Below are 56,128 nucleotides of genomic sequence, written 5' to 3' on the forward strand. Positions count from 1 at the left end.
GCCGTAGCTCATAATAGACGCCGTGTCACAGCAGGAGTCGAGGTCCCCATAGACACACCAGTTCTCGCCGCCCACCGAGCCGTTGACGCTGGTCATCCCTGGCAGGCAGATGTTCATGTGCTTCGTGGCATCGTAATTCTTTACCGTATTGTAGATGTTCTGGAACATGGCGGTGGACGCGGCATGGGTGGAGTAGCCGTCCCCTCGTTCCAGGTCAATGTCGATGCCGTCACACCAGGGATACTTCTCCATGATGCGGATGATCTCCGAAAGGAACATCTCCTGCGCCCCGTTTGTGTTGTCCCGCAGGGCGCGGAAGATGCTGTTCGCCCCGTCGTTTGCCACCGTCAGCAGCCACTTGATATGGGGCCATTTGTTGATGTAGGTGAGCATATCCGAAATCGCCACGCCGCTCTCGTAAATCTCCCCGGTGGCCCGCACCTTAAAGGAGAACAGCCCGATCTGGCTGATGCGGTCGCCGTAGTCCCGGAGGGCTTCGTACATCCGGGCATTGCCCATGAACGTCCATACCATGATCTGTTTGCCTTTCAGTGTGTCCATCAGATCGGCTCACCTCCATCCTGCATTTCCTGCATCTCAAACAGTACCCTCGCCGTTTTCCCTTCCGGGAGCGCCACCTTATGCTTGGAATCCCAGGCGGCGCTGTACTGGTAAAAGCCCTCTTTTTTCTCCGGGCTGCCGTTCTTCGTACACTGCCGTGTGCTGGCAAGCAGAGCAAGGTCCGCTTCGGCGGGGACGGCGTTGGGGAAGGATACCTTCTGGCCGCCCACGCCCTGGCAGAGGGAAACTGCCCCCGCTTCCAGGTCGGACTTGGGGTACAAATGCACATCCAGCCCAGCGGAAGTCTCCCCAAGGTTAAAGAGGATGACCGTTTCCTCGCCCCGCACCACGCCGTTGAACCAGACAGGGGCCTTGACCTCGCCGTCCACACGCAGCTTTTTAAGGAATGGTTCGGTATGTGGCGTGTATCCCGTCAGCGCCGGGCCTTCCTGGAGCATCAGGTCCGTAAAATAGATCGTGCCGGAGCAGTCCGCAATGGTAGGCTTCACGGTAACGCTCACGACACGCATATCCTGTTTCCGGTTGATAACCTCCGCCAGCCGGATAAAAGCAATCTCAGCCATCCAGCGTCCACTTCATCTCGCAGGGATGGCCTACCCATCCCGTCACCACGGACCCTGCCTGCAGGAGGATGTCCGTGATATAAAGCGTCCCGGTGCAGTTCGTGATGCACACCCGCACCGTGATGGACTTGACCCTGGAGGAATAATTCTCCGGCGCGATCCGGGCGGAAGTTGAAGATAAATATGCCATGCCGTCCTCCTTCCATCAGTACAAATCAATGAACCGGCTTTCCGTACTGCCGTCCTCATACTCGATCACCACTTCAATGCCCACCTGGGAATCCTCGCTTAACTTCTCCAGATTTTCCGAGCCGATCTGCGCCGACAGGGTGTAGCTGGAGCGGTTGGCGGGATAGACGGTCTGGGACAGGCTCTTGGTCATGCCGGCCACGCCCTCCGCTTTGAAAGACGCCGTGCCGGACGCGCCGTTTTCACTGTCCGCCTCAAAGCCGGAACTGACCCAGTAGGCAAGCCCGTCATCGGCGCGGGAGTTTCTAAGCAGATTGAAAGGAACCATTTCCCGGATATCGTTGTTCGACACCATGCTGGTGCCTTCCAGCGAGTCCGCCGCGTTGTCCCATTCACTGGCGGAACTGCCCAGGTTCTTCAGCGTGGTGGAAAGCTCCAGCACCGTGTTCCACGGCTCCTGCAGGTTGTATTCCCGGCGGACAATTCTTGTGGTGACCGAAAGCCCCAACTCCTTATCCTCCACCCGGACGTAATCTCCCAGTTCCCAGGCTTCATGCTCGTAGCCCGTCAGCACGGATAAGTCCATCGCGTTTAACACATAGGAAATGGTGGGCTTTGCGTAATCCGCCAGCCGCATCTCGGTATATTCTTTCATCTGGTAGGGATTCGTGAAAGAGGAGCAGTCCAGGGTGGAGATTCTCACCTCGTCTGTGTAGGTGAAGTCCTCCACATAGGGCCTTCCGCCGTTGATGTCCGCGAAGGTCATCCCTTCCGCGCCCACGGCGTACAACCGGGTCACAAGCTCCCTGGTGTCCACCACCCGCTGGATGGATTTCATGTTCTTCTTGTAGGCAAAAAGGGCGCCGCTGTCCTTGCCGTTGACCGTCAGCAGATGCACCAGCCGGTTCGGGCAGTCAAAGACCAGGTCGCCGCCGTGGAGGTCTGCGATATTCCGAAGGATGGACAAAGCGTTTTTCTCCGTACTGGTCCAGGTGCGCTGTGTCCGCACCGTCACTGTGCCGACGCTCCATTCCGTACCCTCCAGGGCGTATGCCATCGCCGTTTCCGGGTACTCCGCTTCAAAGGTACGTTCCTCCTTGCGGACAGAGAAGGTCAGGTCATAGAACTCTGCTTCCGCGTACACCTCTGTGACGGCACTGCCGTCCGTGTCCCTGGTGTCGGTAACTGTCCGTACCTTATACACATCATCCACGATCTGGATCTTCTTCTCACTGTCGATATAGCCCCGCTTGCCGTCCCGGTAGGGAATCTTAAAGGAAAGAGTGTCCTCGCCGTTGATCTCGCCCGTGACAATGATGTCGTATGCATTCTCCAGCACCGCCTCCCATGCACCGTTCCTGTCCAGCACCACCGGCCTTGCGCAGCCGATCTTTTCATAGGGCGCTTTCGGGATGTCATAGAGCCGGATATCAATAACCTTCGGTGTCCGGGAGGTGTCTGTGGTAGTCAGCGTTACCCGGAAACGGATATATGCCCGGTTGGGGGACGCCAGCCGCCCGTCAGCGGGGACTGCCGCCCAATCGTTCCATTCCTCCAGGTCATCGCTGGTGGAAGTCTCCACCAGGGAAACCGCCGTGGCACCGGAGATGTACTCGCTGGTCACAGACACACGCCCGGCGCCGGACAGGTTGCAGTCTGCGGCCGTTGTGGTCAGCACGCCTTCTTCCGGGTAAACGCCGTCCGATGCGCGTAAGGTAACCACTCCCGGCTCGGTGATGCCGTCCACATCCCCGGAGGTATCGCCGCCGTTGGCCATCAGTGAGGAGCGGAAATAGTCCATCAGGTCATCGGCTGTAAGGTTGGTATCACAGTCTAAAAACCAGTCGTCCAGGCCGCCCGCATACCAGTAGGAATCATCGTGCATCCCCAGGATCAAATCCGCCGTGCAGGAGCGGTTCAGCTCCCCGGTAAAGGAAAGCACCTCTGATGCCCACACCGTGCCGCTGCTGCGGTCGCCCACCACATACTGCGCCGTTTTGCCCACCGGCTCGATCAGGCAGGCGATAAAGTACCAGCCGCCGTTAACCAGGGAGAAGGGTGGCTCCACCGACTCATCTAAAATCAGGGAACCGGCGTCATTGTAGAGCATAATCCTCGGATTGCCCCGGATGAGGGACAGGTAGAAAACCGGCTGCCCCGGCCCGTACCGGGTATTGAAGATCGGGCAGTAGGTATTCCCCACCGAATAGGTGGTGGGGTTCATCCAGCCGCCGCAGACGATCCGCTCCCCAAGCTCCGCAAAGATGCTCCCGTCGTTAGCCACCTTCAAATAGTTCTGCTCGGAGGACGGGTTCACGATGTTCATGCGGAAATAGTTCCCCAGCCGGTTTGCGGAAAGGGACGCGCTGGTGCCGCTCCAGTTATTGATGTACGCCATACGCCCCATGCCGGAGGAATCCAAAAGGCAGTCGTCCTCATCCGGGTCCGATTCATTGAACCGCCACAGGCCAGACTTGGCCCATTCCTCCGGGAACTCACCGGTAAAGTCCGTCTGTTTGTTCAGTATTGTTTTCAGTGCCATTACCGCTCACCTCCATCTGCTCCTTGCCTGGATCTCCAGCCCTGTAAACGTGGCGTTTGCCGCCGTTACGGAAACTGTGTTGCTCCCCACCGCCAGGGTGGGAAAATTCAGTTCCTCCAGATACGGCAGGGCGTTGCGCAGGGTAATCCCGTCCGCGTCCTCCACATAGGCGGTCATCCGGTCGGTATCCACCACCAGCGTTTCGCCTTCCGCAAGGGTGGCGTTCACGATTTTCAGTTCCTGCCCGTTGGTAGCAATACAGATGGAATTGCCCGCTCCGGAGGCGATCTCGCCCTCAATGCGGTAAACGGGATGAGATTCCATGTTCCCAATGAGCCGCGTGACCGTGCTGTTTCCTTCTTCCGTGATGGAAAAGGTCTCGTCCTCGATGGCATAGCCGAAGGGGTCCGGGCAGAAGAAGGTCAGGTCAAAGCTGCCGGAAGAACGCAGGAGCCGCTCGCACTCCACCGCCGCGTTCAGCCTTGCCATGAAGTACCGATCCGGCACATCGTCCAGGACGAGCTGCTTTAAGCCGCCCACCGGGTCAAGCCATGCGGCAATCCCGTCCAGCGTGGAAACCAGGGCGGAAAAGCTATGCCTGGGAAAGATGCTGCAGGAGACCACGATCTCCCGATAATCAAAATCCGCCCCGAAGTCCGTCACGCCATATTTGCCGGGGACCGTTGTGGTAAAGTTCCGCAGATTCCCGCTGACCTGCCAGGAGGTCAGCCTTGCCTTCAGGCCCATGCTCTTAGAAGTAATGTCGTTATACGAAAAGCCCACAAAGCCACCTCCTTTATGCGGTACTGAACCGTCCCTGGGCGCGGGAGCCGGTCTGGATCAGGTTGTAAAGTTCCTGGGAAATCCTGCGGATGTCGTCCTCACTGCGGACGATCATCTGCTGGATGGTGATGAGGGTCCCGAAGGAAGCGCCACCGCTGCCCATGCCGCCGGCTGCGGAGCGGAGTGTCCCGCCCGCGTCAAAGGCAAAGTTCGAGGGGACTGCGGACTGCATATCCGCCGCCAGCCCGTTCATCACGCCCAGGATACCGTTGTTTAAGTCCTCTGCGGCGCTGACCGCTTCGCCGGCGCTGTCCTCAATGCCTCCGGCAAGGCCCCTGCCCAGCATTTCGCCCACCCAGGCCATTTCTTTCGAGGGCGAGTTGATGCCAAAGAAGCTGCAGATCCCGTCCCAGATGCCGGAAATCCAGCCGGAGACCTTGTCCCAGATCCATCCGGCGAGGCTCTGGATGCCCTGCCACAAGCCCTGCACGATGTTCTTGCCGATGTTGACGATCTGCCCCATCGAGGAAGTAAAGGCATTGACGATACCCGCAATGATCTGCGGCACCGCCTTTACGATCTCCACGATGATGGTGGGCAGGTTCTGGATCAGCGACACAAATAGCTGCACGCCTGCCTGGATGATCTGCGGGATGCTGTTTAAGATGGCATTTACCAGCGAGGAAATAATCTGCGGGATCGCCCCCACAATGGTGGTAATGATGGTCGGCAGGTTCTGGATCAGGGAAATCAGCAGGTTCACACCCGCGTCAATGATCTGGGGGATACTGCCGAGGATGGCCGTCACCAGCCCGTCAATGATCTGCGGAATCGCCGCCACAATGGCCGTGATAATCTCCGGCAGTGCGGAGACCAGCGAGGTCAATAGCTGTATCCCGGCGTTGATGATCTGTGGGATTGCTCCGACGATAAACTCCACAATCGCCGTAATGATGGCGGGCAGGGCCGCGATCAGGACCGGGATGGCATTAAGCAGCCCTTGGGCCAGCCCCATGATAAGCTGCAGCGCCGCGTCCAGAATCATCGGCAGATTTTCGATCAGGGTCTGTACGATCTGGGTAACCACCAGGACAATCTGCGGAATCAGCGTGGGAACCGCCGCCGCGATGCCCTGGGCCAGCGTGACGATGATCTGCGCCGCGCCCTCCATCACAGCCGGAAGGCTCTGGATAATGCCGGAAAGCAGCGAGGTCAGCATCTGCATCCCGGTGTTTACAAACTGCGGCAGCATGGAAACCGCCGTGTTCACCAGCCCCGTAATGGCCCCGGCAAAGGCTTCATCCGCCCCGTCCACGCCGTTGACCATGTCGGTAAAGGCGGAGATGACTTCCGAAATTGCCGGGAGGAACTCTGCCCGGAGGCTGTTCTTCACATTGGAAATGGTTTCCCCAAGCCCCGCCAGGGTCTCGTCAAGCTGCGCCTGTCCTTCTCTGGAAGCCACCAGCGCCTCATTGTTGCGGTAAAATGCGCCGCTCGCCTCATCATAGGCTCCGGAGAGGGTCTCCATGATCAGGCGGTTTCTCTCGCTTTCACTGGAACAGGCAGCCAGCTTCTCGTTGAAGGCATCCTCGCTGATGCCCACCCAGTTTAAGGCGTCCGCCAGGGAGCCGGTAACCTCACCCACCTTGGCGGTCTCGTTGGCGGACTCAATCATGCCCTCGATGGGGAGGGCATCGCCGAAGGTACCGTAGACGCCGGCCGCGATATTCGTCCACTTGGTAATGTCCTGCTCGTTCTGGGCAAGCTGCGCTAGGAGCTGGGAGGCTTCCGTGGCCGTGTCCGTATCGCCCAGGATTTTATAGAACTCCGTGTAGGATTTCTGTGCCGCGTCCCCGCTGTATCCCGCCGCTTCAAAGGCAGTGGTCAGCTTACCCTGGGCTACCCGGTATTCCTCAGTGGCTTCGTCCAGGTTCCAGATGGCGCTGCCAAGTTCCTGGATGCCGCTTAACGCCGCCTGGATGCCGGAGGAGATGAGATTGCCCATCGCCACCGTAGCGACCGAAAGGCCGGAGCCTAATTTATCTGCTCCGCTGGATGCGTCCTCCAGCGAATCGCCGAAATCCTCCGCCACATCCCCGGCGTCCTTCATCCGCTCCCGGTTTTCCCGCAGTTCCCCGGAAAGCTGGGAAATGCGCCCCTCCAGTTCCTTTGCCTCGCTGGAGCCTTTTCCGTACTCCAGAACCGCATTGGAATAGGCGCGTTTCATCCCGGAAAGTTCCTCTTCCTGGCGGGAAATCTCCTGGGAGAGCCGCTCTGTGGCGTCCGCCGCCTCTGTCTCCTGCCGGGAGAGGGACTCAATGGCCCGCTCATTGGCGGAAAGTTCCCGCTCCATGCCGTTTAAGGCGGCTTCGGCGTTGTTAAGCTGGATCTGCCAGTTCTGCGTCCGGCGGTCGTTCTCCCCAAAGGACTCGGAGGCGTTCTGGAGGGCGGCCCGCAGCGTTTCGATCTTCTGGCGCTGGGCGTCGATTTCCTTGTTCAGAACGGTATTCCTCGCGGAAAGCGCCTGGATGGATTTATCGTTGGCGTCAAACTGGGAAGAAACCAGCTTCATCTCGGAACCCAGCACCTTAAAGGACTGGTTGATCTCCGACAAAGCCTTTTTAAATTCCTTTTCGCCCTCAATGCCGATTTTCAGGCCAAAATTGTCCGCCACGGGCCGCACCTCCTCTCCTCGTTAAATTCCATAGGGAATGACATCATCTATCGTCAGTTCCCGTTTTGGCTTCGCAAGCCCCAAAAACTGCCTGTGGCATTCCCACAGATCCATGAGCAAGCCAAACGGTATGAGCCACACCTCCTCCATGCGCAGGGAGAGGTGGGCCATGCCGTAATACAAAAGCCGGGTAAACAATTCTTCATCGCTTACCCGGCCGCCGTGTTTTTTCCCTCCGGCTCACTTTCGATATTCCGTTTCGTCCCCCGGTACATGGCCTCCATGATGGCGTCCTTATAGTCCGTCAGTTCCATCGGGGAGGTGAGAAGCTCCACCTCCTCGGCGGTCAGCTCCGGCTTTTTGTCCTCCGGGTGTTTCAGGTTGTGGACGAGGATCGGCTGGTTGCACAGAAGGGTAATCAGCCACACGATCTCGTCCAGCGCCATCTCAAAGTTCTCCGCTTTCATCAGCTTCTCGCCCAGGTTCTCCAATCCGCCGTAGCGTCCGGCGATGGCCTTGGTCGCCCTGGTGGTCAGGAGCATTTCATATTTCACACCGCCGATATTGACAGCAGCTGTTCTTTCATCCATACTTCAAACCCTCCTTAGAAATCCTCCTTAATGTTTCAAAAGAATGAGCCGCTCGTAGAGACTGTCCACGGAGCGGCCCTTGGGTTTGGAATCTTCGGTTTTCTTAGGGTTGGTTTTACACTTGGCCGCGATCTTATCCATCAGGGAATTGACCACAGCGGCTTTGGAATACAGCATGGACACTACCGGTGGCTCCATGTCCTCCGGCACATCGGAGCGTTTGAGAATATCATCGGCAAAGCCAAGCTCCACCGCCTTGTTCGCGTCCATCCAGGTCTCAGCGTCCATGAGATGCGACAACTTGGCACGGGACAGCCCGGTCTTGATCTCATAGGCGTTGATGATGGAATCCTTCACACTGCCAAGCATCTCGATGGCTTTCTGCATTTCTGCGGTATCGCCCATCGCCACCGTCATGGGGTTGTGGATCATCATCATGGACACCGGGCTGACCAGTACTTTTGTACCAGCCATAGCAATCACGCTTGCGGCGGATGCCGCGATGCCATCGATCTTGACCGTCACATCGTGGGGGTAGTCCATCAGCATATTGTAGATCTGGGCAGCCGCTACGCAGTCCCCGCCTGGGCTGTTGATCCAGACCGTGATGTCTCCGCTTCCACCCATCAGTTCCTCCTTGAAAAGCTGGGGTGTAACGTCATCGTCAAACCAGCTTTCCTCGGCGATAGTGCCGTTGAGGAACAGCGTCCGTTCCGCCGGAGCTGTCTCCGCCGCCTGGTTCTTCCACTTCCAGAACTTCTTCATCGGGGTTTTCCTCCTTTCCCGTTTGTGTATCTGCAAAAGCGCCCGCATTCCCCAGCGGGAGCATATTGCCATTGATCAGGTACAGGTCGCCGCCTTCCTCGGCAGGGATGCGGTCCATGTTCTCCAGTTCCCGGATGTCGTTGGCGCTCATCCAGCCGTTCTGCCTTGCGGTGGCGTAGCCGGACATCCTGCTGGCATAATCGCCCCGGAGCAGCCCTTCTACGTTGAACTTGGCAAAATACCGTTTCTTTTCCTCCGGGGAAAAAAGCGTCCGCTGGATGGACTGCTCCCAGCGCACCAGCCAGGGTTCCAGCGTGTATTTCACGAACTCCAGAGACTGCTGCTCAATGTTGGAGAAGCTGGACTTTTCCAGGTCCCCCACCATATGGGGAGGCACCCGGAAGATCCGGGCAATCTCATTGATCTGGAACTTCCTCGTTTCCAGAAACTGCGCCTGCTCCGGCGAGATGCCGATGGGCGTGTATTTCATGCCCTCCTCTAAAACGGCGATCTTATTGCTGTTGCCGCTGCCGCCGAAGGTGGACTGCCAGCTCTCCCGTACCCGCTGAGGGTCTTTGATTGTCCCAGGATGCTCCAGCACGCCGCCGGGAGCCGCACCGTTAGCAAAGAACTTCGCCCCGTATTCCTCACAGGCAATCGCCATGCCGATGGCGTTCTTCGCCATAGCGATGGGGGAATAGCCCACCAGCCCGTCAAAGCCAAGCCCTGGGATGTGCAGCACATCGGAGGGATGCAGCCGGACAAGACTGCCTTTGACCGTAGGTGCGTCATCCATGCTGACGGTGTATTCGTAATAAAGCTGTCCCTTGCTGTCACGATCCACCGTCATCCGGTCCGGCATTAGGGGATAGAGGGCAATGACCTCACCTTTTCCGTTACGGATAATCTGTGCGTAGGCATTGCCCCACAGGAGCAGATGCGTCATGAGCGTTTCCCGGAACACGAAGGAACTCATCTCCGGGTTTGGCTCGTCATGCAGGAGCAGATACAGCGGATGGTCAATGGCTTTCTCCTTGCCGCCGTCCTCCTTGTAACGGTAGAGGTGCAGCGGCAGACCTGCCACCGCTTCCGCCAAGATGCGGACGCAGGAGTACACCGCCGTCATCTGCATGGCAGACCGTTCATTGACCCGCTTGCCCGCAGTGCTTCCTCCGAAGAAAAAGCTGTAGGCACTGCCTGCAGTACGGTTCTGGGGCTTATCCCTGGAACGGAAAAGCCCGGAAAAGATACCCATATCGAATCACCGTCCTTTCAGATAAACAAAAGGCCCCGGCTGTCATAGACCGAAGCACCTGTATCGTTGCCACAGCGGATCGCCCGGTCAAGCCCCATGATGGTGGCAATCGCGCCGTCAATCTTCTCCGTGGATTTTTCCTTGTCCGCCTTGATGTTCCCCGCCGGGTCGGTGCGGATGTAGATGTTGTCCATCATCCAGCGGAGGACGGGGTGGCCTCCGTGGGCGATTTTCTCCTCCAGCACCAGCTTCATCAGTTCCTTGGTAGGAGGACTCATATCCTTAAAGCCCTGTCCAAAGGGAACTACTGTGAAGCCCATGCCCTCCAGGTTCTGCACCATCTGCACAGCGCCCCAGCGGTCAAAGGCGATCTCTCTAATATTGAACCGCTCACCCAACTGCTCGATGAATTTCTCAATGTAGCCGTAGTGGACCACGTTGCCCTCAGTGGTCATCAGCGTCCCCTGGCGTTCCCACAGATCATAGGGAACATGGTCGCGCCGGACACGGAGGTCGATGGTTTCTTCCGGTATCCAGAAGTATGGAAGGATATAGTATTTATCCTCCTCGTCCAACGGCGGGAACACCAGCACGAAAGCCGTGATATCCGTGGTAGAGGATAAGTCCAGACCGCCGTAGCAGATGCGCCCTTCCAGGTCATCCTCGGAAACCGGGAAGGCGCAGGCGTCCCACTTGTCCATCGGCATCCAGCGGACGGACTGCTTCACCCACTGGTTCAGCCTTAGCTGCCGGAAAGCGTTCTCCTCGCCGGGATTCTGCTGGGCGGATTCACAGGCGGCTTTGACCTTATCGATGCCCACCGTGATGCCGAGGGAGGGGTTTGCCTTCTTCCACACCTTGGGGTCTGTCCAATCCTCATCCTCGGCAGCGCCGTAAATGACGGAGTAGAAGGTGGGATCGACCTTCCTGCCTTCCGCAATGTCGATGGCCTTTTGATGCACCTCATAGCAGATGGAGTTGGTATCGTTCCCGGCAGTCGTGATTAGAAAATACAGCGGCTGCATCCTGGCATCCCCGGATCCCTGGAGCATAACGTCAAAGAGTTTCCGGTTGGGCTGGGTGTGTAGCTCGTCAAAGATCACGCCGTGGGTATTGAAACCATGCTTATTCGCCACATCCGCCGAAAGCACCTGGTAGGAGCTGTTGGTGGGCAGGTAGGTGATCTTCTTCTGGGACTCCAGAATCTTTACCCGTTTGGAGAGTGCCGGACAGAACCGCACCATATCCACCGCCACATCAAACACAATCTTTGCCTGGTTACGGTCGGCGGCGCAGCCATACACCTCGGCCCGTTCCTCACCATCCCCGCAGAGGAGCAGGAGCGCCACAGCGGCGGCAAGCTCGGACTTGCCCTGTTTCTTGGGGATTTCAATGTATGCCGTATTGAACTGCCGGTAGCCGTTGGGCTTTAACACGCCGAACAGGTCACGGATGATCTGCTCCTGCCAGTCGATCAGTTCAAAGGGCTTTCCCGCCCAGGTACCCTTGGTGTGGCAGAGGGACTCGATGAACATCACCGCATAGTCGGCGGCGTCCTTATCGTAGTGCGAGGTCTTCGCCATAAACCTGGTGGGCTTGTATTTTTTCAGCTTCCGCATGGACACCACCTCCAAAATGGCATAAAAATAGCACCGGCTATTTCTAACCGATGCTGATAAAGTTTTTTTGCTTTCATTCAATAAACTGGAAGTTAATGCTGTTTAACAATGGCACACAATTCTTTTACATAGAGATCGGCATGGTTGATGGAAAACTCTCCATGATACATGGCTGGAAGGACATTTAAGCTGCTTTTTTCCAGGGTTTCATGCAGCTTTCTTGCAGAAAGCAAGATACGTTTGTTTTCCCGCTCCCCGACAAACAAATGGATTTCTGCCACACACTCTCCAAGAGACTTCTTCATGAAATACATAGAACTTTCTTGTAAGAACGCAATCATATTTTGCTTCGTAATGCCGCAAGTATCTTGATAATAGTCATTGAAAAGTTCCGGCTTCATTCGAAGTGAACGAAATTGCAGTTTAGAAAACCATTTTTGCCGAATCAACTCATAACAGCTTCCAAATGCCGGCTTAATCAACGAATAAGTTAGCTTGGATGGAATAACCGCTGCGCTCTCGACCATTGCAAAACGGCAAAGGTCTTTTCGCCGAGATAACATTTCAAGTAATATTTGACCGCCGAGAGATAACCCGCCAATCAGCAATACCGAACCTCCAAAGTTCCTATCAATAAAAGAAATGATTTCAGCGGCATTGTCTTCGATTGTTGTGAAATTTTCATCGCTTCCTGCGTGACCATCCAATATCGGGATAATTATCCGAAAATCATTTTGAAGTCGTTCGGACACTTCTCGGTAATTCCACCATGACAAGCCGCCGCCATGCAGAAGAATAATCACATCTCGATTCTGTTTACCGTATTCTTTGTATTGCAACTTGCCTCACCTCACTGCCAATTTCCGATTTGTCTCTATCAAGACATCTTTATTATACAGGAAAATTGTTAGTTTTCAACCAGGCGGTCTTCCCATATGCCGGTGGATCGTTTCAAGAATCTGCTCCTGCTCAGACGGCTTCACTCCGATGGACTGGAGTGCCTGTCTTGTTCCGCAGTCCGGGCAGATAAGCGTTTCGTTGTCCTCTCTGGAAAGCGCCGGAGCGCCGTGGTAGGCCCTGCCGCACAGGGGGCAGACCGCCATCCGGATCACATCATTATCCTTCATATCCGCATACCTCCCTGCATTTATCGTAGGCGTCAACCAGGACGTTTTTATCAAAGCAGAAGGTGTCGTACCCTTCCAGGCAAATCCTCATGTAGAGATTGCTCGGAATCCCTATCGGCCTGTCCTCATGCATGATGTAGGCAAATGCCGTCACCGTTCTGCGCTTCCCCGTGCGAATGCCCTTGTACTGGAGCCGGATGTCCCGCTTGTAGTAAAAATTGGGAAATCCCTCGTAGCGGTCGAGGGCGGCTTCATCGGTCGCCGTTACCTCCCAGATCACCACGGGAACCGTGCCGCCAGTACATTCCTCAATCGTAAGGTAAGAGCCGGTCTTGCTTCCTTTGAACAGCAGCTCCCATCCCTTAAGGTTAGCCGTGCCGAGGATCGTGGCATGAGGGCAGCGCATCCGCATCTGCGGTACATTGAGGTTGCTGCCGTAGGCGATGTAGTATCTTTTTTCTTTCATGGTATCCGTCCTTTCCGAAGGGGTTACCCTTCTACCACCTTAAGACCGCCGAAGCGGTCGAAGGTAAGGTGGCAGGAGGCTAACTCCTGCGTGTCCTTCAAGCGGCTGCTCTGCCGTGCCGGAAGGCTGTGTCCCCAGAAAGGTTGCGGGTCAGGAAATCCCTGGCCGTTGCGAACTCCTCGCCGATGAAGCCCAGGCGGAGGAGCCAGGTTCTCATGGCATACTTGGGGTTTTCGCTCTGCTGGGGTTTGGGGCTTGCCGTCCGCACATCCTTTGCCATCTGGCTTAAGGCCAGGCAAAGCTGGATGTAGCTCTTAAGCTGCCCTGCGTGGATGCCGCCTCGGCGCTCTGCGGTCGGCTCATCGAATTGGAAAAGCCGGAATTCGACCGTCCCCTTGGTAAAGGTGGCATGGAGGTTGAGCATATGGTAGCGGCTGTCGTTGTAGTGGTGACTCCTGCCGTAGCTTGCGCCGTTGCTGGTGTACCAGATATCCGCAAGGTGCGCCATTGAGCGGGGCTTCCTGCGGTTGACCTGTTCCAAAAACCGTGGGTCTACCGTGCGGCAATAGCGGCTCATGCGGCCCCGGTCGAGTTTCAGCGCCTCAGCGATCAGGCTCTCATGGCTTGCCATGATGTTGGCAAGGTTGCGCAGGCTCTGCGGCGTGTGTCCCTGCGCCCCGATGTGGATGTGGACGCCGCATCCTCTGGAGGCGTCGCTCTTGGCGCCTGCGTGTCTGAGCTGCCTGCAAAGCTCCTGCAGGGTTTCGATGTCGCCGTAGGTCAGGATCGGGGTGACCAGTTCGCATTTCTGCTCGTCCGGCCCTGCGATGGAAACATCCTTCTGGAATTTCCACTCGCGCCCATCCGCATCCCAAGCCGACCAGGTGCTGTACCCGTTGCGGCCGGCAGTGTTCTCGTATCTGCCTGTGCCGAAGTAGGCGGCGGCAACCTTCGCTGCCTTCTGGCGGGTGATGCTGTTCATCTCGACCTCGACCCCGATGGTCTGGTTCTTCATCTCTGCAATCTGCCTTGCTGTTTTCTCGTTCATTCTGAAATCCTCCGTTTTTCTGCCTTGCGGCTGTGTGTTTTCCCTTTCGGTGTACACATATTCGCTCTAAAAGAGGATAATAGCAAGGCCATTTCCGATAATATACTACACAAAGATGACCGCAAGATATTGTGTAGTTTATGGCTGTTTGCCGCCATCCGATATTGGCTTGAGAAGGCCGTTTTCCTCCTCATCAAGGATAGCAAGAGCCAGGCGGAATCCCGTCCGCAGCCCATCGATGAAGTACTCCTCAGCGGTCATGCCCGCAATGGCGGCTTGTAGGCAAATCATCTTATCGAGGACTGTGGCTGCTTCCTGATTCAGCATGGATCGGAGCTTTTCTTCTTCATCAGCCAGACCGGCAGCAGCTTTTCCATACTCCGAATTACGGTCAAACTGCTTTTCATTCGGATTGATGTTCCCATAGAAGAAGTCCTTCAGAATGTTATTTGGCACGGCGGTCACCCACCTTTCTCACAATATCCTCCCCATAGACCACGTTCAGGCCGCTGCCATTGTCCCAGCGCATGAGAAGGGAACCGGTGTCATCCACACCTTTGACGGTGCCTTTTGTACCGGCAGGCGGAGCCTGCACATCATCCATCCGCACCAGTTCCACACGGGTGCCGGCGGGATATTCCCGGCGGACGCGCTCCACAGTCTCTCTACTCGGAAACTTCATGGTTCACACCTCCATCCTTGAAAGCCGAGGAACCGGTCAGATTCTTCAGTAGGATCTTGCGCTCCGCTTTATATTCGCTGCCGATGAATCCCAGCCGCAGCAGAAAACAGCGGAATGCGTATTTCTCATTCTCCACCGGCTTCTCAGTCGCTGTTACCCGCTTGGCATTCCTGCTCATCTCACAGAGTGCGGAAATGAAGTGGGTGTAGGCTTTAGCAGCATCGGAATCGGGCAGTTCCTCGAACCAAGGAAACGCCACCCGGTCGTCCAGCACCTCGATGCGAAGATCAGTGATGCCCATGGCCTTCCGTATCAGATTCCCTTTGGCATCCAGCAGCTTGGTGAGGTTGCCCACCGCCACCTTGTCGAACGGGATTTCCACCGTAAGCCCCACAGGTTCGCCCTGTGGCGCAGTGTCGGCGGATTCTGCCGCTTCCTTGGTTTCCTCCCTGGAGGGCTGTTCACCGCAGTCCCGCGGCTCACATTCAAAGCCAGCGGCTGCGATGGCTTCCAGCACCCGCTCGACTTCCTCGCTGTCGGCACGGTCATCAAAGAGGAGCGTTCCATCCTTGGTGACCGTAAAGTAGTCGATTTCATAATTGCAGGTGGGCATAAACTTGTATTCCGCCCTGGCGCCTGTGGCATTGGCGATGATCTTTACCAGCTCCTTGCGCTTAGCGCCCGTCACATTGTATCTGATTTCCATGCGTGAAAACCTCCTTTGTTTTTGGTAGGTACATATATCACTCTGAACCCCTGAAATAGCAAGCGGTTTTCGCACATTTCTCTGTAGAATAGAAACCAATTTATCCTTCCGAAAACTGTGCATAGTACACGATCCCGGAAAGCACAAAATAGACATTGGGAAGCGCCACGCCGTTGCCCCACATTTTGTATTCGGCGCTGTCGGAGTGGGGATTCTTCAGCCACTTGACGATCTGGTTCCGGCTCTTAGGCTTGGAGGAAGTCCCCATGACGGAGCGGTGTATCTCAAACACCTCTGTCCAGAACTCGATCTCGTCCTCGGTCGGCTCATCGGTCCCAAGCCCGGCGCACCACCAGTCTGGGGACCCTTGCAGTCTGGCGCACTCGGTGGGCGTCAGCCTGCGGACGATGTATTCCGGCTCGGTCTCGTTTACCACAGGCGGGTCTTTATAGTCCCTTGCCATCAAGGTCGGGGACTGTTCCGCCAATGCCTGGGTGTAAGTGCCGGTGGTCATGCAGTAAGCCACCGCATGGCGGTCGGCAGCGTCCAGCGTGAAAGACACATCCTCATTCACGCCGCTGCCCTGGGGACCGTTCTTATCCGCCCTGCCGATCATGGAACCCTGCACAGCCACTACAGCCATGCCGCCCTGGTTACAGGTAGGATTTCCGCCGTTCGCATCCAGGCATCTGGAAGTTTCCGCTTCGTAGAATCCGCTCTTGGGATTCTCGGATTTCATGGCGTTGCTGTCCTTTGAACAGATGCCGTAAACTCTGACTGCCAGTTCATTGCAGCGGATCTCGCCCACATCGTAGGTGTTCAGCGTGTTCGCCACATCAGATGCTTTCCACTGCTGCCCCTCATCAGGAGTGTGGGGGCGAGTGCCTTTCACAAACGGCACAAACAGCGCCTGGTCATTGTTGCAGCCCAGCGTGGCGGATTTATTATCCTGGATCAGCGCGCCCTTGCCTCCGCCCTCACAGCCGGAGCGGATCTTTAGCGTCTTGGGTGTCTCCACCACAAAGGGCTGGTTGTTCCCGCCTGTGCCATAGGTAGACATGACTGTAGGGGCTGTCTCCAGCGGACCGGTGTATCTGGTGTCCTGGCTATGGTTCTCATAGACCGCCGCCGGCACCGTACCGGCACGGAGGGTGGGCGAGGTTTCCTCCTCATATCCGATGCCCCTGGCCTGTGCGGAATGCTCTGTACAGAAACCAGCTGCCCCCATCACGCAGGGAGGATGCCCGTGGTTTTCCGCACGGAGCGTTGCCACAACGTCCTCCGTCACATCCATGCGGCTGCCGCCCTGGTCGTTTAGGCAGACGCAGCCTGATGCTCCAGCGCCTTCTTCAAAAGTTCCGGCAGTTCCTTGCCACGGGCGGAAGCCCTGCGGAGTATACCCAGACACGCCTTCGGACTCAAATAGTATTTTTCCGGCACTCCCACCTGCAAAATCTGCGACAAGGTAGATGCGTTTTCTTCGTTGGGGGACTCCCCAGTACTGCGCATCAAATACCCGCCATGCGAGACTGAAATCGTCTGCCACGATTTCCCCGGCGTTTGCCCATCTCTCAGGTCGAGGAGTATGAATTTCGTATCCTTTGACCGAGCAGATTTCTTCGAGGACGGACTGGAAGTCCGCACCCTTGTTGGAGCTGAACGCGCCGGGGACGTTCTCCCAGACGATATACCTCGGATATTTTCCATCGGTTGCACACCTCATTTCTTTTACAATACGTATGGCCTCATAAAAGAGGTTACTTCGTGAGCCGTCAAGCCCGGCTCTTTTCCCAGCAATGCTCATATCCTGGCAGGTAGAGCCGAAGGTGATGATATCTACTGGCTCGATCTTCCCACCATCCATCCGGGAAACATCGCCGTAATGCTTCATAAACGGCAGCCGCTTTGTGGTCACCCGGATGGGGAATGGTTCAATCTCTGATGCCCACACCGGAGTAATACCGGAAAGCAAGCCGCCTAACGGGAAACCACCGGAGCCGTCAAAGAGACTACCCAGGGTAAGAGTCTGCGGATCTGGTGTATCTCTTCCGACTCTGTCCGGCTCTCTACTATGGATATATATAGGGTTCACGATGTCTCCACCTCCTTCACAAGAGCGGAGTATGGGATCTGATCCCCGTTTCTTTCCACAAAAATATCCTCCGGCGGGATACCGTTCTCCACGGCCCTGCGGAGAATGACCGATGCGTATTTCTCATCCAGTTCCATCATGCAGCAGACACGGTTCATCTGTTCACAGGCCATCATGGTAGAACCGCTGCCGCCAAAGGTGTCGATCACCACGGCGTTCTCCTGGGTGGAGTTGCCGATGGGATAGCCCAGCAGATCCAGTGGCTTGGAGGTCGGATGGTTGGCGTTGCGCTTCGGTTTGTCGTAATTCCAGATGGTGGTCTGCTTACGGTCGGAGTACCACGGGTGCTTGCCGTTTTGGAGAAATCCATACAGCACAGGCTCGTGCTGCCACTGGTAATCCGAGCGGCCCAGCACCAGGGAGTTCTTCACCCAGATACACACGCCCGCCAGATGAAACCCGGCGTCAATAAACGCCTTTCGGAAGTTCAGCCCTTCTGTGTCCGCATGGAACACATAGGCCGCGCCACCTTTCTCCAGATGCTCCGCCATGCACTTGAAAGCAGAGAGGAGGAAGTTGTAAAATTCCTCGTCTTTCATGGAATCGTTCTGGATGGTCAGGCCGCTGGCACTTTTGAAGGAGACGCCATAGGGCGGGTCTGTCACGATGAGGTTGGCTTTCCTGCCGTCCATGAGCAGAGCCACATCCTCGGCGGAGGTGGCGTCCCCACACACAAGGCGGTGCCGGCCGATTGTCCAGACATCGCCCCGCTCCACAAAGGAGGCTTTCTCCAGCGCGGCGGTCAGGTCAAAATCGTCATCCCTGGCTTCGCTGCCGGAATCATCCGCAAACAGATCGGCCAGCTCCTTCTCGTCAAAGCCGGTGAGCAGAGGGTCAAAGTCCATGCCCTGCAAAGACTCGATCTCCACCCGCAGAAGCTCCTCATCCCATCCGGCGTCCATCGCCATGCGGTTGTCCGCAATGATATAGGCTTTCTTCTGAGCTTCGGTGAGATGGTCGGCAAATACACACGGCACTTCCTCGATGCCTTCCTCCTTCGCCGCCAGGATTCTGCCGTGACCGGCAATCACATTAAAATCCCGGTCGATGATGACGGGATTGATAAAGCCGAACTCCCGAAGAGACGAGCGGAGTTTCGTGATCTGCTCCGGGGAATGGGTGCGGGCATTGTTCACATAGGGTACCAGCTTGGCAATGGGTACAAGCTGCATTTCCGTTGTTGTCTTCATCTCACCAGCCCCCATTCCGCAAATTTCTCAAACCCGCCAAGGCTCTGGATGTATCTCCGGGCGGTCTCCACGATCTCACAATAGGGAATACCGTCCACCGTATCATCCCCGATGGCGCAGCACAGTTCCACGGGCTTTCCTGTTTCCTGCGCCTTCAGCCATGCGTAGATATTGACCGACACATCCGCTTTGGAGAGATCTTTTCCATGTAGGCCGCCGCCCGTGATAGAATCAGCCATATCAGAGCCGAGCTTGCGATTGGTGGCGCCGGAGTCCACATCCGTGCCGCCCGTCCAGTCGCCCAGGGGATTGACCTCGGCGGTGGAATACATCTTTTGCAGCTCCTCTGTGGGCGCATTGCTCTGACAGAGGATGAGCCTTGCTTCGTCAATGATGTACTTCCCATCCGAGGGATATGTGTGATACACACTTTTGGCGATCTCACAGAGAACTTTCTGCTCCTCCGTGACCGGCACCCCTTTGAAGATGCCGTTGTCGCCACAGCGGATTCCTTCTGCCTGGTTATTGGCAAGGCGTCCGTCCTGCGGCACTTCCACATAATCCGTGTGTAGGTTTCCGGCAATGCGCTTCACGATGGCGTCCACCTCATCCGGCGAAATGTGTACGGAACTCTCCGCGATGATGTGGCAGACGCCGTGGCCGATGAGAACCTCCACAGCAATCCTGGGATTTTCTTCTTTTCTGTATGCCGCATCCACCAGGGCCCCGGCGATGCGGTCCGCCACCTTATCCGGGTGGCACGGATTTACTTTCTCAAACATGGCTTCACCCCTTCCTTGCACGGAGCAGACGCTCCATCAAATCGTCCTGGGGAGAAACCTCCCCGTAATCCGTGCTGCAGTTTTCTTTCACGATCTGGAAGATTTCGTTCCAGAGCCGCACCGCCTGGTTCATGTAGTTGATGCCGATGTTGATGAACGGGGACGGGATCGGCTTCTGGGTGGTCGGGTGCTTGGAGAGGAAGCCCATGCGGTTGGTCATCTCCTCGCACTGAATCCAGCGGGCGCTGCACATGGCGTACCGCTCCAAAAGCTGGGGAGACACCTTCGCTGCGCAACCCACCTTTTTCAGCCACTCCCAGGTTTCCGTGTATATTTCCTCCGCCTGGAGCGTACTCCCGTCACGCTGCTCGGCGGATAAGAATTCATGGGGCTTTGGCATATCGACACCCTCGACTTCGGGAATGTCCAGCACTTCCAGTCTGCGCCCGCCCGGATTGCCGTTCTCGGCTTTCTCCTTGACCGCAGACTTTTTTCTTCCCGCACCGGGTCTCGCACCGCCGCGCCCGCCTGTGTTATTGGATTTTGTCGGCATTTTCTCACCCCTTTCCTCGAAAAATTAAGCAGCCGCAGCCGGCCGCCCTTAATTACCCTTTTGATTTCGCCTTTTTCGCGCACGAAGCCCCAGGCCGCTGTCCGCTCATGAAGGTCCCGGAGATTTTGACCGCCCCACGGTCACCGGTCGCCAAGCTCGTGATGCAGCTTTGTGTGGCAGGACTGACAGAGGGACATCAGATTGTCATTCCGATGCGTTCCGCCTTGTGATAGAGGAACAATGTGGTGGACTTCCTCCACAGGAGTCAGCCGTCCTTCCTTCAAACACATCTCACACAAAGAATGGGCTGCAGCATAGCGGTCGCGGATTCGTTTCCAAGCCCTGCCGTACTTCTTGTTGTTGTCAGCAGGGCGACCGTACTTGTTGTACCGTTTCCGGGCAATAGCTTCATGCTCCTCACAGTACTGCCCGTCCGTGAGGTTTGGACAGCCGGGGTAGGAGCAGGGGCGTTTTGGTTTCTTTGGCACGCTGCACCTCGCTTTCCGGGCAAAAGGAAAGCCCTGCAGGATTGCTCCCGCAAGGCTCGTTCCTTGTCCTGTTTTTCTGATTCTAACTATATCACAGGGACAAGGTGTATTGCAGTGGCTTTTAGTGGCTTATTTCAGAAACGGCGTCCAACGCCCTGTGATGGAGACGGTACAGCCACCGAAGCTCATATCCCATGTCCACGGCGATCTGCTCCCAGGACTTGAAGCACAGATACCGCAGCTCCAGAAGGGTCTGGTACTCCGTGTTCTGGACAGCCTTGATTTTATGGACGATGTCTTTTTTCGTCTGCACCAGTTTGCAGATGTCCCCATTGATCTCTGCTTCCAGCTCAATGATGGAAAGGATGGCGTCCTCCATACGGTGGAGGTTCCTCGTCTCACTTCCGGGCATATCCAAATAAGTCGCGGTTGCCCGTGTGGCGAGGTCATTCAGTGACGCCACCTGCTCCATCTTGCTCTGTATCCGCTGGTCAATGCGGAACGCCTGGGAAAGGTACTCCTTCATTTCCGTCTGCTGCTTGTTCATAGGCACTACCTCCGAAAAAGAAATTGCTTCCCTCGGATTTGCCTTGATTGACTCTCATTTTCTTAGGTTTGCCCGGACAGCATCGATCAACGCCGACTGCGTCCTGTCCTTATACTGCAGGGCTTTCATAATGCGCTCATCAATGGTGCCGTCCGTGATGATGTGCTGTACGACTACGGTCTTGGATGCCTGACCCTGCCGGTAAAGCCTCGCCACCGTCTGCTGGTACAGTTCCAGGCTCCAGGTGATGCCAAACCAGCAGAGGGTGGAGCCGCCGCTCTGGAGGTTCAGCCCGTGGCCGGCAGAAGCGGGATGGATCAGCGCCACGGGAATCTCGCCCCGGTTCCATTTTGCGATGCTGGCGTCAGAGTCCAGCCTTGCAAAGCCGATCTTCCGCAGCCGCAGCCGTTCCTCGATACGGTCAAGGTCGTGCTGGTACCAGTAAGCCACCAGCAGGGGCTTTCCATTCATGCTTTCGATGATGTCCTCCAATGCGTCCAGTTTCTGATCGTGGATATGTTCCACATCCCCGTTATCCGTATAGACCGCCCCGTTTGCCATCTGGGAGAGCTTGCCGGACAGCACTCCGGCATTTGCTGCCGTTACCTCGCCCTTGTCAAGCTGCGCTGCCAAATCCTCGCACATCTCATCATAAATGGCCTGTTCCGGCTCCTCCATATACACCCGGTACTCGCTGTTTACAAGTTCCGGCATTTTGAGGTGGTCGGCGGCTTTCATGGAAATGGTGATATCGGAGATCTTGTCATAGATCCGTTTCTCCGCTCCCGGCAGGGGCTTATAGGAATACACCATCTGCCCATTCATCCGATCCGGCCGGAAATAGTCCTGGCGGTACTTGGTGATAAACCGCCCCAGCCGCTGTCCCATATCCAGCACCTTGAACTCAGCGAATAGGTCCATCAGCCCGTTCCCGGACGGGGTGCCCGTAAGGCCGATGACGCGCTTTGCCCTGGGGCGCACCTTCATCAACGATTTGAACCGCTTGCTGTTCCAGTTTTTGAAGGATGAAAGCTCGTCCACCACGATGGCGTCAAATTCAAAGGGGACATTCTCCACCATCCATTGGATGTTCTCCCGGTTGATGATGTAGATGTCCGCATCCCTTCGGAATGCATCCAGCCGTTCTTTTTCCGTACCAACCGCCACGGAATAGCGGATGTCTTTCAGATGGTCCCACTTTTCAATCTCCTGGGGCCAGGTATTCCTCGCCACCCGCAGCGGTGCGATCACCAGAACGCGGGTAATCTCGAAGTAGTCAAACAACAGGTCATACAAGGCCGTCAGCGTGATTGCCGTCTTGCCAAGACCCATATCAAGCAGTACGGCGGCGACCTCGTGTGTTTCAATGTACTCGATGGCATATTGCTGATAATCATGTGGTATGAACTTCATTCGGCATCACCTCCGATCTCAGAAAGAATGTGCGGGATCTGGCTCTCATCGTCCAGGATGAATACCAAGAAGCCCAGCCCTCGCAAAAGCCGTATCCTTGACTCCTGCAGTGGCCGTGGCTTTTCGCCAGGGGCCTTGACTTCCACGAAGCCGCATTTCCCATCCGGCAATAGGATAAGGCGGTCGGGAACCCCGGAAAATCCCGGCGACACGAACTTCGGCGCAATCCCGCCTTTGGCCTTAACCGCCTGAACCAGTTTTTGTTCGATGGTTTTCTCTCTCATGGTTTTATTCTCCTCGTTCTTTGTGTGACGGTCATGTACCTCTTCCCCCGATTCTCTCTTATATATTGTTTTTTTATCTCCTTAGAGCAACTCTGGCAGAGAGGTACATGACCTACACACCTACTAATCCTCAAACTCCGATTTGAGTTTCAGCCCGTAAATGATCACGCCTGTACGGGTACGCTTTCTCACCACTCCCGTGGATTCCAGCGCGGAGTAGAAATCAGTCGTACTCGGGTGTATTCGCCCATCTGCAGGCAGTAGCTCCTGTAGGCGTTATAAAACTCCCCGGATTTTGCTTCAAAATCGTCCCCTACCTCACAGCAGTCATCCAGAAAGTGGGCCAGCCAGTCGTTGTTCTCCTTGTATTTCTGGATGGCGTCCTGCACCACCCTGGGCTGGACGATTTTGTAATCGCTGGCAATGACGCGCTTTGCGCCCTCGATGATCCACGAAAGCACCGCTCCGCCCGCAGTTTTGAACAGGAAGTCCGAATAGTTCTTGATGTCTGCTTTTCCCTCGATCTTGGCGTTGAAGGGGATCACAATGAGCCGCCGCCAGGTACCCTGGTCAATGGCCCCGACCCTGGGCAGGTGGTTGGTATACAGCACCAGCGTGTGGGTGGGGACATAGGAGAACGGCGCCTTGTACTTTTTCTCCGCATAGATCTCATCTGTGGAGCAGAGCTGCTTGACGTTGGAGGTGTTCAGGCGCATCCCTTCCTCCAGTTCGGCGGCGATGATCATCCGCTTACCCTTGGCTTCCGCCAGTTCCGGCTTCACGTTGCGCTTGCAGCCCACGGTCAGGGTGTCTGCGGACATATTGCCGGAGTAGGTTCCAAGCACACGAGCGATGGTGTTCCAGAAGGTAGATTTGCCGTTCCTGCCCTCACCGTAGGCAATGACCAAGGCTTCAATGTAGACCTTGCCGATGGCTGCAAGCCCCACGATCTCCTGCACATAGCGAATCAGGTCGACATCTCCCTGGAAAAAGGTCTGGAGGGTGTCCTCCCAGACATCCATACCGTCTCCGGACGGGTCCACCGCCGTCTGCTTCGTGATATAGTCCTGGGCGTTGTGTTCCCGAACAGCCCCCGTCCTCAGATCGCAGGTCCCGGACGGCAGGTTCAGTAAAAACTCATCCGCATCCAGGACACGCTGCTCGATCTGGATCATTGGGCGGGCTTCCTTTAAAGCCGCCGAGATGTATTTGGTATCCCGGCGCTTGATGGCATACTTCCGGTAGGCTTCCGCCCGCTCATACTTTTCAAAGGAGCGCCGCTGGGCTTCATTGAATGCCGCCATCGCTTTCTTGGCGCCCATCGCCGCGAGCATGGCCCATGCGCCATTATCCGACATCTCCTTCATACACCGCTGTATCTCGGTTTCCGCCTCTTCAAGCTGTCTCGCGGTCAGCTCCTGGGCAATACCCTGGGCGTTGGGCTGGGATTCTTCCCAGAACGAGCCATTGAACACGATGTAATCCGTAGCCGGGGAGAAGCGGAGCCGATCCATGTACTCCCTTGACAGCACAATGGCCTGTCCCACATCCGAGAAATCCTCTGGCATGAGCAGGAAGTCCTGGTTATACTGCTCCGGCGGGATATAGCCCTCCTGGGCAGCTACTTTCGCACCGAATTTCACGGCGCTGCCCCAGATGCCCGCAAGCTCCGCGTCATCCAGCGGAGGGCTGCATTTTTCCGCTTCCTTCAAAAACTGCTTATGGGCTTCCTCGGTGTTGCCCAGACGCTTGATGACCCGGCCGGCGTAATGGGACATGGTCTTGTTCCTGGAACCTTCCGGGATCTGCCCCTGCGCCGCGTCCCACTCCGCAAAGCTGTCTGCCAGGAACTCATCAATGGTAATCTCGCCGTCATATACCTCGACCGCCGCATTCTTTACCCCAAACAGGAACCGGGCACTGTCCTTGGCCCCGTCATCGAAATAAGGGTAATCGGCAATCAATCTGTCTTTCCATGAGCTGTAAATCTCTGAATTTGTTGTCTCCGTGCAGATAAAATACACATGGAACCGGGGCCTGGGGCCGCGTTTTCCTTTCTGCTTCATGTGGCTCTTGCTGTAGACAAAAATCATCCCCACGCCCGGAAAATCCATCGCCACATCAAAGGGCGTGAGCCAGTCGTCCGGGTCGTCCGAGTGGTCGTTATCGCAGTCCATCGGCAGGCAGTCCGCTTTCAGGAAATTGTCCACGCTGCGGTAGTTCTGCTTATATGCTGCGCACACATGGTCGAAGGCTGCAGCCTGCCGCATGGTGTCCGCATCCGTGACCGTCACGGGATTCGGATACACGCAGTTTGACCGGCTCCCCACCGTCACGGCGTCATAAATTGTCATCTGCATTCCGTTTCCTCCATATCCTCCGTAAAATAACGGATCTTCATATTTTTCTGCTTTGCCTTTCCAATCTCCCGGCGCATCCCGTCGGACACCTCGCCGCCGAACACCCAGAGCTGCTCACACTTGCCCAGCAGCACCAGATCCATAAAAATCGCCAGCTCCCGTTCCGTTTCTTCCGATAAGAACTGCGGGAACAGCAGATGCGGTGCAATGGGGATCGTGCCGGCGTCTGCGGCAAACCGGCTGTACCGCCTTGCTTTTTCGGTATTGCACTCTGTGTCCCCGGAGTATGGGGAGCAGATATACACCAGCGGCCGGTATCTCGCCGCCTTTTCCTCCTGGGTAACTTTCGTGAGGGCTTCATAGGCCGTCGGGTCGTAGTAGCCTTCGCTGTTATATCTGCTAACTCCCATACACACCCCTCACCTGATACCGCTCGATCAGGTCATCCCGTCCGATGCTGACCAGTCGCTCGTAGCTTTTCTGCCTGTCTGCGTCACACTGCGCCGTGGTCTTAAAAAACGGGCAGTCCTTCCCGTGGAAGTCATTGTCACCCAGGCAGACGCACACGCCGTCCTTATTGGCAAAGCAGTCCCGATGCGCCGTGCAGCGCGGCAGACCTTTTGATTTCGCTGTTCCCATAGCTTTTTCCGTCCTTTCTCTGAAAATTGAGCGGCTTACACCTCTCTAATTGTGAAAGGACAGAAATCCTCCGTTTCAGCGGTGGATATTCAAACTTTTCAAAACTCCTGTGACTGACCTTTTATTTTTATATTGACAATACAGTATGACATACAGTATAATAACATTAGGAGGTGACGCTGATGGGAGAAGAGAAAGATTTATTATCCTCTTTGCTTTTGGAGCTTCGCAGAGGCACACTGACAATTAGCGTACTCAGCCAGATGAAAGAACCGAAGTATGGGTATGCTTTGGTACAGAGCTTGGAAGAAAAAGGCGTTGCCATTGACCCCAACACCTTGTATCCTCTCCTTCGCCGGCTTGAGAATCAGGGGCTTTTGGAAAGCAAGTGGGAAACCGGTGGCGCAAAACCGAGAAAATATTATCAGCGGACAAAATACGGAACAGAAATTTATGAGAAGCTGAAAGCATACTGGCAAAACTTATCCGCCGGAATGGACCGGTTATTAAGGGAGGAAGAATCATGACGCCAAATGAAAAAGACTATATGGATCGATATATTTACCAGGTAATCCGTCGGCTTTCCAAAGCTCAGCGAGATGAAGTGCGTATGGAGCTGGAAGAGCTGATCAGCGATATGTATACGGATAAAGGCTCTATGGAAGAGGCGCTGACTGAACTCGGCGATCCTGCTGAATTTGCAAAACAATATCAAGACGACCAAAGATATTTGATTGGCCCGGAATATTTTGACACCTATCTGTGGTTTGTTAAGGTTGTCATAGTCTGTGCTGCCATACCGATTTTGCTTATTTCTCTGATAAATGCCATAGGAGAAATGCCTGCGATTACTGCACAGAACTCTGCTTCTGTCATTATCCGAGCCATTGTAGATGGTCTAATCACCGGAATTACTGATGCTATTCTGTCCTGCGTGTCCGCATTCGGTGCAGTGACCTTGACTTTTGCCATTATGGAGCGGAAGAAGGTTCAATTCGAGCTGAAAAAGGAAGAAAAATGGTCCTTAGAAAGTCTGTCGGGAGAAGGCAAAACTCCAACTTCCCGCTCCCGTTGGACGCCAAAATTTTTAGAGCCTGTACCCGATAAAAAAGCAATCATAAGTCGGGGCGACAGCGTTGTAGGCATTATATTTATCGTTATTTTTAGTGTGCTGCTGATTTTTGCTCCTCATTTCTTTGCTGCGTTCTTTACAGAAGGCGAAACCGTAATGACCGTACCTATTTTTAATCTGGAACAGTGGGGCATCGTTCTTCCCGTCTTTATACTAAGTCTGCTGATTGGTCTTGCAGACGAGATATTACGCTTGATTGTCGGAGTCTACTGCAGACTGGTAATGATCAGTAATATAGTGTGCGGAGTACTTCAAATTGTATTGAGCATCATTGTACTAAAGGTCTTACCCATTTGGAATCCGAATTTTGTACTTGAGATTGAACAGGCGTTGGGCGATCATGCAGATTCAGGAGCAAGATTTCTCACTTACTGGAACGCTGATATGGTGTCCAACGGGTTTCTTGCTTTTATTGTTGCAATTACCCTATTCGAGATTGGCGTAACAATTTATAAAACGCTCCGTTATGGTGTTGCCGTCAAAAGCAACTAAAAAAAGAGGCTATCATGTCTTGGAAAACATGATAGCCTCTTTTTTTAGTATGCAAAGATTTATAAATCGTTATATTTTAATGGTTTCAAATATCAGATTACATTCATCTGCGTTTTCACACCACAGCTAACTTTGTTCAAAAAAGCACCGCTAAAAAATGCCGTCCTTGTCCTTTCAGAAGTGAGAGGCACAGGGACGGCAAAATTTTTCTCCGCTGAAAAATCCCGGTTCTGTCCTTTCAGAGACAGAGGGGCAGGAAAGCCGCTCAGAAACGGAGGTGCTGCGGATGCAGGAAAACACGGAGACAACCAGAGACAGGCAGCTTGACGAGGAACTCGCCGATGTGCTGATTGCCATCAGCGTGATCGCGAAGCGTCTCGCCAGAAAACTGCAGGCCATCAACGAGGAAGGAGGAACGCCGGATGGGGAAAATGAGCGACCTGGACTTACAGATTAAAGAGCTTCGCTCCTGCGGGGAGACCATCATCGGAATCGCCAATACGCTGGCAGGGATGTTTTCTTCCGGGACAGCGGAGGATACGCCGCCAAAGGCAGGCCCCAAAGAAAAGCCGAAAACACCCGCCTTTGAAGAGGTGCGCCATCGCATGACGGTAATCGCCCAGGCTGGGTACTCGGCAGAGGTAAAAGCCCTCATCACAAAGTACGGAGCGCGGAAGCTGTCAGACATTGATCCTTCCAGGTATGAGGAGCTTCTAAAGGAAGCGGACGCGCTCGGAAAGCCGGAGGCGGGAACCGATGGGTAAGCATTCTTTCCTTTCCGCTTCCGCAAGCCACAGGTGGATCAACTGCCCGCCGTCGGCCCGGCTCTGCGAGGAGTATGCGGACAGGCCCAGCGAATACGCCCAGGAGGGAACCGACTGCCATGAGCTGTGCGCTTATAAAGTGGAAGAAGCCCTCGGCCGCAGGGTGAAGGACCCTACAGAGAACCTGACCTACTACTCCCAGGAGATGGAGGACTGCGCCGATGGGTACTGCGTCTTCGTAATGGAGGAAGTGGCAAAGGCAAGGGAACACTGCACCGATCCGCTGGTGCTTGTCGAACAGCGGCTCGACTATTCCCGCTATGTGGGGATCGAGGGCAGCTTCGGCACTGGGGACTGTGTCATCGTATCGGATGGGCTTCTCCACATCATCGACTACAAGCACGGGCTTGGCGTCCTGGTGTCAGCGGAGAAGAACAGTCAGCTTTCCTGCTATGCGCTGGGCGCCCTCGACCTGTTCGATGGCATCTACGATATTGCGCAGGTCAGCCTTACCATCTACCAGCCACGACGGGAAAATGTCAGCACATACACCATGAGCCGGGAAGAACTTCTGGCCTGGGCTGAGACCGTGCTTGCCCCTGCCGCAAAGCTGGCATACGAGGGCAAGGGCGAGTTTAAAGCCGGGAATCACTGCCAGTTCTGCAAGGCAAAAGCTACCTGCCGCAAACGGGCGGAATATAACCTGGAACTGGCACGGTATGACTTCGAGATGCCCGCGCTCCTGGGGGATGATGAGGTCGCCGCTATTCTTACCAAAGCGGACGAGCTGGTCTCCTGGGCCGGGGACATCAAGGACTACGCCCTGCAGAAAGCCCTGTCCGGGACGAAGTTCACAGGATTCAAAGTGGTCGAGGGCCGCTCCAACCGGAAGTACACCGATGAGGCCGCAGTCGCCAAAGCGGTCGAGGATGCCGGTTACGAGCCTTATGAGAAGAAACTGCTGGGCATCACGGCCATGAGCCAGGCCCTTGGCCGGAAGAAGTTTGAAGAGCTGCTCGGCGGCCTTGTCTACAAGCCGCCCGGCAAACCCGTACTTGTGCCGGAGAGCGATAAGCGCCCGGCCATGAACACAGCCATTAACGATTTCAAAGAAAATGAGGAGGACAACAACTATGGCAAAGATCGTAAATAAGACGAAGGTAATCACCGGCCCCAGAACCCGCTGGAGCTATGCGAATGTCTGGGACCCCAAGAGCATCAACGGCGGCACGCCCAAGTACAGCGTCAGCCTGATCATCCCGAAGTCCGACAAGAAAACCGTGGAAGCCATCAAGGCGGCGATCCAGGCGGCCTATGAGGAGGGCGAGTCCAAACTGAAGGGCAACGGCAAGACCGTCCCCGCGCTCTCAGTCATCAAGACCCCGCTGCGTGACGGCGATGCGGAGCGCCCCGATGATCCGGTCTATGCGGATGCGTACTTCATCAACGCCAATTCCGCCACCGCCCCCGGCATCGTGGATGCGGACCTGAACCCCATCCTGGAGCGTTCCGAGGTGTACTCCGGCGTGTACGGCAGGGCCAGCATCAACCTGTATGCCTTTAACTCCAATGGCAACCGGGGCATCGCCTGCGGGCTGAACAACCTGCAGAAGATCTCCGATGGGGAGCCGCTGGGCGGCAAGAGCCGTGCCGAGGATGATTTCTCCACCGAGGATGACGATGATTATCTTTCCTGAGACAACACAGGGCGGCAGTCACCGCTGCCGCCCGCCCATTCAAAGAAAATGCGAGGTAAATGGATATGACAGAGTTTTATGAGTTTGCAAAACAGTTCGATGTGATCGTGATATTCATTCTCCTGTACGGATTTGCCGTCGGCAGCATCGTGTACTGGATCACCGACTTCCTGCACTGGTGCTGGACAAAGTTCAAGAAGCACAGGGAGAAGAAACGCCAGGCAGCAAAATAGCCGGAGGAATAAGCAATGCGCACCGGGCGGCGGGAACAGCACTCCTGCCGCCTGTTTCTTATGGAGGTAAAACACATGGCAATCCACACCCTATCAATCGACTTGGAGACCTTTTCCGATGTCGATCTGAAAAAATGCGGCGTGTATAAATACGCCGAGTCCCCTGATTTTGAAATCCTGCTCTTCGGCGTATCCGTGGACGGCGGTGACGTCACCGTATATGACCTGGCGTCCGGCGATACCGTACCGGAGGAGATCATCCGGGCGCTCTCGGACGATTCCGTCATCAAGTGGGCATACAATGCGTCCTTCGAGCGGGTCTGCCTTTCCGTCTGGCTGCGCCGGAACTATCCGCAGTATTTTTCTTCCTACAGCATAGAGGAGGACACCGTCCGGAACTACCTTGACCCGTCCTCCTGGCGCTGCTCCCTGGTATGGGGCGCGTACATGGGGCTGCCCCTCTCTCTGGAGGGGATCGGCAAAGTCCTCAAGCTGGAAAATCAAAAGATGGCCGAAGGCAAGGCGCTCATCCGCTATTTCTGCGTCCCCTGCAAGCCTACCAAGGCCAACGGCGGCAGGACGCGCAACCTCCCGGAGCATGACCCGGTGAAGTGGTCAACCTTCATCGCGTATAACAAGCGGGATGTGGAAACTGAAATGGCGATCCAGCAGAAGCTGTCGAAGTTCCCCGTGCCGGATTTCCTGTGGGAAGAATACCATCTCGACCAGGAGATCAACGACCGGGGCATACAGCTCGACATGGTTCTGGTGGAACAGGCCATCGCCATCGATGAACGTTCCAGGGAAGAACTCTCCGCAAAGATGCGGCAGCTTACCGCCCTGGAAAATCCGAACTCCGTCCAGCAGATGAAGGAATGGCTCACAAAGCACGGCCTTGAGGTGGACTCCCTGGACAAGAAAGCCGTGAAAGAGCTTCTGAAAACCGCGCCGCCGGAGCTTGCCGAGGTGCTGGAGCTGCGCCGGCAACTTGCCAAGTCCTCTGTGAAGAAGTACCAGGCCATGCAGAACGCCGTATGCGCGGACGGCAGGGCAAGAGGGATGTTCCAGTTTTACGGGGCCAACCGCAGCGGCCGCTGGGCGGGCAGGCTGATCCAATTGCAGAACCTACCGCAGAACCACATGGCACATCTGGAGGACGCGAGAAGCCTTGTTCGTTCTGGCGATTACGCCCTGCTATCTGCACTGTATGATTCCGTGCCGGAAGTCCTGTCGGAACTCATCCGCACGGCATTTGTGCCGAGGGACGGATATAAGTTTATCGTTTCCGACTTTTCCGCCATCGAAGCCCGTGTGCTTTCGTTTTTGGCCGGCGAGTCCTGGCGGCTGAAGGTCTTTGCGGAGAACGGCGACATCTACTGCGCCAGCGCCTCCGCCATGTTCCATGTGCCGGTGGAAAAGCACGGGCAGAACGCCCATCTCAGGCAGAAAGGCAAAATCGCCGAACTCGCCCTCGGATACGGAGGATCGGTGGGCGCTCTCAAGTCGATGGGCGCTTTGGAGATGGGTCTTGCCGAGGAGGAACTGCAGCCCCTGGTGGACGCCTGGCGCACCTCCAATCCGAACATCGTGCAGCTTTGGTGGGATGTGGACAATGCGGTGAAAACCACCGTCCGCCAGCGGCTGGACACAGAGACACACGGCATCCGGTTCCGTTATCGCAGCGGGATGCTGTTCATCGCTCTTCCCTCTGGCCGGCAGCTCTGCTATGTGAAACCGAAGATGGGAACAAATAAATTCGGCGGCGATTCCGTCACCTATGAGGGCGTTGGCAGCACAAAGAAGTGGGAGCGCATCGAATCTTACGGTCCGAAATTTGTGGAAAACATCGTCCAGGCCATCTCCAGGGACATCCTCATGTATGCCATACGGACGCTGTCCCACTGTTTTATCGTCGGCCATGTCCACGATGAGCTGATTATTGAGTGCAGTATGAGTGTATCTCTGGACGCCGTATGCGAGCAGATGGGAAGGACACCGCCGTGGATAGAGGGGCTGAATCTCCGGGCGGATGGCTATGAAACCATGTTTTACAAGAAAGACTGAAAAAGGCGGTGCCTATCGTGATGATAAGCACCGCCCACTTTTTAACGGTTGAAGATGTCCTTTACCAGCGGCTGCACCAGGCTTCGGATTTTTTTAATATCGTCCGACACCGTGCGCTGCTTGATGCCCAGCTCGTCCGCCATCTCCTGCTGGGTGGCTCCATCGTAGAGCAGACGGAAAATCCTGCCGTACTTCGGCTTGATTTCTGTCAGCATGGAGATAAGGTCTTCCAGGATGGTTTCATAAATCACATCATCCTCAAATGACCCTTCGGCAATCGGCTCCGCACCCTCATCCATCAGTACGGAGAGGGAGGCGGACTTATTCCGCTCACGGCTGGCCTCCGAGAAATGCTTGCACTCCTCACAGCGGTTGCTCTCCGGGCAGCGGATCAGCTTGCCGTTTTTGCCCTTGACCATGCAGCGGCCATCCCGGTCTTCCCGTTTGATTTCCGCCCAGATCGGCGCCATGTACGCCCGATACTCCTCCTCGGTCGCATCGACCATGACTACCCTGCATTTGCGGTTGCCGATGCGGCGCCAGGTGACTTCCTCCGGCTTAATGCCAAAATCACGGATGACCTCGTCGGTTACCATCATTGGGATCTGATGCTGCTTGTCCTGCTTTTTACTCTGATTTTCTGCCATTTTCCGGGCCCTCCTTCGACCCTGTCTGGTCGAAATGAGGACTCGTAAGAGCAGCCGGGAAAATGTGCACAGTTGACCAACCGAAACGAAATCCTCATTTCAGTGCTGGCCAACTATTCCAGTCGTTGGCGTTATGTTCAGTTGTCTGCCGCTCTGCTCTGGAATCATCCGTGATCGGCGGATGAGCTTTGCAGCAGAGTAAACCGATTTTTTAGATTCGCAAATTCTCGTATGCGTTCGCAACTCAAAATTTTGCGAAGGTGTAGAAATTTCATCGGAAGTGTGATAGAATACAGATGTGTATTTCACTCGCGTCAGGAAATTTCTATCCGTCCGGTTTACTGATTCCAGTTTATCAAAACGGCTTATTTGAAAATCGGACTGTACGGACAGCCACGGACGCTCTCGGACAGAGGATAAATCTTAGAGCAAGGAGGTAAATGAGGCATGACATTTTCTGAGTATGCTTTGGGTCTTTCCCCATTTATTTCATATGGAAAATCTGAGCATGACTATTTCACAGAGCTTATCGGAAATTTCATAAAAGATGCCGCAATGGACTCCTGCCAGATATTGAAAAGGAAAGATGACACAAAATATCGATATATAAGAGGAACCCGTACCATACCACAAAGGGATGCAAAATATCTTTACACCCATCGGGATTCGGATAAGTTCTCAAAATGGATTTGGGAGCGGATGGACGAGTCCGACTCTTATGACAGCGTGGTAGACTGGCTAAGCAATTGCGGAATTGCAGATGCCGATCCAGCAATCGCATGCGCCAGCTTATTGGAGCGTATTTTTCTGGATATTATCAATGCTTCTTCTGTATCTCAGACCGTTCCAAAACCGGATATTGATTTAGAACTGATTAATGAAATCGAACAAAAAATAAAATCGCTGCCGCGTCCGACTAATGTGCCGGTTCCCGCAACAGCGACTGATGATGAGCAAAAATATATAAATGAACTGTATTTGGCATATGCCGATGCCGAAGGTCTGAGCGCTTTCTCAGAGGATGACCTTTCCAGTTTCCCAGATTATGCAGAGGATTTGGATGAACGCCGTATTGACTTCTACGCCGCTGAAACAATACGGCGCGGTGTATTAGAACTTGGAAGTGGCAAATTGTCCGACCAGTTTAATGTGTTAAAAGGCGAAACATTCGATGGAGTGAAGGATACTGCCAAACGCACTCATCCGAATGGCTTCGATCATATGCTTGCTGTAATGGAGCAGGCTGTCAATGCCCCAGTAAACAACTATCTGCTCAGCTCTTCTCCATACTGGATCAGCGGAAAAATTAAAAAAGGCGTATGCCATCATCTCGTAAATGACGGCAAGTTAGTATGGGTAAAGAGGAGGCGAAAGAAATGAATACTTCTGCTCTTGGCTCCACCTTTGAAATCTCTCTCCGTATTCTTTTGCTATTGAACGAGGTACACGGGACATCTTTGGACGAGCAACAGATCGGAGCGGTTGATTTTATTTCTGTCTATGCCGCTGATTTTGACCTGTTAGACGAAAATCTTCATGGCTACAGCAACTATAGATTCAGCGAATATCCTGCAAGGAAACGCCTCGTTTCTTCTGCTATAAAAGAACTTTTGCTGGATGGAAATATTCGGTTTCAGATGGCTCTAACAGGGTACAAGTATTCCATAACAGAGGCAGGAAAAAGCATCTGTAAGAAGCTAACCAGCAACTATGCCGATGAATATAGAATTGCGGTTCAAACTGTGATAAAAAGTTTTGACAATGCAAACGCCGAGTTGATGCTCCGGGAAATTAATCGGCTCACCATCCAATCGTTAGAAGGAGGTCAGGCATGAATAGATTCTACATTGAAAAACTCGTCGTGTCTGGCGGAGGGCACAAAGCGTCCGTTATCGATTTCCGGCCAGGATTGAATTTTGTTTTAGGGCCTTCTAACACCGGAAAAAGTCTTGTAATGGACTGCATGGATTATGTGTTCGGATTTACACCTAAAAAGAACCGCCCTTCCAAGATTGTTGATAACAGCTATGGATATGACCGCATTGCCCTCCATTTGGCCACTGATCGGGGAACCGTAGTTTTGGAGCGTAAGATCGGTGATTCCAAAATCAGTGTCAATGGAACAGACCCTACCGTTGATCACGGTTCTTATAGTGTAAACCACAATGCGAAAAAGAACATCAATGCTGTCTATCTTCATTTGCTGGGCATTGATGAGCCGCACTCTGTGCGTTCAGCAGAAACAGGCTCAAAAACCCAAGAACTGACATGGAGAAGTATGCTTCACCTGTTTTTTATCCGCCAAGCTGATGTGGCAAGAGAAAGCTCTTCTCTGTTAGCTCCTGGCAGCTTTGGTCCTACAGCCTCTGCCGCCGTTTTACTTTATCTGTTGACCGGCCAAGATGCAGATGATCTTGAAGCGGATGAAGATCCAAAAATCAGCGCGGCAAAGAAAAAAGCTCTGATAGGCTATATTCAGGAAAAAGTGAATGAACTGTCTGGCAGACGTGAAAAGCTGGAGCAGGCACTTTCTTCCGAAGAAATCACAAGCCCTCACACGAGTGTTGAGCGGGTGCAAAAAGAAATTTCCGAACTACAAGCACAGTTGGATGCCGCCTCAAAAGAGAGCCAGCAGATTATGTCGCAAATATATGAATGGAATGGAAAACTTTCCGAGTCCCAAACCGTGGGGCATAATTTCGCTATCCTGCGGCGGCAATATCAATCTGATATCAGAAGAATCGGCTTCATCGTTGAAGGCGCTGCAAGTACTTCACCTGTGCGTAAAAAAGTTAAATGTCCGGTCTGCGGTGAAGAAACTGAGCGAACCTATGACACAACCTTTATTGATGCTTCTGCCGCTGAACTTGAAAAGATTAAACGGCATTTGTCTGAATTAAACGATGCGCAGCATAGTGTCGCACGCCAGCAGGAAAAAATCATGGCAAATATCCGCGCATTAGAAGAGCGAAAGGGCGCTATCGATACTTTAATTTCAGAACAATTGCGGCCAAAGCTATCTGCATTTGAGGAAGAGCTTGAAAAGCAGCTTAAACTGATGCGTTTGTCGAATGAACTGGAGATTATCCGGCAGGATGAAGTCCAGTATAGAAGTGATTTGTTCAGCAAAGAAACGGAAGAGATATCGACACCTCAAAAGCACAGCATTTTTGAGGATTATGGCTATGACATCATTCACGGCTTTGAGGAAAAATTGCGGGAAATTTTAAGAGCATCTAAAGTTGGCGGTGCAGAAACGGCCAGACTAAATATGGAGAACTTTGATATTGAGATTGGAGGACTAAAGAAATCTGTTTCAATGGGCGGCGGCTTCTGTGGCATATTGAACACGATTACCACCCTTGCGATGAGTTCTTATCTCATAGAGTTGGGGCGGCCGGCTCCCGGTTTTTATGCTGTTGATTCGTCTTTGACGCAGTTATCTGAGGCGGAGCATAAAGAGCAGAGCGATACCATTAAACAGAATTTTATTGAATATCTCATTGATCATGCTCATGAACGCCAGGTGATCCTTGTTGAACAGACAAAGCGTATGCCCTTTATTCCCTCTGAGGATGAGGAAAGAGGAGTCCATGTGATTCGCTTTACCCGGAACAAGCAAGACGGTAGATACGGTCTTTTGAACGAGGTTTTTAATCCGGAAGATCAATGATCCTACATAATTTGCTGTTAATGAAAGAGCAGGAGGCAGACGATGAGAATAAGCTATAACAAATTGTGGAAAATGCTGATTGACCAAAATATGAACAAACGCGACCTGGCAGAAAAAAGCGGCGTGAGTACAGCCTCTATTGCCAAACTGAGCAAAGGCGCAAACATTACCACGGATGTGCTTCTTAAGATTTGTGAGGCGATGAATTGCCACATAGAGGATATTCTTGAAACGATTGACGATCAGGAGGAAAAGTAAAATGGCTATTGATTACGAACAGGCAAAGGCTCTTCTCAACAACTCATACGAAAAAGCTGCCCAGGAACTTCCTGCAGCCGTGACTCAGTATATCACAGACAATAAGGATGCGCTGGATACAATCTTTTCCTCAAAAACACAGTCCTATCGTGAGGTTCTGCTTGGCTGTGCAGTGGCAAGATATCAGGACAGGAACTGCAATATCCGGCACCCCTATGTCAAACAGGGCGAGGACGCTTTTAATGGGCGCACTCTGGATGAGAAGGCAATCAATCCGTTCCTGTTTTCAAAGCAGATCCCTTGTTCCAAAGGTCCTTATCTGGCGACTTTCCGCAGGAATGTTACTTTCACTGAAGATACAAGGGATGGATTGCGCGATAAGGAAGGCTTTGACGCTTTGCTGTCACTGATTTCCACCTTGGAGGCTGTGTCCGAAAGTGACGAGGTGGAAACGATCATCATTGCCTTATTGAAGTGCTTTATCGACCTCCGTGAGCAGTCGATTGTCCGACTTGTTCCAATCCGCCGACTCCGCATCGATCAGTACCGTATGTTCCTAAACAAACTACAGCATCGCCAGAGCGGCGGCCTTATTCCCATGCTCCTGACGGATGCCGTCTTCTCCACTATCAACGGTCAGATGAATGCGGGGTGGACCATAGAACGCCAGGAGATCAACGCCGCAGATGGTGCGACCGGCGCACCAGGTGATATTACGATTTACAAGGATGGAGCGATCTTTAAAGCCATTGAAGTTACTGAGCGGCCAATAGACGGCTCCCGCGTTGATTCCACTTTCTCCACAAAAATCACACTGAACAACGCCGCTGAGTACTTATTCGTTTATACAAACGACCTTCCAAGGGAAAATGCGCTGGAACGAGCAAAAGCGTATTTTGCGCAGGGGTATAATATCAATTTCGCTTCCATCACAGATTTAACCATCCACATCCTGCTTTCTGGAGATGAGGCATTTCGGACTGCATACAATGAAAGAATGTTTGAACTGTTCAATGCCCAGGATGTACAAGCAACGATTAAGGTGGCTTGGAACGATGCCTTGACCGAAGCAATGCAGGCATAAAAAACGGGAATGTGTACCACATTAAGGTAACACATTCCCGCTTTTTACGCTTGGAGATATTCAGCAACAGCCGATGCAACGGCTTCCGCCATTTTACAAGGCACTGCATTGCCGATTTGTTTATAAATTGCCGCCGGCTTGCCGCAGAAGATATAATCATCTGGGAAGGTCTGAATCTTAGCCGCTTCCCGTATCGTAATTCTTCTAAGGCGGCAGGGAGCTTCCTTGTATTCCGGGGTAATCGTTCCATCCATCAAACCTTTATGGTAGTTCTCGATGAAATTATCATCTGCCTCCCCATACAAGTAGTCTTCATCTATAAACGGCGTTTTATTCCCGCCCATAGAAGCCGGAAGGGTATTCGCATAGCCATCGATATCTATCGGGCGTCCCTGCCCATTAAAGTACATACCCGCATAAGGGGATTTACGCATAACCGGCCGTGCGCAAAAATTAATCTTTGCCACACAAGTCCGTGGATTCTCCTCACTGCCTGCTTTGCCAAGAGGTAACAAGATATCCCTGATGGGAGCGGCCTTCATTTTATGATGTGTGATAAGCTGATGAAGACGCTTTTCATCAAACGAATCCCCTCGGATTCCAATAAAGAATACGCGCTCGCGCTTTTGAGGCACGCCATAATCTGTGGCATTTAAGACAAAATAATGGCACGAATATCCAAGGTCAGAAGCCTTCTTCAAATAGCGTTCTCGTACATCTTTCCATTTACTCAGTTCGCCCAGGGCTTTTACATTCTCCATCACAAAAGCTCTTGGCTTGACTCTTTCAACGACATCCAGGAAAGTAAAAATCAATTTGCTTCTGTCATCATCAGGGTCCATTTTCCCCGCTACTGAAAAGCCCTGGCATGGAGGGCCTCCAAACACAAGATCAATCCCCTCGTATTTGCCAAGAGAATCGATTACATTATTGATGTCATCGTTGACCATTATACAGTCTGGGTGATTGGCTCTGTAGGTTTCAGCAGCATCGGCAACCAGTTCATTGGCAAACACAACTTTTATCCCGGCATTCTCAAAACCGACATCCATGCCGCCCGCCCCAGAAAACAACGAAATGGCTCTTAACGGCTCACTCATCGGCTTTTTCTCCTTCTTTATCATGATGAATACGGAAAATCAATTCGTTTTCCTGCGCATTCAAATAAATATCAAAAGTGGTCTTTCCCTTTTCAACTCCCATATTAGAAAGGATTGCTTTCGGCATTCTTACTCGCATATCCTGCTGCAACACATAGGTATCAAGATAAATGCATGAATCTGTCACGGCGTCTTTCCTCCTTGCCCTTAATTCAGTCTAATTATAAACTGTTTTCAGTCCAGAGTCAAGCCTCTATACCACAACGAGGACAGTTTCTACATTTTAACGATAGCCCTACTCTGTAACGATAGCTTTTCTATCGTTACAGAGTACCGTAAAAAAGTGTGAACCACCCCGACAAAGCCGCCATTCTGCCTATGCCGTCACTGTGCCGAAAATAAAAAACCGCCCAGAAACGGCGGATTTACGGCATTTTTGAGGATATGGAATTGTATCAATCTCGGCGTGGTTTTGTCGCAGATGGTGTCGTCCGGGGTGGGTTGCAACAACTCCACCATCATTTCCCGGATGTGCTTGGGAGTGCAAAACTGGCCGTTCTGCCCAGCGGTAGCCAGTTTGCCCAGCATGTACTCGTACAAGTCGCCCTGCATATCCAAATCGGCAATGTCATGCTCATACAGGTCATCCAACCCTGTGATGATTTTTTGCAACACCTGCGGCGTAGGAATCAGGAACATCGCATCGCTCATGTATCGGGCAAAGGCCGTCTCATTCTGCAAATCACTGCTGGAATCGTCGGCGATTTCCACCAGTTCCCCCTGCTCGGTGAAGTCCGGCATGCGGCTATGTTTCATGTTTTTGATGGCAGGGAAGACCCGCTGGGAAATTACATTGAAAATATCGCGGGGATCGTTGTTCTTGAATTTACTCCAGCGCATGGACTGTCCAACGGCAGACTGGGGGAAAATCTTCTCCATCTTCTCGCCGGTCATATGCTCAAATTCTTCCGTTTCCAGCTCTTTTTCGTCCAGAGAGCGGATAAACATAAGATAGGTCAGCTGTTCGATGACGGTTAGAGGATTGGTAATGCCGCCCGCCCAGATGTCCGTCCAGATTTTATCTACTTTATTTTTAATCACACCTGTAATCATGCATCTATTCCTCCGTTTTCTGTATCAGGGATAAATTCCATCACGTCTCCGATATTGCATCCCAGCACGGTGCAGATTTTTTCCATGCTGTCCATGGAGACAGGCTCACCTTTACTTAATCGTGCTAAAACATTGGTGCTGATTTTTGCACGGTGCATCATGTCGGTTTTGCTCAAACCATGGTCGATCAACTGTTTCCACAGCCGATTGTAACTGATTGCCATCCTGCACCTCCTGATATTTTTCATCTCTAGTATACTTGATTTTGCACTAAAAGGCAAATAAAATTCACGAAATAGTGAGCTATAAAACCGCGAAAAGGGCCTAGGATAGACTACCCAGGCCCTTGTGTAATAATTATATCATTTGAAAATGCTTCAACGCCTCCATAATCGCCGCTTCCTTTTCCGGCGGACACTGCGGCACTTTTGCATCTTCCTTCTTTGACAGGTTATAGTTCTGTCCCACATCCAACCCGCACTTGCGCTTTATCTGTGAGATATACAGGGAAGATACCTTCAGACCCGTATGTTCCAGCACATACGCCTTAATCTGCTCATAGGTCGCGCCCTTCTGGAACCCTGACATATCCATGTCCTCCAACGAGAACTCCACCCGTACTTTCTTCGAGTCGATTTCTCCCTTGGAAAGCAAGACAACCGTCTCCACATGATTTGTGTGTGGGAACATGTCCACTGGCTGAATCTCCTGCACATGATATCCCGCACGCACTAGGAATTGCAGATCGCGCTGAAGCGTCTCTGGGTTGCAGGAGATGTAAACAATCTTCTTGGGCGCTAACCCCGCCAAAGAAGTTAAGAACTGCTCGTCGCTGCCTGCGCGGGGCGGGTCCATGAGCACCACGTCGACGGTTTCCCCCTCGTCGGCCATTGCGGAAAGAAATTCCCCGGCGTCCGCATTGTAAAAATACACGTTCTTGATTCCATTGCGCTTGGCATTGGAAATGGCATCCCGGACAGCATCCTGGTTGAGCTCCACGCCGGTCACGTGTCCCGCACCGCGTTTTGCGGCAATCAGCCCAATGGTCCCTGTGCCGCAATAGGCGTCCACCACCGTTTCTTTTCCGGTAAACCCGGCGAGTTCAATCGCTTTATTATAGAGGACCTCGGTCTGTACCGGATTGATCTGATAAAACGACTTGGCGGATATGCGAAACACACAGCCGCATAGGGACTCTTCGATATAACCGGGACCGTAGAGCACCTTCTCCGATTCTCCCAGCACCATGCTGGTGGCGCGGTTGTTGACGTTCTGCAAGATTGTCGTGATCTCTGGATGCGCCTTGCGCAGGGCCTTCACAAAATTATTTTTTGCGGGGAGAATCGGGGAGACGGTCACCATCACGACCATCACCTGGCCGCTGACAAACCCACGTTTGACCAGCACATGACGCACCAGCCCACGCCCGGTGTCCTCGTTGTAGGGCTCCATTTTGAAATCTTTCATCAGCTTTCGGATGGTCCCGACAATGCGGTCCGCCGTCTCATCCTCAATCATACAGCTTTCCACAGGGACCACCCGGTGCGTGCTCGCCTGATAGACCCCGGAGACAATCTGCTTTCTTCGATCCAGGGCAAAGGCAGCCTGTACCTTGTTGCGATAGTGGTAGGGATGCTCCATGCCGATAATCGGGTTCACCCGATGGAACCGTCCCAGTAACCGTTCCACCAGCTCCTGCTTCCAGTGAAGCTGGCGCTGGTAAGACATATTTTGCAACTGGCAGCCGCCGCATTTCCGATACAGTGGGCACGGGTTGGGATTGCGCTCCGGTGCATGAGTCTCCCGCCGTCTTTGCTGTTCCTGATTCTCCATAGTGCATTCTCTCCGTTCCATAACGTCTTTTTCTACTTGTCTTCATTATAAGGGGCGGATTGTGGAAAAGCCAGTCCCATTTTCGCATTTCCCTTGCAGATGGCAAAAGGGCGTACGGTAAATTGGAACCATACGCCCTTTATTGAATACAAATCTTATCTGTCCGGCCGAAACATGATGTTGTTCACCGCTTCTATGCGGCTGTCTTTTTGCCAAAGCATCCGGTATGCGGTTTCGCCGGTCGCATCGTCTATATGCTGCTCGACCAGATGAAACCCGTGCTTCTGGTAAAAGCGCACCGCACGCCCGTTCTTTTCATAGACCTCAAGGGTTAAAGCGCGATATTTCTTTTGGCAGAAGACGAGCAACCCGCCTCCTACACCTTTCCCCCGGAAGGCGGGGGCCACAAAGAGCCCCGCTATGTAATCCTCCTGTAGGCCGATAAATCCGCGCACGGTATCCCCTTCCAAATCGACCCAGATCTCCGAGCAGGGCAGCGCCTCGCGCACAGAGCCGGCCGCCCCTCTCCAATAGGACGCCGGGATAAAGGCGTGCGCCTGTAAATTGCCATGGAGCCAAATGTCCATGCAGGCGTCCAACTGTTCCGGCTGCATGCGCTGGATGCGGTGATTTTTCACACAGTAGAGGATATGGGGCATGTCCACCCCATGGTAGTGTTTGACCATCGTCCCGGCGGGCTGCATCCCGTTGCGCCTTGCCACGCGTTGGGAAGCATAATTGTTGTCCCGGATGATGGAATACACCTCCGGCACGCCAAGCGTCTCAAACGCATACCGTTTACAGCCCTGTGCAGCTTCCGTCGCATAGCCATTGTGCCAATAGTCCTGGCGGAAGAGATAGCCGATTTCCACCACGCGCCTGCCGTTGCCCGCATCCTGCATGGTAAGGCCCGCTTGCCCTATAAAGGTATTGGTCCCTTTCAGCAGCACGGCCCACAGGCCAAAGCCGTCCGTTTGATAGCGCGTGATCTGCCGGTCCAGCCATTCCTGCACCTCTTCGCCGCTGAACGCGTGCTCATACGCATACATGGCGGTTTCATCCTGTAAAATGGTGCACAAGTTGGCAAAATCCCCCTGGTTCAGTTTCCGCAGATAAAGCCGTTCCGTCTCAAAAATCATGGTTCTTCCCTTCTTTCGATTTCCCTGCATATTCGTTGCGCCGCCTCTTCCGGGCGGATGGAGCTCACGTCGATTTTGATCGAATCCATTGTATCATAGAAGGGCAAGCGCGCGACACTGCGTTCGATCACATCCGCAGAGCGCACCCCATTTGCAATGTCGTCTTCCAGCCGGGCGCGCAAAGCCCCTTCCGAAAGGGTTAATGTAAACAGATAGAAACGAAAATCCAGATCCTGTAATTGCTCGAGCAACCCGTCTATGATTTCCCGCTGGTGCATGACCCAACCAAAGATGACCGTTTCATAGGCGGAACACCGCAGGAAATTCCGGAGCAGATAGACAATGTTGCCGGTCACCATGGCCTTTGTCTCCTCATTGACAAGAAATGGCTGCATATTCCAGCACCAATCGCCGTCCAGAAAAACGGCCGGCTGCATCTGCTTTAAAAGCGCTGCACAGGTAGCGCTTTTCCCGGCGCCCATGGTGCCGTTGACAAAGAGCAGCCGTTTTTGTGCCGCCCCCATCTCAGAGGCGGGAGGGAAGATGCTTTGCCAACATCTCCCGGCAATCGTCGTTCTGTTCCAACACATCCGTGGTACATTTCAGCGGTTCCGCATAGATGGTGGGATAGTCGATCTCTCCCTGCTCGGGGTGTACAGGAACGGCGACCTGTTCCCGGCAAGGGTCGTCGGGGAAAAACTGTGCATTTTTTCGCCCGGTATTGCCGCGCGCATCGACGCGGGTCCAATGATCCCGTTCCGCGATGTAAACCGCGTTCAACGCATGGATACAATAGCCGCCCTCCGGACGGTGCCGCGCCAGCCGCTGATAGCAAAACCCCACCGGGATTCCCGCGCTACGCAGCAGGGCCGCAAGCAACATGGACTTTGCATAGCAGATTCCTTCCCGGAAGCGCAGGGCTTCGGAGGCCGTGCGGGTGACGCGGCTGCTGTGGATATCCCCGGAATGGGGGATTTCATCGCGCACAAAGGTGAACGCCGCGAGAATCTTTTCCAGGTCGTTGGTGCATCCGGCAAACAGGCGGCCGGCCTCCTGCTGAATCGCTGGGTGGTGGTAATCGACATACCGGCTCTCCTGCAAGTAATCGCTGAGACGCCCGCTTTCCAAACGGTATTCCATTTATATTCTCTCCTGTCCTGCTTCACAAACAGCGCGCCCGTCCGCTCAGTCCCGTGGGAAAGGACGCTTTTGGTCGCTGACGCCGCAGATGTAATTTAAATCCACATTATAAAATTTTGCCAACACGATCACGCTGTCCAATGGGATGCGGATTTTGCCTGTCTCATAATCCGAATAGGTCTTTTGCCCCACATGAAGAATCCCTGCAATCCGCTCCTGTGTCAAATCCTGATCCTCGCGCAAGGCCCGAATCCGTTCTGTATAATGCATCAAAATCCCACCTATACGATTTTTGTCATGACAGCAGTGGAATGACCCTGCTGGCCTTCCGGTGTATAAAACCTAAAATGATTCGGAGGTGGCTTCCGTTGTTGGCGGGGGAGGTCAAGGATTTTTATCGGATGGGGCGGTCTTGTCCTGTGCGTTGGCGGTATTCCCTTTCCAGAAGATCTTGATCCACAAAACAATATTAACTATTTAGAATTATAAAATTATGTATCATAGCGCTAAACACACAGAACTTCATACATAAATTGAATATTAACGTTATGACTCATGATTATCAATTTTTGGTTTTCCATTGGGAAGATGTGAAGTTTTGTATTCCAACATACTCTCGAAATATTCACGACACAGTTTATCGTTTTTTCTTCCTACTGCTTTATCAATTGTAGAGACTACAATGGTAAGAAATATTGAAATAACCAAAGAAATACCATTTAAATAGCTTGACTCTCCACGGTAAAGAAGTCCGCATACAATAACCGCTGATATCCCGAAAATTGTCGTTCCATATTTTATAATTTTATCATATTTACCTCTTACATTTCTATAACCTTTTTGATCCCAAATAACTTCATTAATTAGTTGCCGATGATATTCCCAAGTCCATCGACTATCACGATCTTCTGTAAGAAATACCTGTATATATGCTGATATACGGTTGCAACCTTCCTGACAATTATTAATCTGTGATTGAAATATAAGCATGACTAAGTAAATCAAAAAGACTAGTACTGAATTTTTGGACTCAATTGTAAATCCAAGAATTGTAATGCAAAGAGTATACATTGTAATATAATAGTTACATATATTTTGAGTTAATACCATGATCTCATCTTTTAGGGTCTGATATTCGACATCTGATGAGATAGTACGTTGGTCATTGCTTTTTAACTCATCAGATATATTTTGATTTCTGTTTCTCATATTAAACTTCATTCCTCCATTTTGGTGCTTATGAAAGTTACACATATTTAATATAATTCTAAAAATACTCAACATCTATTTATTTTAATTTTATGCTAAGTATACGCTATACAGAGATGGCGTTCAATAGAGATATGATTTTTTATTCTTTGACAACTCTATAAAAAGCATTTGCGCGTTTGAGTCTTCTGATAAGTCTCAAAATAGCAATTATTTGTATCACCTTAATTTCGCCCCGCTCTTGGAAACCGCTTCCGATGGAATCACCCAAGCCTTGCAAAACCGGCTGAAATTGAGTAAAATAAAGAAACATTCCAAATAGAAAAAGGGTGGTTGCTTGTATCGGGCATGTATTTTTGACCTGGACGGAACCCTGGCGAATACACTGTATTCCATTGCCAACTTTTCAAACCGCGCGCTCCGGGCATGCGGTTATCCAACCATCGACCCGGAGGACTTCCGCAAGATCGTGGGGGATGGGGCGGATACGCAGATGCGCCGGATGCTCACACGCGTCAAGGGGGCCTTCACCGAGGAGGAGCTTTCCCATCTGCGCACCATATACGACGGCTACTATGCCGCGGACCCTACGGACCGGATTCAGCCGTACGACGGCATGATGGACACGCTCCAGCAGCTCCATGCGAAGGGAATCCGCCTGGCGGTCCTTTCCAATAAGCCCCATGCATGGACGGTCTCCATCATTCAAACAATGTTTGGGGACAAGCTGTTCGACTGCTACTATGGACAGCGCGCAGGGATTCCGAAAAAGCCCGCGCCGGACGGCGCACTGCGCATCGCGGAAGAGCTCGGCGTCCCTGCCAAGGAGTGCCTTTACATCGGCGATACCAACACCGATATGAAGACCGGTGCGGCGGCCGGGATGGACACCGCCGGGGCGCTTTGGGGCTTCCGCGACCGCCGGGAGCTGGAGGAAAACCACGCGGTCTACATTCTGGAAAAGCCCACAGAACTTTTGGGCATTGTCCTGGGTGACAAATGAGGGACGCCATGGAACGGATCAAAAAACTGTTAAAATCCAGCGGGGGAATGGGGCTGCGCATCGTCAAGACGGGCATTGCCGCCACCCTCTGCGTGGTGGTTTCTTATTGGCTGATGTTGGACACCCCGTTCTTTGCCGTGTCCACCACGGTCATTTCCATGGGGAAATCCATCGACATCTCCATCCGCGGCGGCAAGAACCGGATCGTTGGCGCAGCGATTGGCGCGGCGATCGGCGCAGCCTTTGCCATGGCGCTGCCGGGGAACGCGGGGCTGTGCGGCATCGGCGTCATCCTAACGCTGTATCTCTGCCACGTTTTGAAGCTCAACGGTGGGGCGCCGCTGGCCTGTATCATCTTCACCATCGTCGTGCTGTATCGCGGCTCGGACCCATGGTTCTACGCCGGGCAGCGCTGCCTGGAGGTCTTGATCGGCGTGGCCATTGCGCTGCTGGTCAATATCATCATCATGCCACCCAACTATGTGGCGCAGATCAAGCGCGCCTATGCCGACCTGCGCGGCCTTGTGGAGGAGTCCATCGACTTCGTCTCCACCGGCGACCCCATCGACATCCTTGCGATCAATCAGACGATCCGCGCGCTCTCCACGGCGGTGGAACATTACATCGGGGAGATCAAATTCTTCCGTGGAAACGATGAGGAGGTCTTTCAGATCTCCTGCAAGATCGCAACCTACCGTCAGATTCTGCACGAGCTCACCAGCATCGACGAGCTGGGACAGCGGCCCATCCCAAAGGATAGCCCGCTGTATCCGGTCTTTTCGTATCACCTGGAGCGGCTGATTGCATTATACGATGCATGTAAAGAGGAAGCATAACTTCATACGGAACCGGCCCCATACCCCGAAGCAATTCTTCGAGGCATGGGGCCGGTTTTTTAAATATGTTCTTCCGCAGCGCCTTCGCGCCTGCATCCCGAACGTTCGCTTCGCCATAGACGGACGATGGCCACCGTATCCACCACTAAAACGATGGAATCGCTGATGGCGGTCGAAAAGTCGCAGATCAGGAACGAATAGACGATCCAGAGCAGGACGTTCACAAAGATGCTGCATTTGGTCGCCATTTCTCCCTCAATATAATGGCAACAAATGGTGTATTCTACGGTTGCCAAAACCGGCAGAAGCCCGACCAGCCCCCGCGTATTGGCCAGAAGGCCCGCCACAATGGTGAGGATGACAAAGGCCACCATCACCGGCTTTGTATACCGGCCTTTTGCGACCACCAGGTTCCGCACCGCGCTGAGCACCAATGTGGTCATCCCCGCCAACGATCCAAAAAAGACGGACGCCACCGCCAGAAGCGCGCATTCCAAGAACTGGCAGAAAAAGACCGCCTGCTTGCGCTTCACCACACAGCTTGCCACCATAAACAAGGCGGCGAAAAACGAAAGGATGTTTCCTATAATCATCAACCCATCGGCCTCGCATTCGTTTGGCGCCGGCTATAGGCCGGGCCAGTCAGATTCTTCAGATGGACCCCCGCAGCAGCGCCCGGTCCCCAGCGCCTTAGCAATTCTTTTCTGACTTAGATGCATCCTCTTTCCCGGCAAGCTCCTTCTGCGGGATTTGCGCCAGGTGCCGGATATCCTCCCCGATCTCATCCCACTCGTGGACAAGCTGCGGGTTCGACTCCATATCCTCCCGGATGAACATCAGGACAAACCCGATCAGCAACAACAGCGCCGCCACCCAAATGGCGGGCTCCTGGAACCGCAGGCTCATCAGTGCGCCAACCGCCGCGCCGACCGCAAACACGAAGATGACAAAATAATACTGCCGGCTCTTTTTCCAAAGCGAGGGCTCCTTTGTCACACGGAATTTACAGAGCATCGCCGTAGCACTGCGCATATTCCCGATGCACATGGTTGTTGCAAAGGGAAGCCCCTTGAATTTCCGGAAGCTATTGACCTGCATAGCGCAGGCAAACGACAGGCAGGCATTGGCCAGCATATTGACCGACTGCGGCATCAGCCCGACGGCCGTCAGCAGGAGCACCTCCACAAGCAGGACGATCTGCCTCCAATGGATTTTCCGGTAATCCCGGCAGCGCTGATGGACCCATTCGGTCACATAAACGCCGGAAATGAAAGCAGCCAACGGAATCACATAATGCAGCGCCGCCGGCCAATTTCCCATCGCCAGATTTTGCCCCAGCAGGACCAGATTGCCTGTCTGTGCATTGGCAAACACCTTGCCCCTGCAATTGTAGGAGTAGGCGTCCTGAAAGCCCCCGGCCAATGTCAGGAAGACCGCCAGCGCCATGGATTCCGACATTTGCGTCTTTGTTTTCCAGCTTTTCATCATTTTCCCACCTCATTTTATTTCCAGCCACAAGAAAGCCCTGGCCTATCCAAGAAAGGCCAGGGCCCTTTTATTCGCTGCCCGCGGACGGGATTTTTGCGGCCTCCGCCATCATCGCAGAGGCGACGCCGCCCGCCGCCCGAATGCCGGAGGCGCCGTTCTCCACCACCACCGCAAAGGCGTACGGCGTCTGTTCATTGCTCGAGAACCCGACCATCCAGGCGTTCGGCTCCTTGCCACCGCCCACCTCGGCGGTGCCGGTTTTTGCACAAACAGCCATGTTCGGGAATAGATTGTCCCCGTATTCGCTTGTGACGTTGTACCGCATGGCCTCCTTCAGCTTTGCCGCTGTGTCCGCCTGCACAAGCTGGCGGTCGTTTTGCGTGTGCCCCGCCTTGGTCACTAAGCCAAAATGCGTGGTGATGCTTTCGATCATATACGGCTTGACCGGCGTCCCGCCGTTGGCGATCGCCCCCATCAGGAGCATCATATGGTAGGGGTTGGTCAGATCCGTATACTGTCCCACACCGCTCCATGCGAGTTCGTTTTCCTCGGCATCGGACACATCGTACTGGCTTTTGCTGGTCGGAATCCCATCCAGGTCGAAACTGCGGTTAAAGCCCATTGCTTCCGCCGCGGCCGTCATCTTTTCCTTGCCCAGCTCCATCGCCAGCTCCGCAAAGACAATGTTGCAGGATTTCGCCAAGCCGTCTTTGAAACCAATATTCCCATGCCGGCTCAGGCAAGTGATCTTGTTGCCGTTCACCGTGATCTCCCCCTGGCAGTTGAAGGTGCGGGTATCCAGATCGGGGATATTTTCGATGGCCGCCGCACTGGTGACGATCTTGAAAATAGAGCCGGGCGTATAAGATGCAGAGAGCGCCCGGTTGAGGTAAACACCTTCGTACTTCCCGGAGGTGTCGGTATTGAGATCTGCCGGTACGTTGCCCGGGTCAAAGGTCGGCGAGCTCACCATGCAGAGCAGTTCGCCCGTCTTGTAGTTGTATAGAACTGCCGCACCCTTTTGATTTCCAAACGCCTGCAACGTAACCTTGCTCAGGTTGCTGTCCAGGGTCAATTGGATGTCGCTGCCCGTCGTTTCCCCTGTGGGCGTTGCCAGGCCGGTAAAGATGTTATAGCCTGCCAATTCCGCGCGGTAGCTGTACTGCACGCCGGTGGAGATGTACCCCATTGTATCGCCCACCGCGTGGAGCGTCGCCCGGCGCACCAGTTCGTCGTCGTTATACAGGCGTTCGCCGTCCTTGCTCTGGGCCAAAACCGTTCCGTTCCGGTCGAGCACTTCTCCCGCATAGGAGAGCTGCCCGCCGCTGGACAGATGCTTGTTATACGGCTGGAAGGCCCAGTTCCCGCCCTCCATCACGAGGGATGCCAGAAAGATCACCAACCCTACGAGAAATCCGCCGGTCAAAAGGAACAAAATCAGGGAGCGGGTTCCCGTTGTCTTCATCATACCACCGCCTTTCTCTCCATCATGGGCCCACTATTTCCGCTTTCGTACCGCATAGGTGCGTTCGTCGCTGGCCTTGATAAAGGCCAACAGGCCCCAAACCGCTACCATGCTGGACCCGCCCTGGCTGACAAAGGGAAGCGTCACGCCCGTCAGCGGCAGCACGTCCGTTGCGCCGAACACGTTCAGGCAGGTCTGGAACAGCATCATCCCCGCTGCTGCACAGGCGGAGATCGAATAGAAGGTCGAGCGGCTGCGCGTCACGTCGGAACGGGCGTAAAACACCAGCAGTGCAATTGCCAGCACGATGGTGAGGCCCAAAATCAGGCCCAGTTCCTCGCACACCATGCCGAACACCAAGTCACTGGTGGAGGCAAACACGCTCTTTAGATAGCCGTTGCCCAATCCGACGCCGAAAAAGCCGCCGCTGGCCGTGTAGGTGAGGACGCGCGTCTGTTGATAGCCCGCCTCGTTTGCGAATTCCCACACATGCCGCCACGCGGCAAACCGCTGCGCCACATAAGGCCGGAACCGCAAAATCAGGAACACGCCGAACACCGCGGCGGAGCAAATCAATGCGATGGTGCGCACACTGCCGGAGCGCATGAATGCGATAATCAGGAACGTCACAAAAAAGATGCAGGCCGTGCCGAAGTCGCGCATCAAAAACAGAGCGCCGAGGCATACGCCTCCAAAGAGGATGAACCCGGAAAGGTTCCGCGCCGTTTGCAGCCGGTCCAGTGTAGACGCCCCGACAAACACAAAGGCGATCTTAATAAACTCCGATGGCTGCACGCTGACCGGCCCAAGCGAGATCCAATTTCGCGCGCCGTTATTCTCAGAAGCAAACACTAAATTGATCGCGAACAACACAATTGCGCCGATGGCAATGGCAAGCCGCCAGCGCATCACGCGCTCCAAGTCGTTCATGAACCAGATCATGACGCAGAACAGCACAATGCCCAACAAAAGGGCGCCAAGCTGGATATAGGTTGCCTCCACGCCGCTTCCGCAAAGCAACATGATGCCGATGCCGGAGAGCAAAAATCCCACGGTTTCCAACTCAAAGCTGACCCGGTTGAGGCCCTTCATGGAATAGAGATAAAATCCCCACTCCATCACAACCAAAACGCCCAATGGAATCAGCGGCATATAGTTGAATTGCCCGCCTGCAAAGCACGCTTCGATACAGAGCATGATCTGGATCAGCATCACCACAAACAGCAAGCCAAACGGGGAGGCCGCATGTACCCGGCGGCGTTTCGGAGGCTTGAGGTTTTTCGCTTCACTGGTCCGCTTGAGCATCAGGGATGTTGAACCCAACGTAATGACATCGCCGGGCAAAATCTGCGCGCGGTCTTCCACCTTCTTGCCGTTGACGCGCGTCCCCGCCTTGGAATTGGTGTCAACCACAATCCAACCGCTTTCCCGGCGCATTAAAACGGCATGGTCACGGCTGACGGTGCTGTCGTGCAGCACAATGTCGCAGCTTCGGCTGCGCCCAAGGGAATTCTCCCAATACAAAACAGGGATGATTTCCTTGGTCACCATATCCTGCAAAATCACCACCGGGTCTTCCCGCCGCCGCCCCGCTTTCAGGGAATGAAAGCACCGGCAGACCACCACAATGGAGAGCAGCGGCACCGCAATCCGCAGCAAATACAGCGCCACAGAGAAGATATTCTGTATGACAGGATTGTCCAGCATGGGCCGGCCTCCTTTTCTTTAAATTTGCGTACAGTTTATTATACTAGCAAAAAATTGCAAAGTAAACCGCGGCGGCCGAATCGTAAGGGTTTTGTAATCTACCGCTTCAAACAAAAGAGGGACTGCGAACATCTTCGCAATCCCTCTGTATCCCTTTATCTCGCCACCCGGTAACTCACCGGGAACAATCCCAGCTCTTCCATAAAGCGCGGCAATCCCGCCTCGAAGTTCACACCAAAGCGGCGGTCCGTGCCCGCCTCGCGCGTCCGGCGGATACTCCCGCAGGTAAAGTCCACCGCGAGCTGCATGGCATCCCGCAGGCTCATTTCATTGAGCAGGCCAGCCAACAGGGCGCTCCCAAAAATGTCGCCCGTGCCGTGATAAGCTCCCTCAATGCGCGGCGAAAACGCATAGGTGAGCCGGCCCGTATCCCGGTCGAGCCCGGCGGCCCCCAGAAGGCCCGGGCTGAACCAGACCCCGGTCAAAACGACCAACCGCGGCCCCATATCGCTCAGGCGGTGTAATACCCCCTCTATGTAAGCGCGGTCATAGGGACCGTCATAAAATTCCTCCCCAAGGAGGAATGCTGCCTCGGTCAAATTTGGGACGATGAGATCCGCCTTTTTGCAAAGCGTTTTCATCCCGTGCGCCATCTCCGGCGTGCAGGTGGCGTACAGCTTGCCGTTGTCCGCCAACACAGGGTCGACCATCACCAGCGTATCGCTCGTTCGAAAGTCATCCACAATGTCTGAAACAATGCCGATCTGCTCCGCAGAGCCGAGAAAGCCCGTGTAGAGCGCATCAAACGAAAGGTTCAGGCTTTTCCAATGCGCTGCATAGTCCCGCATATCTTCGGTCAGATCGCGATAGGTACATTTTCCCAATCCTCCTGTATGTGTGGAGAGCACCGCTGTCGGCATCACGCTCGTCTCAATGCCCGCTGCGGAGAGGATTGGAAGCACGACCGTTAAAGAGCACTTCCCAAATCCGGAAATATCGTGAATGGCTGCAATTCTTTTCTGTCTCATTACAAAACACCGGGGCACCGCCCCCCTCGCGCCCATTGCGCAAGGTCCTATCTTTCTATATTTTACGGCGGGATTCCCTGAAAATTCCCCATTCTTTTCAGGCGCATTCCTCCGGCCGTAGGCTTCTAAGCATAGCCGAAAAGGGAAGCAGCGTCAAGGCGAAAAATGTAAAGAGATCGAAACTTTTTTGGGAAATATTTGAAAGGGTTTTCGCTGGCGCAGGGCTTATTCCACTTTTTCTGCGATCTCGCCCGCGCGCTTGTAGATGCTGTTAGCAGGCACAAATCCCCGTACCATGGAAAGCGGATACACATTGGTGTGGCGTCCAATCACTGTGCCAGGATTCAACACGGAATTGCACCCCACTTCCACGCAGTCACCGAGCATCGCGCCGAACTTTTTGCGTCCGGTCTCTAGGCGCTCATCGCCCACGCGCACCGTCACGAGCGTCTTATCCGACTTGACATTCGAGGTGATAGAGCCCGCGCCCATGTGGGATTTATAGCCCAGGATGGAGTCCCCCACATAATTGTAGTGCGGAACCTGCACATTGTCGAACAGGATCACATTTTTGAGCTCGGTCGAGTTGCCCACCACACAGTGGGCGCCCACCAAGGCGTTGCCTCGGATAAATGCCCCCTGGCGGACCTCGGTTTCAGGGCCGATGATGGCTGGTCCGTGGATATAAGCGGACGGGAATACCGTGGCGCTTTTCGCAATCCAGACATCCTCCCCGCGCTTTTCATATTCTTCTGGAGAAAGCGTTTCCCCCAGCTTGCAGATAAACGCCCCGATACCGGCAAGTGCCTCCCAAGGATATGTGTATTGCTCCAAATATTCCGCTGCCGCCGTGTGGGAGAGGTCATACAGGTTGCGAATAAACAAATTTTCCAACATGGTAAGATGCTCCTTCATTGGGAAAGCATTTGAAGAAGCTTCCCTCTCCAAATGCTTTCTATTTTTTCCTTATTATAGGATGTTCCCCCGCACAGGTCAACGGAAAATTTGGATTCTTTTCCAAATTTATCATTCAAATAATAGATATCAATCCGTTAGCCTTTTTTCCAGACCATTTCTTTCAAAAGGAGCAGGTCTCCTGTACTGAGGACGCCGTCGTTGTTTAGATCCCCGGCCTTTTCCTGTGCATCGCTGAGGTAACATCCCACTGTAAGATATTCATAGAGGAACTGCGTGTCCGCTGCACTGGGGTTCCCGCGCCCCGTCACATCACCCGGGATACAGGCGACCGCGCGGTCGCTCACCTGCCCGTCGATCAGCACCTCCATGAGATCCCCGGTTGCCACACGGCCGGAAGTTTTGATGCGCCCGTCCGTCCCGGTGACGCGCACGACGCCGACGTGTTCCGTGTAGGAATCCTCCAGCTCCGAAACGGAGATCGGCCCGTCAAACAGATAGAGGAGCGTCTGACCGGCTTCCGGTTCAGAGGGTTCGCTCCCGGCGGGTGGTTCCGAGCTCTCCCCGCCCTCCGGGAACTGCGGCAGTTCCTCCCGCGGCGATAAAACGTAATCTGCGCTATCAAACTGATAGACTCGGACCGGCGTGGCGTCGCTGATCTCTTCTAGCAAAGGCGCATGGACCAGCAGAATCCGTCCGCCGGATTCCACCTGGCAGGTTCGGTCATAGTCGCAGACCGCATTGCGGATGATCCGCGCCTGTGTCTGTTCATCTTCCATGTGGTAACGGATGATCTGGATGGCTGGCGCATCGACGCCGCTTCCTTCCTCCAGCACATCGGTAATATCCATGAAAAAGTAGAGATTTTGGTCCACACAAAACGCCTTGCGGAACCCCGGGCGCAGGGAAGCGCTCAAATGGACCTCCCATCCCGAAGAGGTTCTCCACAATTTGACCACATACATCCGTTTCGTCCCTTCCGTGCTGATGGCCACATAGCTTCCGTCGTCGCACGGGAAAAGCGCCCGGTTATCTTCCAACAGATAGGGGCTTTCGATTTGGGAGAGATCCGGCGGGTCGGTTTCCTCCCCTCCGGAAACCGCTGCACAATACCATGTAGCGATTACAAAGAGCACCGCCACCCAAAGAAAAATCCCGATCCCAAACCGGCGTGAGCGTTGGATCGACATGTGCAGCACCTCCTTTTCCTTCTATCTTATATAGTAAGGGATGGCAGAAAAATATGGGAATTTTGTGAAGGATTTCGACGCGCCTTTCTAAAAAAGGCATAGAAAAAGCGAAAACCGGGTTAAACCCGGTTCTCGCTTTTTGGGGAGGAGTTGTATTGAAAAGGCGTGACAAACTTTGTCACGGGACTTATAAGCAATATAGAATATCGTTTGTTTCCTTTTTCTGGTTCCCATTATAATACGTGGGAAATGCCCCTGTCAACGAAAGATCGCCTCCTTGATTTAGAATCTCTGTTTTGGACAAAACGAAGATTTTCATCATACAATTTTAGTGAATATATCCACAGATGTTTCGAAGCATTTCGTAAATATTCTGAGTTTATATGAGCATATTCTGAATTTTCTTTGATTCGACGATTTTTCGAGCTTATCGCAATTATGTCCACAAATCGAATAAGACGCTTGAATCTCTCTGTTGGGTCATGCAAAGATGGAAAAAACTGGATTTTCCGGAGGGCTTGGATAGCGGCATCGCCTATGGGTAGTATCGATTTTGGCCATTTTTCCGGTGCTCCTCCCACAAAACTTATTTCCTTCTTCCGTGTAAGCGCCTGCATATTTCTGCGCATATTCGAAGCATGCCGTCCACCTTTAGATTCCTCCGCAAATCCCTCTGCCATTCAATCGTGGATAGGAAAATTCCAGGTTCTATGGTACAATAGAAATAATGGATATTCCCGAACTAGTCACACAGGCCGCGGTGCTAGAAACTCCGCGCCGTTTTACGATAAAGGAGTTTTTCAAACAGGAATGGATACGATGAAAAAGAACGAGCTTGTCGAAATCACGATCACCGGTTATACCGCCGAGGGAAGTGGCGTGGGGCGCTGGAATGGCATGGCGGTGTTTATCCCTATGG

62 protein-coding genes and 1 pseudogene (2 of these 63 only partly in view) are annotated in these 56,128 nt (G+C 53.6%); 16 read left to right on the plus strand and 47 right to left on the minus strand.

From position 1 onward, the window contains the following. The 29 genes from B5F54_RS10890 to B5F54_RS11025 all read right to left on the minus strand — a co-directional run. A protein-coding gene (locus B5F54_RS10890) for a glycosyl hydrolase family 18 protein (protein ID WP_442856122.1) crosses the window boundary here: on the minus strand, window positions 1-564 show its beginning. 1,911 nt of this gene lie to the left of the window's left edge; only the first 564 of its 2,475 coding nucleotides appear in the window; its start codon is at window positions 562-564; its stop codon lies beyond the left edge, outside the window. Beyond that, window positions 561-1,145, minus strand: coding sequence for a hypothetical protein (locus tag B5F54_RS10895; protein ID WP_087234102.1), 585 nt, complete (start codon window positions 1,143-1,145; stop codon window positions 561-563). The genes B5F54_RS10890 and B5F54_RS10895 overlap by 4 nt, the downstream gene beginning before the upstream one ends. After that, window positions 1,138-1,335: a hypothetical protein gene (locus B5F54_RS10900; protein ID WP_087234104.1), complete on the minus strand. Its 198-nt coding sequence runs from the start codon at window positions 1,333-1,335 to the stop codon at window positions 1,138-1,140. Before B5F54_RS10900 ends, B5F54_RS10895 begins: the two co-directional genes overlap by 8 nt. Window positions 1,336-1,350: 15 nt before the next feature. After that, window positions 1,351-3,876 carry a phage tail spike protein gene (locus B5F54_RS10905; RefSeq protein ID WP_087234106.1) on the minus strand — a complete coding sequence of 842 codons (2,526 nt, stop codon included), beginning with the start codon at window positions 3,874-3,876 and terminating at the stop codon, window positions 1,351-1,353. Between the two features lie 6 nt (window positions 3,877-3,882). Further along, window positions 3,883-4,659, minus strand: coding sequence for a distal tail protein Dit (locus tag B5F54_RS10910; protein WP_087234108.1), 777 nt, complete (start codon window positions 4,657-4,659; stop codon window positions 3,883-3,885). 13 nt (window positions 4,660-4,672) lie between these two features. Further along, a complete protein-coding gene (locus tag B5F54_RS10915; RefSeq protein ID WP_087234110.1) occupies window positions 4,673-7,333 on the minus strand; it encodes a phage tail protein in 2,661 nt (886 codons plus the stop codon). A gap of 21 nt (window positions 7,334-7,354) precedes the next feature. Then, on the minus strand, window positions 7,355-7,531 hold the full coding sequence (locus B5F54_RS17660; RefSeq protein ID WP_172749691.1) for a hypothetical protein: 177 nt from the start codon (window positions 7,529-7,531) through the stop codon (window positions 7,355-7,357). An 11-nt stretch (window positions 7,532-7,542) separates the two neighbouring features. After that, window positions 7,543-7,923, minus strand: a complete 381-nt coding sequence (locus B5F54_RS10920; protein WP_087234112.1) for a hypothetical protein — start codon at window positions 7,921-7,923, stop codon at window positions 7,543-7,545. A 27-nt stretch (window positions 7,924-7,950) separates the two neighbouring features. After that, on the minus strand, window positions 7,951-8,688 hold the full coding sequence (locus tag B5F54_RS10925; protein WP_087234114.1) for a head maturation protease, ClpP-related: 738 nt from the start codon (window positions 8,686-8,688) through the stop codon (window positions 7,951-7,953). Beyond that, window positions 8,588-9,943, minus strand: coding sequence for a phage portal protein (locus tag B5F54_RS10930; RefSeq protein ID WP_087234116.1), 1,356 nt, complete (start codon window positions 9,941-9,943; stop codon window positions 8,588-8,590). Before B5F54_RS10930 ends, B5F54_RS10925 begins: the two co-directional genes overlap by 101 nt. 17 nt (window positions 9,944-9,960) lie before the next feature. Continuing rightward, window positions 9,961-11,562, minus strand: a complete 1,602-nt coding sequence (locus B5F54_RS10935) for a terminase large subunit (RefSeq protein WP_207651966.1) — start codon at window positions 11,560-11,562, stop codon at window positions 9,961-9,963. Window positions 11,563-11,654: 92 nt separating this feature from the next. Next, on the minus strand, window positions 11,655-12,401 hold the full coding sequence (locus B5F54_RS10940) for an alpha/beta fold hydrolase (protein ID WP_009269261.1): 747 nt from the start codon (window positions 12,399-12,401) through the stop codon (window positions 11,655-11,657). A gap of 75 nt (window positions 12,402-12,476) precedes the next feature. Beyond that, window positions 12,477-12,689 carry a hypothetical protein gene (locus B5F54_RS10945; protein WP_009269262.1) on the minus strand — a complete coding sequence of 71 codons (213 nt, stop codon included), beginning with the start codon at window positions 12,687-12,689 and terminating at the stop codon, window positions 12,477-12,479. Further along, window positions 12,679-13,155, minus strand: a complete 477-nt coding sequence (locus tag B5F54_RS10950; RefSeq protein WP_087234120.1) for a gamma-glutamylcyclotransferase family protein — start codon at window positions 13,153-13,155, stop codon at window positions 12,679-12,681. The genes B5F54_RS10945 and B5F54_RS10950 overlap by 11 nt, the downstream gene beginning before the upstream one ends. A gap of 97 nt (window positions 13,156-13,252) precedes the next feature. Then, on the minus strand, window positions 13,253-14,203 hold the full coding sequence (locus B5F54_RS10955) for an amidoligase family protein (RefSeq protein ID WP_087234122.1): 951 nt from the start codon (window positions 14,201-14,203) through the stop codon (window positions 13,253-13,255). A gap of 138 nt (window positions 14,204-14,341) precedes the next feature. Further along, a complete protein-coding gene (locus tag B5F54_RS10960; protein ID WP_009269265.1) occupies window positions 14,342-14,659 on the minus strand; it encodes a DUF6809 family protein in 318 nt (105 codons plus the stop codon). Next, window positions 14,649-14,885: a DUF4314 domain-containing protein gene (locus B5F54_RS10965; protein WP_087234124.1), complete on the minus strand. Its 237-nt coding sequence runs from the start codon at window positions 14,883-14,885 to the stop codon at window positions 14,649-14,651. The genes B5F54_RS10960 and B5F54_RS10965 overlap by 11 nt, the downstream gene beginning before the upstream one ends. After that, window positions 14,869-15,591: a virulence protein gene (locus tag B5F54_RS10970; protein WP_087234126.1), complete on the minus strand. Its 723-nt coding sequence runs from the start codon at window positions 15,589-15,591 to the stop codon at window positions 14,869-14,871. The genes B5F54_RS10965 and B5F54_RS10970 overlap by 17 nt, the downstream gene beginning before the upstream one ends. A 100-nt stretch (window positions 15,592-15,691) precedes the next feature. After that, entirely contained in the window at window positions 15,692-17,674 is a 1,983-nt protein-coding gene (locus B5F54_RS10975; protein ID WP_242969685.1) for a DNA cytosine methyltransferase, read from the minus strand. A gap of 5 nt (window positions 17,675-17,679) precedes the next feature. Beyond that, complete coding sequence (locus tag B5F54_RS10980; protein WP_442856119.1) at window positions 17,680-18,933, minus strand: site-specific DNA-methyltransferase; 1,254 nt, start codon at window positions 18,931-18,933, stop codon at window positions 17,680-17,682. Then, window positions 18,930-19,715: an S-adenosylmethionine synthetase N-terminal domain-containing protein gene (locus B5F54_RS10985; protein WP_087234130.1), complete on the minus strand. Its 786-nt coding sequence runs from the start codon at window positions 19,713-19,715 to the stop codon at window positions 18,930-18,932. Before B5F54_RS10985 ends, B5F54_RS10980 begins: the two co-directional genes overlap by 4 nt. A gap of 4 nt (window positions 19,716-19,719) precedes the next feature. Next, the gene (locus tag B5F54_RS10990) at window positions 19,720-20,268 is read right to left on the minus strand and encodes a P27 family phage terminase small subunit (protein ID WP_009269271.1); all 549 of its coding nucleotides are present in this window, start codon (window positions 20,266-20,268) and stop codon (window positions 19,720-19,722) included. 140 nt (window positions 20,269-20,408) lie between these two features. Then, window positions 20,409-20,756 carry an HNH endonuclease signature motif containing protein gene (locus B5F54_RS10995; RefSeq protein ID WP_087234132.1) on the minus strand — a complete coding sequence of 116 codons (348 nt, stop codon included), beginning with the start codon at window positions 20,754-20,756 and terminating at the stop codon, window positions 20,409-20,411. Between the two features lie 121 nt (window positions 20,757-20,877). Then, a complete protein-coding gene (locus B5F54_RS11000) occupies window positions 20,878-21,303 on the minus strand; it encodes a hypothetical protein (RefSeq protein ID WP_087234134.1) in 426 nt (141 codons plus the stop codon). Window positions 21,304-21,357: 54 nt separating this feature from the next. Next, entirely contained in the window at window positions 21,358-22,716 is a 1,359-nt protein-coding gene (locus B5F54_RS11005) for a DEAD/DEAH box helicase (RefSeq protein ID WP_087234136.1), read from the minus strand. After that, on the minus strand, window positions 22,713-23,000 hold the full coding sequence (locus B5F54_RS11010; protein WP_087234138.1) for a VRR-NUC domain-containing protein: 288 nt from the start codon (window positions 22,998-23,000) through the stop codon (window positions 22,713-22,715). Before B5F54_RS11010 ends, B5F54_RS11005 begins: the two co-directional genes overlap by 4 nt. Before the next feature lie 188 nt (window positions 23,001-23,188). Next, a complete protein-coding gene (locus B5F54_RS11015) occupies window positions 23,189-25,360 on the minus strand; it encodes a phage/plasmid primase, P4 family (protein ID WP_330396778.1) in 2,172 nt (723 codons plus the stop codon). Beyond that, window positions 25,351-25,770: a DUF7768 domain-containing protein gene (locus B5F54_RS11020; RefSeq protein WP_087234140.1), complete on the minus strand. Its 420-nt coding sequence runs from the start codon at window positions 25,768-25,770 to the stop codon at window positions 25,351-25,353. Before B5F54_RS11020 ends, B5F54_RS11015 begins: the two co-directional genes overlap by 10 nt. Next, a complete protein-coding gene (locus tag B5F54_RS11025) occupies window positions 25,760-25,999 on the minus strand; it encodes a hypothetical protein (RefSeq protein WP_087234142.1) in 240 nt (79 codons plus the stop codon). The genes B5F54_RS11020 and B5F54_RS11025 overlap by 11 nt, the downstream gene beginning before the upstream one ends. A gap of 182 nt (window positions 26,000-26,181) precedes the next feature. On the opposite strand from B5F54_RS11025, the gene B5F54_RS11030 reads away from it, so the two are divergent. From B5F54_RS11030 to B5F54_RS11055, 8 genes are all read left to right on the plus strand, one after another. Then, entirely contained in the window at window positions 26,182-26,526 is a 345-nt protein-coding gene (locus B5F54_RS11030) for a PadR family transcriptional regulator (RefSeq protein WP_087234144.1), read from the plus strand. Next, entirely contained in the window at window positions 26,523-27,623 is a 1,101-nt protein-coding gene (locus tag B5F54_RS11035) for an HAAS signaling domain-containing protein (protein WP_087234146.1), read from the plus strand. Before B5F54_RS11030 ends, B5F54_RS11035 begins: the two co-directional genes overlap by 4 nt. A 286-nt stretch (window positions 27,624-27,909) precedes the next feature. Beyond that, a complete protein-coding gene (locus B5F54_RS17665; protein ID WP_172749702.1) occupies window positions 27,910-28,080 on the plus strand; it encodes a hypothetical protein in 171 nt (56 codons plus the stop codon). Further along, the gene (locus B5F54_RS11040; protein WP_087234148.1) at window positions 28,046-28,387 is read left to right on the plus strand and encodes a hypothetical protein; all 342 of its coding nucleotides are present in this window, start codon (window positions 28,046-28,048) and stop codon (window positions 28,385-28,387) included. Before B5F54_RS17665 ends, B5F54_RS11040 begins: the two co-directional genes overlap by 35 nt. After that, a complete protein-coding gene (locus B5F54_RS11045) occupies window positions 28,380-29,540 on the plus strand; it encodes a DUF2800 domain-containing protein (protein WP_087234150.1) in 1,161 nt (386 codons plus the stop codon). Before B5F54_RS11040 ends, B5F54_RS11045 begins: the two co-directional genes overlap by 8 nt. Continuing rightward, window positions 29,521-30,084 carry a DUF2815 family protein gene (locus tag B5F54_RS11050; protein WP_009269281.1) on the plus strand — a complete coding sequence of 188 codons (564 nt, stop codon included), beginning with the start codon at window positions 29,521-29,523 and terminating at the stop codon, window positions 30,082-30,084. Before B5F54_RS11045 ends, B5F54_RS11050 begins: the two co-directional genes overlap by 20 nt. Window positions 30,085-30,149: 65 nt before the next feature. After that, window positions 30,150-30,317, plus strand: a complete 168-nt coding sequence (locus B5F54_RS17670; RefSeq protein ID WP_172749703.1) for a hypothetical protein — start codon at window positions 30,150-30,152, stop codon at window positions 30,315-30,317. A gap of 81 nt (window positions 30,318-30,398) precedes the next feature. After that, window positions 30,399-32,381 (plus strand): DNA polymerase, encoded by a 1,983-nt coding sequence (locus tag B5F54_RS11055; protein WP_442856123.1) that lies wholly within the window; start codon window positions 30,399-30,401, stop codon window positions 32,379-32,381. Between the two features lie 41 nt (window positions 32,382-32,422). On the opposite strand, the gene B5F54_RS11060 is transcribed toward B5F54_RS11055, so the two are convergent. Continuing rightward, window positions 32,423-33,028 carry a sigma-70 family RNA polymerase sigma factor gene (locus B5F54_RS11060; protein ID WP_087234151.1) on the minus strand — a complete coding sequence of 202 codons (606 nt, stop codon included), beginning with the start codon at window positions 33,026-33,028 and terminating at the stop codon, window positions 32,423-32,425. Window positions 33,029-33,475: 447 nt separating this feature from the next. On the opposite strand from B5F54_RS11060, the gene B5F54_RS11065 reads away from it, so the two are divergent. Genes B5F54_RS11065 through B5F54_RS11085 form a run of 5 tightly spaced genes read left to right on the plus strand, consistent with a single transcriptional unit; the run spans window position 33,476 to window position 38,043 of the window. After that, window positions 33,476-34,408 (plus strand): ABC-three component system protein, encoded by a 933-nt coding sequence (locus B5F54_RS11065; RefSeq protein ID WP_087234153.1) that lies wholly within the window; start codon window positions 33,476-33,478, stop codon window positions 34,406-34,408. Continuing rightward, entirely contained in the window at window positions 34,405-34,863 is a 459-nt protein-coding gene (locus B5F54_RS11070; RefSeq protein ID WP_087234155.1) for an ABC-three component system middle component 2, read from the plus strand. Before B5F54_RS11065 ends, B5F54_RS11070 begins: the two co-directional genes overlap by 4 nt. After that, complete coding sequence (locus B5F54_RS11075) at window positions 34,860-36,701, plus strand: AAA family ATPase (RefSeq protein WP_087234157.1); 1,842 nt, start codon at window positions 34,860-34,862, stop codon at window positions 36,699-36,701. Before B5F54_RS11070 ends, B5F54_RS11075 begins: the two co-directional genes overlap by 4 nt. 42 nt (window positions 36,702-36,743) lie before the next feature. Then, entirely contained in the window at window positions 36,744-36,959 is a 216-nt protein-coding gene (locus B5F54_RS11080) for a helix-turn-helix domain-containing protein (protein WP_087234160.1), read from the plus strand. Continuing rightward, entirely contained in the window at window positions 36,928-38,043 is a 1,116-nt protein-coding gene (locus B5F54_RS11085) for a restriction endonuclease, SacI family (RefSeq protein WP_140400366.1), read from the plus strand. Before B5F54_RS11080 ends, B5F54_RS11085 begins: the two co-directional genes overlap by 32 nt. A gap of 44 nt (window positions 38,044-38,087) precedes the next feature. On the opposite strand, the gene B5F54_RS11090 is transcribed toward B5F54_RS11085, so the two are convergent. From B5F54_RS11090 to B5F54_RS11135, 10 genes and pseudogenes are all read right to left on the minus strand, one after another. Continuing rightward, window positions 38,088-39,143, minus strand: coding sequence for a DNA cytosine methyltransferase (locus B5F54_RS11090; protein ID WP_087234164.1), 1,056 nt, complete (start codon window positions 39,141-39,143; stop codon window positions 38,088-38,090). After that, window positions 39,136-39,330: a hypothetical protein gene (locus B5F54_RS11095; protein ID WP_022131714.1), complete on the minus strand. Its 195-nt coding sequence runs from the start codon at window positions 39,328-39,330 to the stop codon at window positions 39,136-39,138. Before B5F54_RS11095 ends, B5F54_RS11090 begins: the two co-directional genes overlap by 8 nt. 287 nt (window positions 39,331-39,617) lie before the next feature. Next, window positions 39,618-40,256: pseudogene (locus tag B5F54_RS11100) on the minus strand (type I restriction-modification system subunit M N-terminal domain-containing protein); the annotation flags it as partial. Beyond that, entirely contained in the window at window positions 40,253-40,480 is a 228-nt protein-coding gene (locus tag B5F54_RS11105) for a helix-turn-helix domain-containing protein (RefSeq protein WP_087234166.1), read from the minus strand. The pseudogene B5F54_RS11100 and the gene B5F54_RS11105, both read right to left, overlap by 4 nt. Before the next feature lie 133 nt (window positions 40,481-40,613). Then, complete coding sequence (gene rlmD / locus B5F54_RS11110) at window positions 40,614-42,089, minus strand: 23S rRNA (uracil(1939)-C(5))-methyltransferase RlmD (protein WP_237966229.1); 1,476 nt, start codon at window positions 42,087-42,089, stop codon at window positions 40,614-40,616. Window positions 42,090-42,244: 155 nt separating this feature from the next. Continuing rightward, entirely contained in the window at window positions 42,245-43,228 is a 984-nt protein-coding gene (locus tag B5F54_RS18420) for an N-acetyltransferase (RefSeq protein ID WP_087234170.1), read from the minus strand. Beyond that, a complete protein-coding gene (locus B5F54_RS11120; protein WP_330396779.1) occupies window positions 43,225-43,818 on the minus strand; it encodes an AAA family ATPase in 594 nt (197 codons plus the stop codon). Before B5F54_RS11120 ends, B5F54_RS18420 begins: the two co-directional genes overlap by 4 nt. Next, window positions 43,754-44,368, minus strand: coding sequence for a transglutaminase-like domain-containing protein (locus tag B5F54_RS11125; protein WP_087234174.1), 615 nt, complete (start codon window positions 44,366-44,368; stop codon window positions 43,754-43,756). Before B5F54_RS11125 ends, B5F54_RS11120 begins: the two co-directional genes overlap by 65 nt. A 45-nt stretch (window positions 44,369-44,413) precedes the next feature. Next, window positions 44,414-44,638, minus strand: coding sequence for a helix-turn-helix domain-containing protein (locus tag B5F54_RS11130; RefSeq protein WP_087234176.1), 225 nt, complete (start codon window positions 44,636-44,638; stop codon window positions 44,414-44,416). A 276-nt stretch (window positions 44,639-44,914) separates the two neighbouring features. Next, window positions 44,915-45,577, minus strand: coding sequence for a hypothetical protein (locus B5F54_RS11135; protein WP_140400367.1), 663 nt, complete (start codon window positions 45,575-45,577; stop codon window positions 44,915-44,917). 337 nt (window positions 45,578-45,914) lie between these two features. Between B5F54_RS11135 and B5F54_RS11140 the strand changes: the two genes are divergently transcribed. Further along, on the plus strand, window positions 45,915-46,580 hold the full coding sequence (locus tag B5F54_RS11140) for an HAD family hydrolase (protein WP_087234180.1): 666 nt from the start codon (window positions 45,915-45,917) through the stop codon (window positions 46,578-46,580). Window positions 46,581-46,588: 8 nt separating this feature from the next. After that, window positions 46,589-47,416: an FUSC family protein gene (locus tag B5F54_RS11145; protein ID WP_172749705.1), complete on the plus strand. Its 828-nt coding sequence runs from the start codon at window positions 46,589-46,591 to the stop codon at window positions 47,414-47,416. Window positions 47,417-47,475: 59 nt separating this feature from the next. On the opposite strand, the gene B5F54_RS11150 is transcribed toward B5F54_RS11145, so the two are convergent. The 7 genes from B5F54_RS11150 to B5F54_RS11180 all read right to left on the minus strand — a co-directional run bounded on the left by B5F54_RS11150 (window position 47,476) and on the right by B5F54_RS11180 (window position 55,209). After that, window positions 47,476-48,009: a YgjV family protein gene (locus B5F54_RS11150; protein ID WP_087234186.1), complete on the minus strand. Its 534-nt coding sequence runs from the start codon at window positions 48,007-48,009 to the stop codon at window positions 47,476-47,478. A gap of 97 nt (window positions 48,010-48,106) precedes the next feature. Further along, window positions 48,107-48,901 carry a YoaK family protein gene (locus B5F54_RS11155; protein WP_242969683.1) on the minus strand — a complete coding sequence of 265 codons (795 nt, stop codon included), beginning with the start codon at window positions 48,899-48,901 and terminating at the stop codon, window positions 48,107-48,109. 70 nt (window positions 48,902-48,971) lie between these two features. Then, complete coding sequence (locus B5F54_RS11160; protein ID WP_242969684.1) at window positions 48,972-50,372, minus strand: penicillin-binding transpeptidase domain-containing protein; 1,401 nt, start codon at window positions 50,370-50,372, stop codon at window positions 48,972-48,974. A gap of 30 nt (window positions 50,373-50,402) precedes the next feature. Next, entirely contained in the window at window positions 50,403-52,076 is a 1,674-nt protein-coding gene (locus tag B5F54_RS11165) for an FtsW/RodA/SpoVE family cell cycle protein (RefSeq protein ID WP_087234192.1), read from the minus strand. A gap of 155 nt (window positions 52,077-52,231) precedes the next feature. Continuing rightward, window positions 52,232-53,104 carry a pyridoxamine kinase gene (locus B5F54_RS11170; protein WP_087234194.1) on the minus strand — a complete coding sequence of 291 codons (873 nt, stop codon included), beginning with the start codon at window positions 53,102-53,104 and terminating at the stop codon, window positions 52,232-52,234. Window positions 53,105-53,329: 225 nt separating this feature from the next. Further along, window positions 53,330-54,001: an acyltransferase gene (locus tag B5F54_RS11175; protein ID WP_419761387.1), complete on the minus strand. Its 672-nt coding sequence runs from the start codon at window positions 53,999-54,001 to the stop codon at window positions 53,330-53,332. A gap of 155 nt (window positions 54,002-54,156) precedes the next feature. Then, on the minus strand, window positions 54,157-55,209 hold the full coding sequence (locus B5F54_RS11180; protein WP_087234196.1) for a dockerin type I repeat-containing protein: 1,053 nt from the start codon (window positions 55,207-55,209) through the stop codon (window positions 54,157-54,159). 819 nt (window positions 55,210-56,028) lie between these two features. Between B5F54_RS11180 and rlmD (B5F54_RS11185) the strand changes: the two genes are divergently transcribed. Next, window positions 56,029-56,128, plus strand: the beginning of a protein-coding gene (gene rlmD / locus B5F54_RS11185) for a 23S rRNA (uracil(1939)-C(5))-methyltransferase RlmD (RefSeq protein ID WP_087234208.1). Its footprint extends 1,532 nt past the window's final position; 100 of the gene's 1,632 nt are visible here — the first part of the coding sequence; its start codon is at window positions 56,029-56,031; the stop codon falls past the right edge of the window.

It is taken from the genome of Anaeromassilibacillus sp. An250 (assembly GCF_002159845.1).
Lineage (GTDB): Bacteria > Bacillota > Clostridia > Oscillospirales > Acutalibacteraceae > Anaeromassilibacillus > Anaeromassilibacillus stercoravium.

What these genes read in the sequence shown, in the direction of transcription:
- B5F54_RS10895 (WP_087234102.1), bottom strand. Translation starts at nt 1,145, where the DNA reads ATGGCTGAGATTGCTTTTATCCGGCTGGCGGAGGTTATCAACCGGAAA.
- B5F54_RS10900 (WP_087234104.1), bottom strand. Translation starts at nt 1,335, where the DNA reads ATGGCATATTTATCTTCAACTTCCGCCCGGATCGCGCCGGAGAATTAT.
- B5F54_RS10905 (WP_087234106.1), bottom strand. Translation starts at nt 3,876, where the DNA reads ATGGCACTGAAAACAATACTGAACAAACAGACGGACTTTACCGGTGAG.
- B5F54_RS10920 (WP_087234112.1), bottom strand. Translation starts at nt 7,923, where the DNA reads ATGGATGAAAGAACAGCTGCTGTCAATATCGGCGGTGTGAAATATGAA.
- B5F54_RS10925 (WP_087234114.1), bottom strand. Translation starts at nt 8,688, where the DNA reads ATGAAGAAGTTCTGGAAGTGGAAGAACCAGGCGGCGGAGACAGCTCCG.
- B5F54_RS10930 (WP_087234116.1), bottom strand. Translation starts at nt 9,943, where the DNA reads ATGGGTATCTTTTCCGGGCTTTTCCGTTCCAGGGATAAGCCCCAGAAC.
- B5F54_RS10935 (WP_207651966.1), bottom strand. Translation starts at nt 11,562, where the DNA reads ATGCGGAAGCTGAAAAAATACAAGCCCACCAGGTTTATGGCGAAGACC.
- B5F54_RS10945 (WP_009269262.1), bottom strand. Translation starts at nt 12,689, where the DNA reads ATGAAGGATAATGATGTGATCCGGATGGCGGTCTGCCCCCTGTGCGGC.
- B5F54_RS10950 (WP_087234120.1), bottom strand. Translation starts at nt 13,155, where the DNA reads ATGAAAGAAAAAAGATACTACATCGCCTACGGCAGCAACCTCAATGTA.
- B5F54_RS10955 (WP_087234122.1), bottom strand. Translation starts at nt 14,203, where the DNA reads ATGAACGAGAAAACAGCAAGGCAGATTGCAGAGATGAAGAACCAGACC.
- B5F54_RS10965 (WP_087234124.1), bottom strand. Translation starts at nt 14,885, where the DNA reads ATGAAGTTTCCGAGTAGAGAGACTGTGGAGCGCGTCCGCCGGGAATAT.
- B5F54_RS10970 (WP_087234126.1), bottom strand. Translation starts at nt 15,591, where the DNA reads ATGGAAATCAGATACAATGTGACGGGCGCTAAGCGCAAGGAGCTGGTA.
- B5F54_RS10980 (WP_442856119.1), bottom strand. Translation starts at nt 18,933, where the DNA reads ATGAAGACAACAACGGAAATGCAGCTTGTACCCATTGCCAAGCTGGTA.
- B5F54_RS10985 (WP_087234130.1), bottom strand. Translation starts at nt 19,715, where the DNA reads ATGTTTGAGAAAGTAAATCCGTGCCACCCGGATAAGGTGGCGGACCGC.
- B5F54_RS10990 (WP_009269271.1), bottom strand. Translation starts at nt 20,268, where the DNA reads ATGCCGACAAAATCCAATAACACAGGCGGGCGCGGCGGTGCGAGACCC.
- B5F54_RS11000 (WP_087234134.1), bottom strand. Translation starts at nt 21,303, where the DNA reads ATGAACAAGCAGCAGACGGAAATGAAGGAGTACCTTTCCCAGGCGTTC.
- B5F54_RS11005 (WP_087234136.1), bottom strand. Translation starts at nt 22,716, where the DNA reads ATGAAGTTCATACCACATGATTATCAGCAATATGCCATCGAGTACATT.
- B5F54_RS11010 (WP_087234138.1), bottom strand. Translation starts at nt 23,000, where the DNA reads ATGAGAGAGAAAACCATCGAACAAAAACTGGTTCAGGCGGTTAAGGCC.
- B5F54_RS11015 (WP_330396778.1), bottom strand. Translation starts at nt 25,360, where the DNA reads ATGCAGATGACAATTTATGACGCCGTGACGGTGGGGAGCCGGTCAAAC.
- B5F54_RS11020 (WP_087234140.1), bottom strand. Translation starts at nt 25,770, where the DNA reads ATGGGAGTTAGCAGATATAACAGCGAAGGCTACTACGACCCGACGGCC.
- B5F54_RS11025 (WP_087234142.1), bottom strand. Translation starts at nt 25,999, where the DNA reads ATGGGAACAGCGAAATCAAAAGGTCTGCCGCGCTGCACGGCGCATCGG.
- B5F54_RS11030 (WP_087234144.1), top strand. Translation starts at nt 26,182, where the DNA reads ATGGGAGAAGAGAAAGATTTATTATCCTCTTTGCTTTTGGAGCTTCGC.
- B5F54_RS11035 (WP_087234146.1), top strand. Translation starts at nt 26,523, where the DNA reads ATGACGCCAAATGAAAAAGACTATATGGATCGATATATTTACCAGGTA.
- B5F54_RS17665 (WP_172749702.1), top strand. Translation starts at nt 27,910, where the DNA reads ATGCAGGAAAACACGGAGACAACCAGAGACAGGCAGCTTGACGAGGAA.
- B5F54_RS11040 (WP_087234148.1), top strand. Translation starts at nt 28,046, where the DNA reads ATGGGGAAAATGAGCGACCTGGACTTACAGATTAAAGAGCTTCGCTCC.
- B5F54_RS11045 (WP_087234150.1), top strand. Translation starts at nt 28,380, where the DNA reads ATGGGTAAGCATTCTTTCCTTTCCGCTTCCGCAAGCCACAGGTGGATC.
- B5F54_RS11050 (WP_009269281.1), top strand. Translation starts at nt 29,521, where the DNA reads ATGGCAAAGATCGTAAATAAGACGAAGGTAATCACCGGCCCCAGAACC.
- B5F54_RS17670 (WP_172749703.1), top strand. Translation starts at nt 30,150, where the DNA reads ATGACAGAGTTTTATGAGTTTGCAAAACAGTTCGATGTGATCGTGATA.
- B5F54_RS11060 (WP_087234151.1), bottom strand. Translation starts at nt 33,028, where the DNA reads ATGGCAGAAAATCAGAGTAAAAAGCAGGACAAGCAGCATCAGATCCCA.
- B5F54_RS11065 (WP_087234153.1), top strand. Translation starts at nt 33,476, where the DNA reads ATGACATTTTCTGAGTATGCTTTGGGTCTTTCCCCATTTATTTCATAT.
- B5F54_RS11070 (WP_087234155.1), top strand. Translation starts at nt 34,405, where the DNA reads ATGAATACTTCTGCTCTTGGCTCCACCTTTGAAATCTCTCTCCGTATT.
- B5F54_RS11075 (WP_087234157.1), top strand. Translation starts at nt 34,860, where the DNA reads ATGAATAGATTCTACATTGAAAAACTCGTCGTGTCTGGCGGAGGGCAC.
- B5F54_RS11080 (WP_087234160.1), top strand. Translation starts at nt 36,744, where the DNA reads ATGAGAATAAGCTATAACAAATTGTGGAAAATGCTGATTGACCAAAAT.
- B5F54_RS11090 (WP_087234164.1), bottom strand. Translation starts at nt 39,143, where the DNA reads ATGAGTGAGCCGTTAAGAGCCATTTCGTTGTTTTCTGGGGCGGGCGGC.
- B5F54_RS11105 (WP_087234166.1), bottom strand. Translation starts at nt 40,480, where the DNA reads ATGGCAATCAGTTACAATCGGCTGTGGAAACAGTTGATCGACCATGGT.
- rlmD (WP_237966229.1), bottom strand. Translation starts at nt 42,089, where the DNA reads ATGGAGAATCAGGAACAGCAAAGACGGCGGGAGACTCATGCACCGGAG.
- B5F54_RS18420 (WP_087234170.1), bottom strand. Translation starts at nt 43,228, where the DNA reads ATGATTTTTGAGACGGAACGGCTTTATCTGCGGAAACTGAACCAGGGG.
- B5F54_RS11120 (WP_330396779.1), bottom strand. Translation starts at nt 43,818, where the DNA reads ATGTGTTGGAACAGAACGACGATTGCCGGGAGATGTTGGCAAAGCATC.
- B5F54_RS11125 (WP_087234174.1), bottom strand. Translation starts at nt 44,368, where the DNA reads ATGGAATACCGTTTGGAAAGCGGGCGTCTCAGCGATTACTTGCAGGAG.
- B5F54_RS11130 (WP_087234176.1), bottom strand. Translation starts at nt 44,638, where the DNA reads ATGCATTATACAGAACGGATTCGGGCCTTGCGCGAGGATCAGGATTTG.
- B5F54_RS11135 (WP_140400367.1), bottom strand. Translation starts at nt 45,577, where the DNA reads ATGAGAAACAGAAATCAAAATATATCTGATGAGTTAAAAAGCAATGAC.
- B5F54_RS11145 (WP_172749705.1), top strand. Translation starts at nt 46,589, where the DNA reads ATGGAACGGATCAAAAAACTGTTAAAATCCAGCGGGGGAATGGGGCTG.
- B5F54_RS11150 (WP_087234186.1), bottom strand. Translation starts at nt 48,009, where the DNA reads ATGATTATAGGAAACATCCTTTCGTTTTTCGCCGCCTTGTTTATGGTG.
- B5F54_RS11155 (WP_242969683.1), bottom strand. Translation starts at nt 48,901, where the DNA reads ATGAAAAGCTGGAAAACAAAGACGCAAATGTCGGAATCCATGGCGCTG.
- B5F54_RS11160 (WP_242969684.1), bottom strand. Translation starts at nt 50,372, where the DNA reads ATGATGAAGACAACGGGAACCCGCTCCCTGATTTTGTTCCTTTTGACC.
- B5F54_RS11165 (WP_087234192.1), bottom strand. Translation starts at nt 52,076, where the DNA reads ATGCTGGACAATCCTGTCATACAGAATATCTTCTCTGTGGCGCTGTAT.
- B5F54_RS11170 (WP_087234194.1), bottom strand. Translation starts at nt 53,104, where the DNA reads ATGAGACAGAAAAGAATTGCAGCCATTCACGATATTTCCGGATTTGGG.
- B5F54_RS11175 (WP_419761387.1), bottom strand. Translation starts at nt 54,001, where the DNA reads ATGTTGGAAAATTTGTTTATTCGCAACCTGTATGACCTCTCCCACACG.
- B5F54_RS11180 (WP_087234196.1), bottom strand. Translation starts at nt 55,209, where the DNA reads ATGTCGATCCAACGCTCACGCCGGTTTGGGATCGGGATTTTTCTTTGG.